General features: G+C 35.6%; 45 protein-coding genes and 2 tRNA genes (1 of these 47 running past the window's edge). 25 read left to right on the top strand and 22 right to left on the bottom strand.

What is annotated here, in order from left to right:
- Positions 1–418: 418 nt before the first annotated feature.
- From WBG21_RS07365 to WBG21_RS07335, 7 genes are all read left to right on the top strand, one after another.
- The gene (locus tag WBG21_RS07365) at positions 419–1333 is read left to right on the top strand and encodes a YitT family protein (protein ID WP_340076375.1); all 915 of its coding nucleotides are present in this window, start codon (positions 419–421) and stop codon (positions 1331–1333) included.
- A 158-nt stretch (positions 1334–1491) separates the two neighbouring features.
- Positions 1492–1908: a large-conductance mechanosensitive channel protein MscL gene (gene mscL, locus WBG21_RS07360; protein ID WP_340076373.1), complete on the top strand. Its 417-nt coding sequence runs from the start codon at positions 1492–1494 to the stop codon at positions 1906–1908.
- A gap of 377 nt (positions 1909–2285) precedes the next feature.
- Positions 2286–3797 carry an NADP-dependent isocitrate dehydrogenase gene (locus WBG21_RS07355; protein ID WP_340076371.1) on the top strand — a complete coding sequence of 504 codons (1512 nt, stop codon included), beginning with the start codon at positions 2286–2288 and terminating at the stop codon, positions 3795–3797.
- 218 nt (positions 3798–4015) lie between these two features.
- Positions 4016–5014: an aspartate-semialdehyde dehydrogenase gene (locus tag WBG21_RS07350; RefSeq protein WP_340076369.1), complete on the top strand. Its 999-nt coding sequence runs from the start codon at positions 4016–4018 to the stop codon at positions 5012–5014.
- Between the two features lie 15 nt (positions 5015–5029).
- Positions 5030–6073, top strand: coding sequence for a zinc-dependent alcohol dehydrogenase family protein (locus tag WBG21_RS07345; RefSeq protein ID WP_340076367.1), 1044 nt, complete (start codon positions 5030–5032; stop codon positions 6071–6073).
- Positions 6074–6190: 117 nt separating this feature from the next.
- Complete coding sequence (locus WBG21_RS07340) at positions 6191–6562, top strand: DoxX family membrane protein (RefSeq protein ID WP_340076365.1); 372 nt, start codon at positions 6191–6193, stop codon at positions 6560–6562.
- Between the two features lie 111 nt (positions 6563–6673).
- Positions 6674–8830, top strand: a complete 2157-nt coding sequence (locus WBG21_RS07335) for a prolyl oligopeptidase family serine peptidase (RefSeq protein ID WP_340076363.1) — start codon at positions 6674–6676, stop codon at positions 8828–8830.
- Positions 8831–8929: 99 nt separating this feature from the next.
- On the opposite strand, the gene WBG21_RS07330 is transcribed toward WBG21_RS07335, so the two are convergent.
- The 7 genes from WBG21_RS07330 to pdxA form a co-directional block, all read right to left on the bottom strand.
- Positions 8930–10054 (bottom strand): NAD(P)/FAD-dependent oxidoreductase, encoded by a 1125-nt coding sequence (locus WBG21_RS07330; RefSeq protein WP_340076360.1) that lies wholly within the window; start codon positions 10052–10054, stop codon positions 8930–8932.
- A gap of 51 nt (positions 10055–10105) precedes the next feature.
- Positions 10106–11455, bottom strand: a complete 1350-nt coding sequence (gene accC / locus WBG21_RS07325) for an acetyl-CoA carboxylase biotin carboxylase subunit (RefSeq protein WP_340076358.1) — start codon at positions 11453–11455, stop codon at positions 10106–10108.
- 59 nt (positions 11456–11514) lie between these two features.
- Positions 11515–12006, bottom strand: coding sequence for an acetyl-CoA carboxylase biotin carboxyl carrier protein (accB, locus tag WBG21_RS07320; RefSeq protein ID WP_340076356.1), 492 nt, complete (start codon positions 12004–12006; stop codon positions 11515–11517).
- Between the two features lie 24 nt (positions 12007–12030).
- Positions 12031–13026: a beta-ketoacyl-ACP synthase III gene (locus WBG21_RS07315; RefSeq protein WP_340076354.1), complete on the bottom strand. Its 996-nt coding sequence runs from the start codon at positions 13024–13026 to the stop codon at positions 12031–12033.
- Between the two features lie 157 nt (positions 13027–13183).
- Entirely contained in the window at positions 13184–13381 is a 198-nt protein-coding gene (gene rpmF / locus WBG21_RS07310) for a 50S ribosomal protein L32 (protein WP_340076352.1), read from the bottom strand.
- Between the two features lie 13 nt (positions 13382–13394).
- Positions 13395–13919, bottom strand: a complete 525-nt coding sequence (locus WBG21_RS07305) for a YceD family protein (RefSeq protein ID WP_340076350.1) — start codon at positions 13917–13919, stop codon at positions 13395–13397.
- Between the two features lie 74 nt (positions 13920–13993).
- Entirely contained in the window at positions 13994–15040 is a 1047-nt protein-coding gene (pdxA, locus tag WBG21_RS07300; protein WP_340076348.1) for a 4-hydroxythreonine-4-phosphate dehydrogenase PdxA, read from the bottom strand.
- Positions 15041–15239: 199 nt separating this feature from the next.
- Between pdxA and WBG21_RS07295 the strand changes: the two genes are divergently transcribed.
- Both WBG21_RS07295 and WBG21_RS07290 read left to right on the top strand, forming a co-directional pair.
- A complete protein-coding gene (locus WBG21_RS07295; RefSeq protein ID WP_340076346.1) occupies positions 15240–16547 on the top strand; it encodes a hypothetical protein in 1308 nt (435 codons plus the stop codon).
- Between the two features lie 121 nt (positions 16548–16668).
- Positions 16669–17259 carry a riboflavin synthase gene (locus tag WBG21_RS07290; protein ID WP_340076344.1) on the top strand — a complete coding sequence of 197 codons (591 nt, stop codon included), beginning with the start codon at positions 16669–16671 and terminating at the stop codon, positions 17257–17259.
- Between the two features lie 142 nt (positions 17260–17401).
- Here the strand turns inward: WBG21_RS07290 and WBG21_RS07285 are convergent.
- Positions 17402–17475, bottom strand: a tRNA-Ile gene (locus WBG21_RS07285).
- A 56-nt stretch (positions 17476–17531) separates the two neighbouring features.
- Complete coding sequence (mce, locus tag WBG21_RS07280) at positions 17532–17933, bottom strand: methylmalonyl-CoA epimerase (RefSeq protein ID WP_340076342.1); 402 nt, start codon at positions 17931–17933, stop codon at positions 17532–17534.
- A gap of 79 nt (positions 17934–18012) precedes the next feature.
- Here mce and rbfA point away from each other — a divergent pair, with 79 nt between their 5' ends.
- Both rbfA and WBG21_RS07270 read left to right on the top strand, forming a co-directional pair.
- The gene (gene rbfA / locus WBG21_RS07275) at positions 18013–18405 is read left to right on the top strand and encodes a 30S ribosome-binding factor RbfA (RefSeq protein WP_340076340.1); all 393 of its coding nucleotides are present in this window, start codon (positions 18013–18015) and stop codon (positions 18403–18405) included.
- A gap of 3 nt (positions 18406–18408) precedes the next feature.
- On the top strand, positions 18409–19605 hold the full coding sequence (locus tag WBG21_RS07270; RefSeq protein ID WP_340076338.1) for an ABC transporter permease: 1197 nt from the start codon (positions 18409–18411) through the stop codon (positions 19603–19605).
- 7 nt (positions 19606–19612) lie between these two features.
- Here WBG21_RS07270 and dusB read toward each other — a convergent pair whose 3' ends face one another.
- Entirely contained in the window at positions 19613–20605 is a 993-nt protein-coding gene (dusB, locus tag WBG21_RS07265) for a tRNA dihydrouridine synthase DusB (RefSeq protein WP_340076336.1), read from the bottom strand.
- A gap of 82 nt (positions 20606–20687) precedes the next feature.
- On the bottom strand, positions 20688–23054 hold the full coding sequence (locus WBG21_RS07260) for an outer membrane beta-barrel family protein (RefSeq protein ID WP_340076334.1): 2367 nt from the start codon (positions 23052–23054) through the stop codon (positions 20688–20690).
- 266 nt (positions 23055–23320) lie between these two features.
- On the opposite strand from WBG21_RS07260, the gene lepA reads away from it, so the two are divergent.
- A complete protein-coding gene (gene lepA / locus WBG21_RS07255) occupies positions 23321–25117 on the top strand; it encodes a translation elongation factor 4 (protein ID WP_340076332.1) in 1797 nt (598 codons plus the stop codon).
- A gap of 5 nt (positions 25118–25122) precedes the next feature.
- Here lepA and WBG21_RS07250 read toward each other — a convergent pair whose 3' ends face one another.
- Complete coding sequence (locus tag WBG21_RS07250; protein WP_340076330.1) at positions 25123–25272, bottom strand: hypothetical protein; 150 nt, start codon at positions 25270–25272, stop codon at positions 25123–25125.
- A 34-nt stretch (positions 25273–25306) separates the two neighbouring features.
- The gene (locus WBG21_RS07245; protein ID WP_340076328.1) at positions 25307–27130 is read right to left on the bottom strand and encodes a cation:proton antiporter; all 1824 of its coding nucleotides are present in this window, start codon (positions 27128–27130) and stop codon (positions 25307–25309) included.
- Between the two features lie 129 nt (positions 27131–27259).
- Here WBG21_RS07245 and WBG21_RS07240 point away from each other — a divergent pair, with 129 nt between their 5' ends.
- From WBG21_RS07240 to WBG21_RS07220, 5 genes are all read left to right on the top strand, one after another.
- Complete coding sequence (locus tag WBG21_RS07240) at positions 27260–28120, top strand: MBL fold metallo-hydrolase (protein ID WP_340076326.1); 861 nt, start codon at positions 27260–27262, stop codon at positions 28118–28120.
- Between the two features lie 10 nt (positions 28121–28130).
- Entirely contained in the window at positions 28131–29741 is a 1611-nt protein-coding gene (locus tag WBG21_RS07235; protein ID WP_340076324.1) for a S8 family peptidase, read from the top strand.
- A 33-nt stretch (positions 29742–29774) separates the two neighbouring features.
- Complete coding sequence (locus WBG21_RS07230) at positions 29775–31682, top strand: M1 family metallopeptidase (RefSeq protein ID WP_340076322.1); 1908 nt, start codon at positions 29775–29777, stop codon at positions 31680–31682.
- 70 nt (positions 31683–31752) lie between these two features.
- Positions 31753–33285: a carbon-nitrogen hydrolase family protein gene (locus tag WBG21_RS07225; RefSeq protein ID WP_340076319.1), complete on the top strand. Its 1533-nt coding sequence runs from the start codon at positions 31753–31755 to the stop codon at positions 33283–33285.
- Positions 33286–33348: 63 nt separating this feature from the next.
- Positions 33349–33510 carry a hypothetical protein gene (locus tag WBG21_RS07220; RefSeq protein ID WP_340076317.1) on the top strand — a complete coding sequence of 54 codons (162 nt, stop codon included), beginning with the start codon at positions 33349–33351 and terminating at the stop codon, positions 33508–33510.
- Here WBG21_RS07220 and WBG21_RS07215 read toward each other — a convergent pair.
- Together WBG21_RS07215 and WBG21_RS07210 are read right to left on the bottom strand one after the other, a co-directional pair.
- A complete protein-coding gene (locus WBG21_RS07215; RefSeq protein ID WP_340076315.1) occupies positions 33507–34721 on the bottom strand; it encodes a M14 family metallopeptidase in 1215 nt (404 codons plus the stop codon). The two genes, WBG21_RS07220 and WBG21_RS07215, sit on opposite strands and share 4 nt — an antisense overlap.
- Positions 34718–36574, bottom strand: coding sequence for a CBS domain-containing protein (locus WBG21_RS07210; protein ID WP_340076313.1), 1857 nt, complete (start codon positions 36572–36574; stop codon positions 34718–34720). Before WBG21_RS07210 ends, WBG21_RS07215 begins: the two co-directional genes overlap by 4 nt.
- Positions 36575–36707: 133 nt before the next feature.
- Between WBG21_RS07210 and rnpA the strand changes: the two genes are divergently transcribed.
- Genes rnpA through WBG21_RS07185 form a run of 5 tightly spaced genes read left to right on the top strand, consistent with a single transcriptional unit; the run spans position 36708 to position 40650 of the window.
- Entirely contained in the window at positions 36708–37103 is a 396-nt protein-coding gene (rnpA, locus tag WBG21_RS07205; protein ID WP_340076311.1) for a ribonuclease P protein component, read from the top strand.
- The gene (locus WBG21_RS07200) at positions 37090–37902 is read left to right on the top strand and encodes a DUF4349 domain-containing protein (protein WP_340076309.1); all 813 of its coding nucleotides are present in this window, start codon (positions 37090–37092) and stop codon (positions 37900–37902) included. Before rnpA ends, WBG21_RS07200 begins: the two co-directional genes overlap by 14 nt.
- Positions 37899–39539, top strand: coding sequence for a S41 family peptidase (locus WBG21_RS07195; protein ID WP_340076308.1), 1641 nt, complete (start codon positions 37899–37901; stop codon positions 39537–39539). The genes WBG21_RS07200 and WBG21_RS07195 overlap by 4 nt, the downstream gene beginning before the upstream one ends.
- A 42-nt stretch (positions 39540–39581) precedes the next feature.
- Positions 39582–40205, top strand: coding sequence for an acyloxyacyl hydrolase (locus tag WBG21_RS07190; protein ID WP_340076306.1), 624 nt, complete (start codon positions 39582–39584; stop codon positions 40203–40205).
- Positions 40206–40209: 4 nt separating this feature from the next.
- Entirely contained in the window at positions 40210–40650 is a 441-nt protein-coding gene (locus WBG21_RS07185; RefSeq protein ID WP_340076304.1) for a hypothetical protein, read from the top strand.
- Positions 40651–40653: 3 nt separating this feature from the next.
- On the opposite strand, the gene WBG21_RS07180 is transcribed toward WBG21_RS07185, so the two are convergent.
- The 4 genes from WBG21_RS07180 to WBG21_RS07165 form a co-directional block, all read right to left on the bottom strand.
- Positions 40654–41100 carry a GNAT family N-acetyltransferase gene (locus WBG21_RS07180; RefSeq protein WP_340076302.1) on the bottom strand — a complete coding sequence of 149 codons (447 nt, stop codon included), beginning with the start codon at positions 41098–41100 and terminating at the stop codon, positions 40654–40656.
- Between the two features lie 21 nt (positions 41101–41121).
- On the bottom strand, positions 41122–42036 hold the full coding sequence (locus tag WBG21_RS07175) for a cation diffusion facilitator family transporter (protein WP_340076300.1): 915 nt from the start codon (positions 42034–42036) through the stop codon (positions 41122–41124).
- Between the two features lie 2 nt (positions 42037–42038).
- The gene (gene rpiB / locus WBG21_RS07170) at positions 42039–42473 is read right to left on the bottom strand and encodes a ribose 5-phosphate isomerase B (RefSeq protein ID WP_340076298.1); all 435 of its coding nucleotides are present in this window, start codon (positions 42471–42473) and stop codon (positions 42039–42041) included.
- 536 nt (positions 42474–43009) lie between these two features.
- A complete protein-coding gene (locus tag WBG21_RS07165; protein WP_340076296.1) occupies positions 43010–43252 on the bottom strand; it encodes a putative signal transducing protein in 243 nt (80 codons plus the stop codon).
- Positions 43253–43601: 349 nt separating this feature from the next.
- Between WBG21_RS07165 and rnr the strand changes: the two genes are divergently transcribed.
- The 3 genes from rnr (at position 43602) to WBG21_RS07150 (ending at position 47298) form a co-directional block, all read left to right on the top strand.
- A complete protein-coding gene (rnr, locus tag WBG21_RS07160; protein WP_340076294.1) occupies positions 43602–45800 on the top strand; it encodes a ribonuclease R in 2199 nt (732 codons plus the stop codon).
- A 90-nt stretch (positions 45801–45890) separates the two neighbouring features.
- Positions 45891–46565: a head GIN domain-containing protein gene (locus tag WBG21_RS07155; RefSeq protein ID WP_340076292.1), complete on the top strand. Its 675-nt coding sequence runs from the start codon at positions 45891–45893 to the stop codon at positions 46563–46565.
- Positions 46566–46608: 43 nt separating this feature from the next.
- The gene (locus WBG21_RS07150; protein ID WP_340076290.1) at positions 46609–47298 is read left to right on the top strand and encodes a LysE family translocator; all 690 of its coding nucleotides are present in this window, start codon (positions 46609–46611) and stop codon (positions 47296–47298) included.
- Between the two features lie 21 nt (positions 47299–47319).
- Here the strand turns inward: WBG21_RS07150 and WBG21_RS07145 are convergent.
- The 3 genes from WBG21_RS07145 to WBG21_RS07135 all read right to left on the bottom strand — a co-directional run.
- Positions 47320–47390, bottom strand: a tRNA-Cys gene (locus WBG21_RS07145).
- Positions 47391–47457: 67 nt separating this feature from the next.
- A complete protein-coding gene (folB, locus tag WBG21_RS07140; RefSeq protein ID WP_340076288.1) occupies positions 47458–47829 on the bottom strand; it encodes a dihydroneopterin aldolase in 372 nt (123 codons plus the stop codon).
- Positions 47830–48037: 208 nt separating this feature from the next.
- Positions 48038–48494, bottom strand: partial view of a PorP/SprF family type IX secretion system membrane protein gene (locus WBG21_RS07135; RefSeq protein ID WP_340076286.1) — the 3' end only. It continues 491 nt past the right edge of the window; only the last 457 of its 948 coding nucleotides appear in the window; its start codon lies off the right edge, out of view — the gene reads right to left on this strand; the stop codon is at positions 48038–48040.

Genomic DNA, 48494 nt, shown 5'->3' with positions numbered 1-48494 from the left:
ATAGTAAAAACCTTATAAACCATCCTGGCCATAATCCGGTCAGGATGCTTGCTTTTTTTAGACAATGCCTGTTACTAAAACTAAAAAAGACAGCCTAAAGAATAGGGCTATCATAGCAATTCTACAAGAACATTGACAGTAATGGTTCTAAAGAGTGTACAAAATTGAGTTGCATAATATTTCTCCAATATTCATTACCAAAAGAGCTTTGTGCATTTCCTGTCATGAATATCATTTTTTTGCTAAATTACATTCGGGAATAAGCTAAAAATACAACCATCAGCTATAGCTATAGTTTATGAAGCGTAATAATAATGGTTTTCATACCAGACCATGCCTTACCAAGCCATAAACAAGGGCCATTTTTGAATGTAATTTATTTTTTGTCTTTTTTAATAATTCACCAAAAATTGGTTATATGAAAAATATAGTTAAATCTCTCATAGAAATCATTCAAATTGCTCTCGGTATATTTTTGGCAAGTGTTGGTTTAAAAGTATTTCTGCTACCCAATGGTTTTTTGGATGGTGGAGTTACAGGGGTCGCTATTTTACTCAGTAATTTAATTTCTTGGGATATATCTCTAACTCTTCCATTATTGAGTATCCCCTTCTTTGTACTAGGCTGGTTCACTGTTAGCAAAAGGATTCTTATTAAATCGATAGTTTCCATCCTTATTTTGGCATTAATTATACACTTCGAAAATTTTGAATCTGTTACGAACGATAAATTGCTGATTTCTATTTTCGGTGGCTTGTTTTTGGGTGCCGGTATTGGGTTGGCCATCAAAAATGGAGCTGTCTTGGATGGTTCAGAGATACTTGGAGTTTATGTTAATGACAAAACCGGACTTTCAATTGGAGTAATTATACTCACTTTCAATAGTGTATTGTTTATACTTACAGGCATACTATTCTCCTTAGAGGTTGCTATGTATTCAGTACTCGCCTATCTAGTTACAGCAAAAACCATAGACCTCATCTTGGAAGGGTTTGAAGATTATCTTGGATTGATGATCATCTCCTCTAAATCTGAAGAACTACAGCTCGAACTGATTGAAAAGGTCGGACAAGGAATGACTATTTACAATGGGGCAAAAGGATATGGTAGCCAAGGACGAAAAGATAATATTGAAATTATTCACTTGATTATCAATCGAATCGATTCTAAAAAAACGTACCGTACAATTGATGCTATAGACCAAGAAGCGTTCATTATTGAATTTGATATAAATAAGGTTAAGGGAGGAGTGCTTAGAAAGTACCTTTCAAAGCAAAAATCAAAAAAATTATCCCCAACATTATATAAGGATAATATAGAGAAAGACTTATAAATTTATCATTAGGTAATTAAGATATCTAAATCCCTATTTAAGCTTTTCTAAATACATTTTTTTGTCAAAGTTTTCATCGAAAAAATAAATTAAGCCCCTTTTTCTTTTATTTTTTTAACTAAATTGGTCTATAACTAACACATCAAAAAAACATAAAAATGGGATTTTTTAAAGATTTTAAGGCCTTTCTATTTAAGGGCGATATCATAAATTTGGCAACTGCTGTTATTGTAGGCGGCGCCTTTGGCAAAATTGTTTCTTCTTTTACCAATGATGTATTAATGCCTCCTATTGGGATGCTTTTGGGAGGAGTCAACTTTACTGAGCTAAAGCTGGAAATTAAAGAAGCCACTACAAATGCCGCCGGAGAAGTTATTCCTGCCGTAACCATTAACTATGGCAGTTTTACACAAACAATTCTCGATTTTGTTATTATCGGTTTCTGTATATTTATGGTGTTAAAAGCTTACGAAAAAACACAAAAGAAGAAAGAAGAAGCCCCCGCTAAACCAAAAGGGCCTACACAAGAAGAACTACTTACTCAAATACGTGATTTGCTAAAGGATAAAAAATAAGGTGCCGCTGCACTGCATATTCAATTTGTGTAACTAAACCGCTCCTTGGGAGTGGTTTTTTTAATAATTACAATGATTTTACATATCCACTACTACAGATTTAATATATTAAGCTTTCAAATTATTTGATTTACCCTTTTTACGTCTCAAGAGTCTTTTTCCATTATTTCTTATACACAGTATTAGTACTATTTTAGCTTAAATAGCTATAATGAATGAAAATTTATATGTTTTATACTCAAGTAGTTTTACTGATTTTTCAAGTTTTGTAATATTTATTCATAATTTATAGTTTATATAATCCATAAAATATATAAATAAAAATAAATGAATTAATCTTTCCATATTTGCAATTGAAATATTTAAACTAAAAAAACATGAATACATTAGAAATAAGCGAGCAGTCACTAAAGAAAATTAATAAACCCGTTAAAATTGCCGTGGCCAGTGGAGATGGTATTGGGCCTGAAATTATGGAAGCCACCTTACGCATTTTAGAGGCTGCAGGAGCTAATATTAAACCTGAATTTATTGAATTGGGTGAGAAAATGTATTTATCCGGAAACACATCAGGTATAGAGTCCGGTGCTTGGGATGCCATCAATAAAAATAAAATTATTTTCAAAGCCCCTATTACTACGCCACAAGGCAAAGGCTACAAAAGCCTAAATGTAACCTTGAGAAAATCATTGGGTCTTTTTGCTAATGTTCGGCCTGTTGAGGCATTATCTCCTTATATAACTAGCAATTTTCCTAATATGGATGTGGTGATCATTCGTGAAAATGAAGAAGATTTATATGCAGGAATTGAACACAGGCAAACACAAGACGTATATCAATGCCTAAAACTTATTACCCGTCCCGGATGTGAACGTATTGTCCGCTATGCATTTGAATATGCAAAAGCTTATGGGCGTAAAAAAGTTACGTGTATGGTTAAAGATAACATCATGAAAATAACCGATGGGTTATTTCATAAAGTTTTTGATGAAATTGCAGCAGAATATCCTGATATTAAAAGCGAAACACAGATAATTGATATTGGTTCTGCACATTTGGCTGCCCGACCACAAAATTACGATGTCATTGTTACAGCAAATCTCTATGGAGATATTATATCAGATATTGCTGCAGAGATTGCCGGTTCAGTAGGGATGTGTGGTTCAGCTAATATTGGGAAAAATGTAGCTATGTTTGAAGCTATTCATGGCTCAGCTCCGGATATAGCAGGTAAGGGAATCGCTAATCCATCAGGCCTTATTAATGCTGCAGTAGCCATGCTAGCCCACATTGGACAAACCGGCATTGGTGATAAAATTAAAAATGCTTGGTTAACTACCCTAGAACAGGGTTATCATACAGCAGATATCTATCAAAAAGGGATAAGTATAAAGAAAGTAGGAACTCAAGAATTTGCAGATCGGGTAATCTCTAATCTGGAACAGATTCCAAAAAATTTAGCAAAAAGTGTTTTAGAGCAAGCAAATGGCATAATACAAATACCTGAATATGTTCGCAAACAGGAACAAAAAGAATTGGTAGGAATAGATACTTTTTTGGATTGGCAAGGGAACAACCCTAATGAGTTAGGAGAGGCACTTTCAAAACTAGATGTGTACAAGCTGAAATTGAAAATGATTACGAACCGTGGGGTCAAGGTGTATCCCGAAGGAATAGAAGAAACTTACTGTACAGACCACTGGCGTTGCAGGTTTGTTGGAGTAGACACCAAAACGGAAACTAATGATTCAAAGTATTTCGGCATTGATTATGAACAAATAATTGCCCTCTTGTCCAAACTAAATCATTTAGGGTTTGATGTAATTAAAACTGAAAACCTTTATGAGTTTGATGGAAAACGTGGTTTTTCATTGGGACAGGGCGAATAGGAAAGTAGGTTTTAAAAAGATGTTTTACTGTAATATCCCCACTTATTGGCTTATTTAATTTAGTTAGTTACGCCTAACTAGTTGAATATATATAATTCGTAAAAGACAGTTCTTTTTGTGACAATTATAACTTTTTGTTGTATTTTCATAATATTCTATACTAAACATTGCACAACATCAATTAATAATTATTTTTGCTTTATTAAACTATTATTACAATGAAAGTTGCTGTTGTAGGGGTCACCGGGATGGTAGGTGAAGTGATGCTAAAAGTACTGGCAGAACGTAATTTCCCTGTCTCTGAATTAATTCCCGTTGCCTCCGAAAGATCAATAGGAAAAAAAGTCACGTTTAAAGGGAAAAACTATACGGTTATTAGTTTAGAAGATGCAGTTACTACCAAGCCAGATATAGCCTTGTTTTCTGCTGGAGGAAGCACTTCGTTAGAATGGGCGCCAAAATTTGCAGAAGTGGGTACTGTTGTTATTGACAATTCTTCTGCCTGGCGAATGGACCCCACTAAAAAACTGATCGTCCCGGAAATTAATGCCGGCTCCGTTACGCCTGAAGACCGGATCATTGCCAACCCTAATTGTTCCACCATCCAAATGGTAATGGCACTGGCGCCACTCCATTCAAGATACAAAATAAAAAGAATAGTCGTTTCTACCTATCAATCCATTACTGGAACTGGAATAAAAGCAGTTAAACAACTGGAGAACGAATATGCCGGAGAGAAAGGGGAAATGGCCTATCCATACCCTATCCACCGGAATGCTATTCCGCAATGTGATGTTTTTGAAGAGAACGGTTATACCAAAGAAGAGATGAAACTCGTTAGGGAAACACAAAAAATACTTAATGACACTACCATTAGTGTAACGGCAACAGCTATCCGTATTCCAGTCGTGGGTGGCCATAGCGAATCAGTAAATGTGGAGTTTGAAAATGATTTTGACCTTAATGAAGTCCGTTCACTATTGAACAATACCTCTGGAGTAACCCTTCAGGACAATCCGGATGTAAATACCTACCCCATGCCTATCTATGCAGAAGGAAAGGATGATGTTTTTGTAGGCCGATTGCGCAGGGATCATTCCCAGCCCAATACATTGAACATGTGGATTGTGGCCGATAACCTCCGAAAAGGAGCCGCTACCAATGCAGTGCAAATTGCTGAGTTTATTGCCTCTTATAGTTCGATAACTGTTAAATAATTCCCCTTTACGCCTATGAAAGCCCTCACCTACGAAGCATTTCAGACCCCTGTTTCCATAACAAACGTAGAAGACCCTACGCCAAAAGACCATGGGGTTATTATTCAGGTAAAAGCATCCGGATTGTGCCGTAGCGACTGGCACGGTTGGATGGGGCATGATGCTGATATCAAAACATTTCCCCATATTCCGGGGCATGAAATGGCTGGAGAGGTGGTTGCTATCGGAAAAAATGTAACCAAATGGAAAAAAGGCGATCGGGTAACCGCTCCTTTTGTGTGTGGTTGTGGAAGTTGTTTACAATGCAATGAAGGGAATCAACAGGTATGTGATGTACAAACCCAGCCGGGGTTTACCCATTGGGGAACTTTTGCAGAGTATGTTTCTATACATCATGCCGATTTAAATTTGGTGTCCCTTCCCGAAAGCATGAGTTATGAAACTGCCGCAAGTCTAGGTTGCCGGTTTATTACTTCCTTCAGGGCTATTGTGCACCAAGGACAAGTAAAAGGAGGCGATTGGGTGGTTGTCTATGGCTGTGGGGGGGTTGGCCTTTCTGCCATTATGATTGCAAATGCCCTAGGTGCACAAGTGATTGCCGTAGATATTGATGATGAAAAACTGGCTTTTGCTAAAAAAACAGGGGCGCACATTGGATTAAATGCCAAAAAAGACCCTGATGTCCCCAAAACTGTAAAAGAGTTGACCAAAGGAGGCACACACGTCGCTGTTGATGCATTAGGTAGTAAAACTACCTGTATCAATGCTATTCAAAGTCTTCGAAAAAGGGGAAAGCATATCCAGGTAGGGTTACTTTCCGGTGATGATATGAATCCCCCTGTTCCGATGCATTTGCTTATTGCGAATGAGCTAGAAATTATAGGAAGCCACGGCATGCAGGCTTTTGCCTATGCTCCTATGCTAGAGATGATCCTGCAAGGAAAACTAAACCCTGAAATGCTTATTAGCAACCAAATAGCTTTGCCTAAAGCTACTTCTTTTTTCACGCTTAACCCTACTTATTTACAAGCAGGAATTACCATTATCAACTCTTTTTAAAAATACTTTTGTAAGTTTATTATAGAGACGTTTTAAACTTTTTTCATTTTTATTCATATCTTTAGCTATAAACTTTTTTAAGTTTTATTAAAAAATTAACCCATAAAAACCAACATTATGAGTTCAAAAATCACCTTAGTCTTAAGGCTTCTACTAGGGCTAGCTTTAGTCGTTTTTGGAGCAAACAAATTTGCCAACTTTATGCCCCCTATGGAATTGCCTGATGCTGCCGGAAGTTTCATGGGCGCGCTCGTCGCTACTGGTTATATGATGACGCTTGTTGCCATCGTAGAAATTTTAGCCGGATTGTTGTTGCTAATCAACAAAGCTGTTCCATTTGCTTTGGTTATCCTAGCTCCGATTTCTGTAAACATCATCCTTTTTCATGCATTATTAGATCCTGCAAACATTGGCCCTGCTGCTTTAGTGTTTGTCCTAAATGCTTATTTGATGTTAAAATATTGGGATTCGTATAAATCACTTTTTTAAATAACGATATTTTCAAAATAATGTTAAATACTGTTAAAAGACTCTTGAAAAATAAAACAAGAGTCTTTTTATTTTATGTTTGACTATTAATTAATTATTCATTTTATTATTATGAAAAAAATTTATGTTCTTTCTTTAGCTATTGTATCCTTTTTTGCTTGTAAAAAGGCAAATGAAGAAAATATTATTGCTGTGGAATACCCGGAAACTAAAAAAGTAGACACGATAACCAATTATTTCGGTACCGAAGTGAAAGACCCTTACCGCTGGTTAGAAGATGACCGCTCTGAAGAAACAGAAGACTGGGTGAAACGCCAAAACAATGTGACTTTTGGTTATTTGGAAAACATTCCTTTCAGAGATGATTTAAAACAGCGTTTGGAAAAACTATGGAACTACGAAAAAATCACTGCTCCTTTTAAAGAGGGCAATTATACCTATTTCTATAAAAACAATGGGTTACAAAATCAATATGTTGTATATCGGCAAAAAGGGGATGAAGAGCCCGAAGTATTTTTAGACCCCAATACTTTTTCTGAGGATGCAACCACATCATTAGCAGGGTTAAGTTTCTCTAAAAGTGGAAAACTTGCTGCTTATTCGATTTCTGAAGGGGGAAGCGACTGGAGAAAAGTCATTGTAATGGATGCTGAAAGCCGTGAAATTATTGAAGACACTATTGTTGATGTAAAATTTAGCGGGCTTTCCTGGAAGGGAGATGATGGTTTTTATTATTCAAGCTATGACAAGCCTGAAGGGAGTGAACTGTCTGCAAAAACAGACCAACATAAATTATACTATCATAAGCTTGGAACTACACAGAAAGAGGATGAATTGATTTTTGGGGGTACAGAAGCAGAAAAACACCGTTATGTGGGTGGCTATGTCACTGAAGATGATCGCTATCTGATAGTTAGTGGATCTGTGTCAACTTCAGGAAACAGGCTTTATATTAAAGATTTGACAGAGCCTTCTTCTTCGTTGGTTCCTATATTGATGCATTATGACAGTGATACCGGTGTTATTGAAAATATGGGATCTAAACTATATTTAGTAACAAACTTAAATGCTCCTAATAAAAAGATCGTAACCGTGGATGCTTCTAATCCTGCTCCTGAAAACTGGGTGGATTTTATCCCTGAAACTGAAAATGTGCTTAGTGTCTCTACAGGAGGAGGGTATTTCTTCGCTGAGTACATGATCGATGCTGTTTCCAAGGTATTCCAATATGACTATGATGGAAAGCAAGTCAGAGAAGTAGTGCTCCCTGGTGTGGGAAGTGTCGGAAGCTTTAATGGCAAAAAAGAAGCTACTGTGCTTTACTATTCTTTTGCTAATTATAATACCCCGGGAAATATTTATAAATACAATCCTGAAACGGGGAAATCAGACACTTATTGGAGCCCGAATATTGATTTCGACAGTGATGCTTATGAGTCTAAGCAAGTGTTTTATACTTCTAAAGACAGCACCAAAGTGCCCATGATCATCACTTATAAAAAAGGGTTGAAGCTCAACGGGAAAAATCCAACCATGTTATATGGTTATGGTGGATTTAATATTAGTTTGACCCCTTCTTTCAGTACCCTAATGGCCGTATGGTTAGAGCAGGGCGGAGTGTATGCAGTGCCCAATTTAAGAGGTGGTGGTGAATATGGAAAAGCTTGGCATATTGCCGGCACTAAAATGCAAAAGCAAAACGTGTTTGATGATTTTATTGCCGCTGCTGAATATTTAATTGCCGAAAACTATACTTCCCCTGAATATTTAGCCATTCGAGGAGGTTCTAACGGAGGTTTATTGGTAGGCGCTACCATGACACAACGCCCGGATTTAATGAAAGTGGCACTCCCTGCAGTAGGCGTCCTTGATATGCTGCGTTACCACACTTTTACAGCCGGTGCAGGTTGGGCCTACGATTACGGTACAGCTGAAGATAATAAAGAAATGTTTGCCTATTTAAAAGGCTATTCCCCTCTTCATAGTGTTACAGAAGGAACCATGTACCCGGCAACTCTAATAACTACCGGTGACCACGATGACCGCGTAGTCCCTGCGCATAGTTTTAAATTTGCTGCAGAATTACAAGATAAACATGCCGGGAAAACACCGGTCTTGATACGGATTGAAACAAACGCCGGACACGGAGCCGGAACCCCTGTAAGTAAAACCATTGAGCAATACGCTGATATTTTTGGTTTTACATTCTTTAATATGGGATATGATGAACTGCCTAATAAAGCTGTGCTGAAAGAATTTAAAGACTAAGGTTACATCATAAAAAAGCCTATAAAGTTGTAGAGCGTCTAAATCTCAGGAATTAGACGCTCTATATTTAAAAGCGACTCTATTGAAAACTAAAAAGCTTTATGCGTTTGCCAATTCGGCCAATTCAGCTCCTGTTTGTGCGCCAATTGCCACCCCCATTCCCCCTAGCCTAACGCCACAGAAAACATTGTTTGAAATTGTTTTTACAATAGGCTTCTTTTGACTGCCTATTCCCATAATACCACTCCAGCGATGTTCAATTTCAAAGGAGGTTTTTGGTAGGATAGCTGTTTTCAGAAGTGCTTCCAACTTGTCCTGAATTAAGCTTGTTTGACCAAATGTCGTTGTGGTCTCTTCTTTAAGGGCAAGGTTTCTTCCTCCTCCCAATAAAATCCTGTTGTCAATATTTCTAAAATAATAATAGCCTTTGTCTAAATGAAAAGTGCCTTTAATTTGTAGCTTTTCTATTGGTTTTGTAATGAGGACTTGTGCTCTTGCTGGTGAAACGTCATTTATTCCTAATTGAGATGCAAAACCATTGGTGGCAATGAAAAGTTTCCGGCTTGAAAAGTCAAAATGATTTGTTTGGACTTTTACACTATTTAAGTCCTCAGAAAAAGAGTTAACCGTTATGCCATTCAATATTTTAATCTTTTTCTCTATTGCTTTTTGAAGCAATGCCTTCATCATTTTTCCGGTGTCCAGTTGTCCTTCAAAACGATTTAAGATATAGTTATTATAAACATTGTTAAAAGAAAATCTATTCTTGGACGTAATAAACACTTCTTTCTTGAAGATCGGTTGTAAAAGCTCATTGAAATAGTTTATGCGCTCAAAGCAGTTTTCTATTAATGCCTCATCATTTTTTAAAAACAATTCATATCCTCCATGTTGTTGATATGCCAGTGTTATATCTCCTATTTGCCTTCTTAATCTTTGTAAACCTTCCCATCTCTTTCCTGCTAACTGAAAGATTTCTTCTTCTGAATGGGCTTTCAAGTCATCCAAAAGCTCCGAAATGCTTCCAAAACAGGCAAACCCGGCATTTTTAGTGCTTGCCCCAGAGGGTAAAACTCCTTTTTCAAGAATTATAATATTGCTTTGGGGGTATTTCTCTTTTAATGATAATGCACAATTCAATCCTACAATACCACTTCCTACCACAGTAAAATCAATGTTGGTAAGCCATTCTTTCAGTTCCCAATAGCTCAGATGTGTGTTCATAAAAACTATTTTACTATAATAAAAATCCCCCGGATCGGGGGATTTTTCTTTTTATTCTTCAACAGGTTTCATTTTAAAGGTTTCCATAAATTTAGTAGTATAGTTACCTGCTATGTAGTCTGGGTGATCCATTAACTGCCTATGGAACGGGATCGTTGTTTTAATCCCTTCTATAACGAATTCGTCCAATGCTCTTTTCATTTTATTGATCGCTTCTTCTCTGGTTTGCGCAGTAGTAATCAACTTTGCAATCATAGAATCGTAGTTGGGCGGTATGGTATATCCACTATAAACATGAGTATCTAAGCGAATGCCATGGCCTCCCGGTGCGTGTAATGTTGTTATCCTTCCCGGAGAAGGGCGAAAATCATTGTATGGGTCTTCTGCATTGATCCTGCACTCTATGGAATGTAGTTTCGGCACATAATTTTTCCCGGAAATCGGTACTCCCGCTGCCACTAAAATTTGTTCACGGATCAAATCATAATCAATTACTTGTTCTGTTATGGGGTGTTCCACTTGAATACGGGTGTTCATCTCCATAAAGTAGAAATTCCGGTGCTTGTCCACTAAAAATTCTACGGTGCCTGCTCCTTCATATTTGATGTATTCCGAGGCCTTTACTGCAGCATTTCCCATTTGTTCCCGAAGCTCATCAGTCATAAATGGTGAAGGGGTCTCTTCTGTCAATTTTTGATGCCTTCTTTGTACGGAACAATCCCTTTCTGATAAGTGACATGCTTTCCCATACTGATCTCCAATTACCTGAATTTCTATATGGCGGGGCTCTTCAATCAGTTTTTCCATATACATGCCATCGTTACCAAAGGCCGCACCTGCTTCTTGCCGGGCAGAGTCCCATGCTTTTTTTAAGTCTTCTTTTTTCCAAACGGCACGCATTCCTTTTCCTCCGCCTCCTGCTGTGGCTTTCAGCATTACCGGATAGCCTATTTCTTTAGCCAGTTTTTCAGCTTCCTCATAGGACTCCAATATGCCTTCTGATCCTGGAATGGTAGGTACGCCTGCGGCTTTCATAGTTGACTTGGCAGTAGCTTTATCCCCCATTTTGTCAATCATTTCTGCAGAAGCGCCTATAAATTTTATATTGTGCTCTGCACATATTTTGGAGAATTTTGCGTTTTCTGATAGAAACCCATAACCCGGGTGTATGCCATCTGCATTGGTAATTTCTGCTGCCGCAATAATGTTTGGAATTTTAAGATATGAATCCTTGCTTGGTGGCGGGCCTATGCACACCGCTTCGTCTGCAAACCGTACATGCAAGCTTTCTGCATCTGCAGTAGAGTATACCGCAACTGTCTTAATTCCCATTTCCCTGCAGGTCCTTATTACCCGAAGTGCTATTTCCCCTCTATTTGCAATTAATATTTTCTTGAACATCTTATGAAATTTTGAGTCCTGAATTATTATTTTGAAGAATTGTTATTCGTTCAAAATTTCTATGATGGGTCAACTAAAAATAATGGCTGGTCAAACTCTACAGGAGATGCATCGTCAACTAATACTTTTACAATTTTCCCTGATACTTCGGATTCTATTTCATTGAAAAGTTTCATTGCTTCAATAACACAAAGTACATCTCCCTGGGCAACATTACTGCCTACCTCAACAAAGACCGGTTTGTCCGGTGATGGTTTTCTGTAGAATGTACCTATGATTGGTGATTTTACTGTGATATATTTATCATCATCTGATGTTGCTTCTTCTTTAGCTGCCGGAGTAGAAGTGTTCGGAGCTGAATCTGCTGTAAGACCCGGTGCTTGAGCAACTGGTGCAGATACTGGTATTTGCTGAACATATGTGGCCTCTGTTTTTGCACCTTCCGTTCCTGTTTTAATGGTGATTTTTACATCCTCCATTTCAAGTTTCACCTCGCTTGCTCCAGATTTGGCTACAAACTTAATCAGGTTTTGAATCTCTTTTAAATCCATATTAAAAGTATTAGTTGTTAGTTTTTATGAATCATACGCCCACTTTAGATAAATGGCCCCCCAAGTGAACCCTCCTCCAAAAGCAGCAAAAATAAGGTTATCCCCTTTTTTTAATTGTTTTTCATAATCATGTAACAGTAAAGGCAATGTCGCAGAGGTAGTGTTCCCATATTTTTCAATGTTCACCATTACTTTTGAACCCTCTATGCCCATTCTTTGTGCTGTTGCGTTTATAATTCTTTTATTTGCCTGATGGGGCACAAGCCAATTAACATCTTCTTTGGTCAGGTTATTACGCTGCATTATTCTTTCTGCTACATCAGCCATGTTGGAAACGGCAAACTTAAAAACCGTTTTCCCATCTTGATATACATAGTGTTGTTTGTTCTTTACGGTTTCCTCTGAAGGAGGTAAAATAGACCCTCCTGCTTCTATTTTAAGAAATTCTCTCCCTACACCATCTGTCCGTAAGTATTCATCTTGAAACCCTAAGCCTTCTTCATTCGGTTCAAATAATACAGCTCCGGCCCCATCTCCAAAAATAATACAAGTGGTCCGGTCTGTATAGTCTATGATAGAAGACATTTTATCTGCCCCTATAAGTAGTATTTTTTTATACCTCCCCGATTCTATGTAGCTTGTCGCTGTTGACATTCCATATAAAAAACTGGAACATGCCGCCTGAAGGTCGTATGAAAAAGCATTTACAGCACCTATTTCTGATGCTACATATGCTGCTGTGATTGCAACAGGCATATCCGGCGTGGCACTCGCCAATATAACCATGTCTATTTCTTTTGGGTTGAGGTTTTTCTTTTTGATAAGGTTTTCTGCAGCTTTAATAGCGAGATATGATGTACCTTTTCCTTCTTCTTTTAAAATACGTCTTTCTTTAATCCCCGTCCGAGTTGTAATCCATTCATCATTGGTATCTACCATAGTTTCCAAGACTTTGTTTGAGAGAACAAAGTCTGGCACATAAGCACCTACAGCTGTGATTGCTGCTGTTTTTTTACTCATTGTGTTGTTTGTTTTTTTACTTTAAAAAGTATAAAACCACCTAAAAACTGGATGAAAATACTAATTTTTAATTGATTTTGATACAAAACAGCTTGTTTTTGGTGTTAAAAATAAAAACTCTCACTATGGTGAGAGCATTCTTTTTAATAAGCGTTACTTACGCTACTTCTTCTGCTGTGTTGTCAATTAAAACTTGGCCTTTGTAATACAATTTCCCTTCGTGCCAATGTGCACGATGGTATAAGTGTAGTTCTCCTGTGGTTGGGTCTGTAGCCAATTGAGGGGAAGTTGCTTTATAATGTGTTCTTCTTTTATCTCTTCTGGTCTTTGATACTTTTCGCTTTGGATGTGCCATTGTTAAATCTTTTTTATAATAGTTTTTTTAATGTATCCCAACGAGGATCTGTTTCTTCTTTGTCTTTTTTTGTTTCTTTGGGTTGCAATTCTTCAAGCTTTTTCAATATGTCTGAAGAGATACTCCCATCTTTTATTCCCGGATGTATTTTTTTTACCGGAATTGCTAGAACAATCATTTCATAAATGTATTGTGCTATATTTATTTTATGTTCTCCGTGTGGAATAATAAGTATTTCTTCGTTTTCGTCGTTATATGCTTCTCCAAACTTCACTACTATTTCCAGTGTTCCTTTCACGGATTGGTCATACGGTTCATTTGATGTGTCACAAAAGACGTTTACGGTTCCTTTTGCTTCAAAGGTCAATTCTAATAAATTGATTTTTTTGTCCAGTATAACCGCAACATTTATACATGCTTCATTAAACTCTTCATAATCAAAAGCTTCAAAGAACGTTTTATCTATTTGGTACTCAAACCGATGTTTTCCTTGTTTCAGTCCCACAAAAGGAATATCAAACTCCTTTAACTTCTTCATCTTAACAGTCCGTTTAGAGCCTGCAAAGATAAAAATTTATAATTAATGTGCTTTTTCTTATGTAATTTTTTTGGTTATGTTTTTGCTTTTTGTCTTTTTAGGGGGTTTGCGCTCAATTGTTGGTATTCCTTTCTGTTTTTATAGATCTTAATTGCCATAAAAACAGCTTCTTTAAAGGATTCATGGTTTGCTTGTCCTTTTCCTGCAATTTCATAGGCTGTACCATGGTCTGGAGATGTTCTTACCTTGTTCAATCCAGCTGTATAATTTACTCCATTACCAAAAGACAGTGTTTTAAAAGGGATCAGCCCTTGATCGTGATAGGCTGCCAACACCGCATCAAATTTCAAATACGTTTCGGAAGCAAAAAAACTATCGGCAGAATACGGCCCGTAAATCAGTTTTCCTTTTTCTGAGAGTTTTTTTATCGTGGGCTTTACAACTTCTTCATCCTCTTTTCCTATAATTCCATTGTCGCCACTATGTGGGTTTACTCCTAGAATGGCTATTTTCGGTTTACGAATCCTGAAATCCTTTACCAAGGATTCATATATTTTATTTACTTTTTTTTCTATCAACTCCGGGGTAATTTGCTGGGTTACTTCTTTTACCGGAACATGGTCAGTTAATAAACCGACTTTTAATTTTTCTGTAACCATAAACATTAAGGCCTCTTCCTCGAGTTCTTTGGCCAAATAATCAGTATGCCCCGGAAAGGTAAATTCCTCAGATTGAATATTGGTTTTATTAATTGGTGCTGTTACCAATACATCCACCTCATCATTTTTTAATGCTTTTACGGCCGCTTTTAGAGACAACAATGCATATTTGCCCCCTTCTTCTGTTGCTGCTCCATAGGTTATTTCAGGAGTGTCCTTCCACACATTGACAATGTTTATTTTACCATAGATTGCCTGTGATGCATTGCTTATTCCATTATAGTTAAGGTCTATATGGAGCTGTTTCCTTTGTTCGGAAACCGTTTTTGTGGAAGCAAAAATAACCGGCGTGCAAAAATCAAGCATTCGTGAATCTTCAAATGTTTTTAATACCACTTCGCAGCCTATGCCGTTTAGGTCTCCTATAGAGATGCCTACTTTTATCTTTTCTTCGCCTTTCATTTATATCCTTTTATTTATATCTTTGATTGCAAAATTAACTAATTAATACTTACGGATGTTTACGAGGGTTATTATAATATATATTTCTAAATGATAGCGTTTTGAGCATTTTACATATAAAAACATTAACAAAAAATAATGCTACTGTAACATTTCTTTTTTTTTCTTATCTCTAAGTTTAAACCATTTCAATTTCATTATGAAAAAATTAATTACTATCGTACTACTATTAGCTATAATTTTTTCTTGCAAAGAAAAAATTAATACTACAAAAAATGTGGTTGCTGTATCATTAATCGATTCTGCTTATGTAGCATCAAAAACAGCATATTTTACAATCAATAATAATCAAATTCAAGGGGAGGGGTTAAATACAATTAAGTCTTTAATTAATGAGTCTCAATTTGTTACGTTAGGTGAAATTCATAACGCAAAACAAGTTTCTAAGTTCACAACTGCCATTATGCCTTTCTTATACGATGCAAATTATAAATACTTTGCATTAGAGATTGGTCCTAACTCGGCAGATAAATTAACAGAGCTTTCTACGCCTTATCAAAGTACCGTTAAAAATTTATATGATTTTAATACTAAATATACTAAATCAGAATTTAAATCTAATAATAACTCTTCATCAGATCCTATAGTGTTTTTTGCCGGTGTGGAAGATGCAGAGTTTCTAAAGGAAGCTAGGAAATACAATATGGAACTATGGGGCCTCGATCAAGAATTTTACTATTCTATCATGTTTTTTACAGACGAGCTCCTTAAAGAAGCCAAAAACAAGCCTAATTATAACGAGATTAAGTTATTAAAAACGCTTGCGGATAAAAGTATTTATAAATGGTTATTAGCAAGAGCTAAAGGAGAACTTGCTGAAGAGGATAATGATGCGCTTTCAAAAATAAGAGATGATGATAATGTAAAAGCATTCTTTAATAGTTTTGATGAACAAGATACAAGGGCTCAAAAAATCATTAATGATTTAAAATCGAGTTGGGATATATACATAAGCTGGAGAAGTTCACATGTTGATAGGGTAAGTTATATTCGTAATAATTTTTTGAATAATTATAAGGACAGGCTCAAAAAAAATGAAGAACTCCCAAAAGTGTTTATAAAAATTGGAAGTGCACATGCTTCAAAAACTATTTCAAATACTGCCTATGATATTGGTCACTTAACAGAAGAGTTAGCAAAGAAGAATGGCACAATAAGTAATAGCCTGAATACTTGGACGCCAACATTTAAAACAAGTAGTGGTAAAATTATTAATGTGTTTGATCGAACATATTACAAGCGGTTAGCTTTGTTTACACAGTTTTCTAAGGAAAATAAATGGGCTATTATAGATTTAAAATCTATAAGAAAAGATATTGAGAATAATATTATTTTATTACCTAATACTGGTGATTTTCACAGGCTAAAATGGTTGATAGAAAGTTATGATTATCAATTAATCCTCCCAAAAGCTGAAATTGTTACTCCTAACAGAGAACAAGATTAGGAAAACTATCTTTACAAATGATTAAATTTGTTACAATGTCTCTATTGAGATATTTAGGTTGCTTTTGTCTGCCTTCTTTTATTTCTAACTTTGATTGCAATTAACTAATTAATACTTACGGATGTTCACAGGGATTATTGAAACGCTTGGTGTGGTTACTGATTTGAAAAAGGAACAGGAAAACCTGCATGTTTATATAAAAAGTTCGCTTTCCAACGAGTTGAAAATTGACCAGAGTGTAGCGCATAATGGTGTTTGTCTTACGGTAGTTGGTTTTAGAGGTGATAGTTATTGCGTGACCGCCATTAAAGAAACACTTGAAAAATCAAATTTGGGGCATTTGAAAGTTGGTGATACTGTAAATTTAGAGCGAGCCATGAAGTTGGGCGACCGACTAGATGGCCACTTGGTGCAAGGACATGTAGACCAAACGGCAGTATGCACACATATTGAGGAAAAAAATGGAAGTTGGCTTTTTACTTTTGAATATGAGGCTGAAAAAGGCAATATTACTATTGAAAAAGGTTCCATTACCGTTGATGGGGTTAGTTTAACGGTGGTAAACGCTAAAAAAAACCGATTTAGCGTTGCTATTATTCCTTATACCTATGAAAACACCGCTTTTAAAAACTATACTGTTGGAGCCGTTGTAAACTTAGAGTTTGATGTGATTGGGAAATATGTGGCGACGCTATATGGGCTTCGGAGGTGAAAAATAGTAGTTCTTCTTTTTAAAAGCAACGTATTAACTAACGATAAGCTTTAAGTAATGTATTCTCCAAAATCTCGCCCTTTATGATTTCCATAAAAATTAAAAGTCCCGACAAAATCGGGATCATTAGGAGTGTTTTAAGTGGACCCAGAAGGGCTCGAACCTTCGACCCCCTGATTATGAGTCAGGTGCTCTAACCAGCTGAGCTATGGGTCCTGAAACTGGCTGCAATATTACTACATATTTTTATACACTCCAAACATTTTAAACACTTACTGCAGTTCCTGGCACAGCTCTATGAGTGTGCCTCCTGTTGATTTTGGGTGTAAAAAAGCCACTTTTTTATTGTCTGCCCCTATCTTAGGGATTTCGTTCAAAACCATAAAGCCTTCTTTTTGTAAACGGGCTATTTCTTCTTCTATGTTTGCTACTTCAAATGCTATGTGATGAATACCTTCACCTTTTTTTTCAATGAATTTTGCAATGGGGCTGTCTGTTCGTGTAGCTTCTAAGAGCTCTATTTTACTTTCCCCTATCTTAAAAAAGGAGGTTTTTACACCTTCGCTCTCTACTTCTTCTATTTTATAAAAAGCTGTCCCCAACAGTTTTTCAAATAACTTATTAGATTCATTGATGTTTTTTACGGCTATTCCTAAATGTTCTATTTTTTTCATACATATATGTCTTTTTATTTTTCACCCACCCAAAAATAAGATATTATTTCTATAACCTTTATTGTCGTATTTTTGTAGTATGGAAACGAACAGACAGCAAAAAATAGCGCGGGTCATTCAGCAAGATATTGCGGATGTGCTTACTCGTGCACTAAAAGATGGCGGGCTCAGTGGGGTTTTAATTTCTGTAACCAAAGTTTCTGTAACCTCTGATCTTTCTATTGCTAAAGTTTATTTGAGTATTTTTCCAACTAATGAAGGGGCTACGTTACTGGAGGGCATAAAAGCCAATAAAGCATTGATAAAACATGAACTTGCTCAAAGAACCCGAAATCAGTTCAGGAAAATGCCTGATTTGATTTTTTATATTGACGACTCTCTTGAATACATTAATACTATTGAAAAGTCATTAAAGGGTACTGAAAACCCGATCGCAAATCCTGATCTATTAGATAAACGGAAAAAAACGTAATAGGTGTATTTCCCGCTCTACATTGCCAAACGCTATCTTATCTCTAAAAGCAGCCAAAATGCTGTCAATATCATTAATGGTATTACTTTTTTGGTTGTGGTAATTGGTGCGGCATCTTTATTTATTGTTCTTTCCGGTTTTGCCGGGTTAAAAACATTTAGCTTGTCGTTCACCAATTCTTTTGATCCTGATATGAAAGTAATCCCTGCTACGGGAAAGTTTTTTGTTGTAGATGACGGTCAAGAAGAAAAGCTTAAAAACATTCCCGGCATTGTTGCATACTCTAAAGAATTAGAGGAGCGTGTTTTTCTGAGTTACAAACAAAAAAATCATGTAGCCTATGTCAAAGGGGTTGACACAAAATACCGTGCCATCACTCAAATGGACAGTTTGCTGTTTTTCGGGAACTGGTTCAACCAATCAGATGAGGTGGTTGTAGGGCTTGGTGTTTCAAACCTTTTAGGTATTGGCGTAAATGATTATTTAAACCCGCTTTCCATCATTGTCCCAAAGCCGGGGAAAGGTAGTTTTAATACACAAACGAGACCTTATAATCAATTATTGGTCAATGCTGTTGGGGTATATTCACTCAATGAAGATGTAGACAAAAAATATGTGTTTGCGCCATTGTCAACAGTTCAAGAACTGCTCAGAAAAGAAACGGAAGAGGTAACCGCAATTAACCTAAAACTGAAACCGGATATTGATGAAGCAACTATCAGGGCTGTGATTGAAAATGCTATCGGAACTCCTGTAATTATAAAGAACCGCATACAGCTCAATGATGCGTTATACAAAATGCTGAATACTGAAAATCTTGCTATTTACCTGATTTTTACGCTGGTATTGATTATTGCCTTGTTTAATGTAGCCGGAGCCATTATTATGATGATCCTAGACAAGAAAGAAAATTTAAAGACGCTATACAGCATGGGAGCTTCAGTAGTTAAATTGAAACGTGTCTTTTTTATTCAGGGAATGCTGTTAGTAATGGTTGGAGGGTTTGTAGGTGTTTTTATCGGGATTGTCATTGCTTGGGCACAAATTGTGTTTGAGTTCGTAAAAATAACCCCTTCCTTGGCATACCCTATGGAGATTCAGCTCAGAAATATTCTGCTTGTTTTAGGCACTATCATTTTATTAGGGTTTATTGCCTCTAAAATTTCCTCCGGAAGGATCTCGAAGAAATTAATAACATAGTTTTTGACTATACAAATTGATAATTGCTAAACTTTTCTAATACCTCATCAAAAACAGCAAAAACATCTTTTGCATCATCACTTGTCACCATTTTTAAACGGTACTCTTTAAAATGGGGAATTCCTTTAAAATAATTGGTATAGTGTCTTCGTGTTTCAAAAACACCCAATTTTTCACCTTTCCAATCAATTGCCATTTCAAGATGCCGCTTAGCTGCCATCACCCGTTCCTCGAGCGTTGGTGGTGGCAAGTGTTCCCCTGTCTTAAAAAAATGTTTCACTTCTTTAAAAAACCACGGGTAGCCAATGCTTGCCCTTCCAATCATAGCACCATCCAAGCCATACTGGTCACGCATTTCCATCGCCTTCTCAGGAGTACTCACATCGCCATTTCCAAAAACAGGAATATGCATCCGAGGATTGTTTTTCACTTCAGTAATAGGCTTCCAATCTGCTTCGCCTTTATACATTTGCACTCGGGTACGACCATGTATGGAAATGGCTTTAATACCCACATCCTGAAGCCGTTCTGCTACTTCAACAATCTGTATAGTATTTGAGTCCCATCCCAGGCGCGTTTTTACGGTAACCGGTAAATCAGTCCGCTTTACCATGGCTTCCGTCAGCTTCACCATCAAGGGAATATCTCTTAAAATTCCTGCTCCGGCATTTTTACAAACCACTTTTTTTACTGGGCAACCAAAGTTTATATCAATAATATCTGGTTCAGAAGCTGCAACAATATCAATGGCCTGTAGCATGGAGTCCATTTCAGCACCAAAAATCTGAATCCCTACCGGACGTTCTTTTTCATAAATGTCTAATTTTTGAACACTTTTAGCCGCGTCCCGGATTAACCCTTCACTAGAAATAAACTCCGTATAGACCACATCAGCCCCTTGCTCTTTGCATAGCTTACGAAAAGGGGGGTCGCTCACATCTTCCATAGGTGCGAGCAATAATGGAAATGTTCCTACTTCTATATCTCCAATTTTTACCATTGGTTTTTTATCCTTCTTTATCAGTCTACAAAGATATGTGATTTTGTGTGGATGGTGGTCGTAATAAAAAATGTAATGTATTCTAATTCAGGCGTTCTCGCTCCTCTTGGTCTTTTGTCTTTTTATTGTCACGAAGTTTTTGATTCCCAAAACGATACCGAAAGCCAAAAGTAAATAGACGGTTTTCATCTCTTTGTCTTAAAATACTATTTTGATCTAAATATTGGGTGCGGGTTGTAAAGTTTCCATCGTTAAAAATATCCCGGACTCCAACAGTTACTGTCCCTTTATTGTTAAATATTTTTTTTCTCAATGAAACGCCTAGTTGGCTATAATCTTCTTGTTGTGCATTTCCAAAGATTACTTTTGAAACATAAACAAATGTAACATCAGCCGTCAAACTCCGGTCTTTTAACAATGTAAAATAGTTATCTACCGAAGCGTAAAGTGTCCAAAGGCCATTGTCAACCAATTCATTGCTGGTCTCTATTGCATTAAAGCGCTCCGCACTATAGAAATATGAACCCAACACGTTTACTGTCCACCGGTCAGTTATAGGTTTATAAGTATAAAAATCCAGTCCATACGATTCTTCTCTGTCGATGTTTGTGTTTATATACCTAATAATGTTGGTATCATTATCCTGAAATGCCAGTTGACGCTCCGGATTATCCTCAAAACGGTAATAAACCTCAAAAGTATACGCTTGCGCAAGTGTATAAGATAGGGTTACCAAGTCTTTGAACGATGGTAATAAATTAGGGTCTCCTTGCCCTATGCTGTTATTAGTGATGAAGTATTGAAAGGGGTTAATGCTTGCATAACGGGGGCGGGTAATACGTCGCCCATAATTAATGCTAATTTCATGATTTTCATTAAGTGTATGGTTAACATAAAACGTTGGAAACCACTCTAAATAATTGTTTCTGTTTACCTGACCATTCGTTTGGGAGATTCCTTTTGTTTCAGTGTACTCGTTTCGCAACCCTATTTTTATTCCCCATTTTTTCCATTGTTTTTCATAGCTTACGTAAGCGGCATAAATTTGTTCATCGTATAAAAAATTGTCATTTTCTGTGGGGTCTATTCCCGGTTGAGATACATTAAACCCTGATTGGTTAATTGTATTTTCAGCATCGATAGCAGCATATTTACCTCCTGCTTCTAATGATTCGTTCCCAGTAATCGGTAAAAAATAATCTACTTGGGCGCTGTATAGGTTTATCTTTTGTTTTGTTTTGACAGAAAAATCATTGTCTCCACTTTTGCCTCCGTCCGGTTGGAAAAAGTCAGTATCCAAATTCTGAGCATCATCATAATCATAATACGTATAGTGTCCATTAAATGATAACTTCTCCCCTTTTTCGTTAAGATTATGTGCATAATCCAAGTATAAAGAAGTGTTCAGGTTATCTCTTTCAATAGTGTTTAATGTTGTAAATATGGAGTCTAATTCCCGAACAGGATTAAAAACTGCTGTTTCAGAATCATTTAGCCTTTCAAATGTAGGGCGGTAAGCACTTATTACAGCTAAGCTAAGTATGTTTTTAGCGTCTATTTGATAGTCAAAAAATACACTTGCTGCATGACTTTCCAAATCTGTCGTTCTTTTGGTGTCCGATTCCCAAATAGATGTTACAGAAGTGTTGTCCAAATAATTAATTAACCAATTATTTTTTCTAAAACTTTTTCGGTTATCATAATTATAGCTGATTGAAAAAGATAGTTTTTCTCCCTTTATAAAATGGCTTGTTCCTCCAGAAAGTTTTGGAAAAACACCTTGGTTATAATTAAATGAAACATTCCCATTATAACCAATACTGAGATTTTTGTTCAATTTTATATTCAATATCGCCCCTCCTTCAGCATCATATTTGGCTGATGGGTTGGTTATCAGTTCTACCGATTGTACGCTTCCTGCATTGGTCCCCTGAAGGAGCGATACAATATCATCATATGGCAATGACACTTTTCTATCATTAATCATCACCTGAATAGCTCCGGACCCTTTTAGCGTAATTTGGTCATTAATGATAATAATCCCTGGTGTTCTTTTTAATATTTCCCATATATTGCCTTCAGTAAGCGACGTGTTAGCAACATTAAATACAATACGGTCTATTTTTCGGTCTACTATCGGGTTTTTTGCGGTAACTGTTACATCTTTTAGGGTTTCCACACTTTCATCAAGTACAATAATGCCTACTGAGACATCCGCATCGGCTTCCAGTTTTTTATACGTGTCTTTATACCCTATGTACGATATTTTAATAAGATATGTCCCCCGGTTTGCTTTTATGGTAAACTCTCCTTTTTCATCAGAAGATGTTCCACTTATTAATGTAGAATCTTGTTCTTTTAACAATAAAATATTTGCATAACTAACCGGTTGGTTCTCATTATCAATAATGGTGCCCTGTATTTTTACGCTTTGTGACCAAGCAGCCATAAGGGGTGTGCATAAGAAAAACAGGAGAGTTGTATTTTTTATAGCTAAAAACATCTATAATCCATCAAAATATAAACTATTCTCTACACAAGAATACGTTTTTTAAATTAAAAAAGAAAAAGATTTTGCTTTTTTAGGAGCTTACTTACAAAAATAGTATTTTCATAATTATGGTTAGGATTCCCGAATATAGAAATTTTTATGCGTATGCAGGCCAGTATTCATTTATATTTGCAAAATAATTATCCGGATAAGGATTCGCCATTATGAAGCACATCAGAAACTTTTGCATTATTGCCCATATTGATCACGGAAAAAGTACTTTGGCCGATCGGTTGCTGGATTTCACAGGATCGGTTACAGAACGGGAACGGCAAGATCAGCTACTGGACAATATGGACTTGGAGCGGGAACGGGGAATTACCATAAAATCACATGCCATACAAATGGAGTATGTTTATAAAGGTGAAACATATACCCTTAATTTAATAGACACTCCGGGGCATGTAGATTTTTCATATGAAGTTTCGCGCTCTATTGCTGCTTGTGAAGGAGCATTATTGATTGTTGATGCAGCACAGAGCATTCAGGCCCAAACAATCTCCAATTTATACCTGGCTTTGGAAAATGATTTAGAGATTATCCCGGTATTAAATAAAATTGACCTTCCCAGTGCGAACCCAGAAGAGGTGACTGACGATATTGTGGACCTTTTGGGGTGTGATGCTTCTGAAGTAATCCCAGCCAGTGCAAAAACAGGAACCGGCATTGAAGAAATTTTAAATGCGATTATAGAGCGTATCCCTCCACCGAAAGGAGATCCTAATGCTCCTTTACAAGCGTTAATTTTTGATTCTGTTTATAATCCGTTCAGAGGTGTTGAGACATATTTTAGGGTGGTGGACGGTGAAATCCGAAAAGGGCAAAAAATTAAATTTTTTGCTACAAAAAAAACATACGATGCTGATGAGGTGGGTACATTAAAACTCACACAGCACCCAAAACCCGTGATAAAAACCGGGGATGTGGGTTATTTAATTACCGGTATTAAAGATGCCCGGGAAGTAAAAGTGGGTGATACAATAACCGATGCTGCAAACTCTACAAATAAGCCCATTGACGGTTTCGAGAATGTAAAACCAATGGTTTTTGCCGGCATTTATCCTGTTGATACTGAAGACTATGAAGAGCTAAGGGCTTCTATGGAGAAGCTGCAATTAAACGATGCGTCTTTGGTTTTTACGCCGGAAAGCTCTGCTGCATTAGGGTTTGGTTTTCGCTGTGGGTTTTTGGGAATGCTCCATCTAGAAATTATCCAAGAGCGTTTAGAACGGGAATTTGACATGACTGTCATCACAACTGTTCCAAACGTAAGTTATCATGCCTATACCAAAAAAGAACCTGATCAGTTAATTATCGTTAACAACCCTTCAGACCTTCCGGATCCTTCTAAATTAGACCGGGTAGAAGAGCCTTATATAAAAGCAAGCATTATTACAAAAGCGGCCTATGTAGGGCCGGTAATGTCCCTTTGCATTGAAAAAAGGGGGCAAATTACCAATCAGACCTATCTTACTACTGAGCGGGTAGAACTTAATTTTGATATGCCTTTGGCAGAAATTGTATTTGACTTTTATGACCGGCTCAAAACCGTTTCCCGTGGGTATGCTTCTTTTGATTATGCCCCTATTGGAATGCGTGAGTCTAAATTGGTAAAAGTAGATGTGCTGATTAATGGAAGCTCTGTAGATGCGCTTTCTGCATTAATCCATACTGACAATGCCTACAATATTGGGAAAAAAATGTGCGAAAAACTTCGGGAATTGATTCCGAGGCAGCAATTCGACATCCCTATCCAAGCAGCAATCGGGGCAAAAATTATTTCCCGCGAAACCATAAAAGCACTTCGTAAAGACGTAACTGCCAAATGCTACGGCGGCGATATTTCCCGAAAGCGAAAATTACTTGAAAAGCAGAAAAAAGGTAAAAAGCGAATGCGCCAAGTAGGGAATGTAGAAATCCCTCAACAGGCGTTTATGGCAGTGCTTAAGCTTAACGATTAGACTGGTTATTGCTTAGATTTACCAATTAACGTATATGCAATCACAAAAAAACCTAGCCCGGTAAGTCCGGGAGGCAGTATTTTTGCTTTTACACTTATATACACCATTACAATTCCTATAATTACTAATAAAATAGCGGCAATTGTGTTTTTCATATTCTATTCTTTTAATGTTGTCTTGTTTCAATTTTTAAATTAACTCTCTAGGTTTTCCCAAATAAACTAATAAATCTCCTTCTTTTATTTCCATTTTGTCGTTATAAGCAGCAATAATATGCAGTTCTCCGGTATGATCCTTTATAAAAACCGGAATGGCATCTTTTTCATGGTTCAGGGCTTCTATTTCTTCTAAAAAATGTTCTTTTGATTTGAGTTTTAATTCATTTATTTTAGGATAGTCCCTAGCCACTTCGCTCAAATTTATATAATCGTCTTTCTTTGAAAATAAAACTTCTGAGGATGCCTGCTCCGGGTTCTTCATCTCTTCAGGGGTAATCAACCTAAATGATCCGTTTTCCCCGAGGTGCTTTCTGAAACGGATTATGGCATGTTTGTTTACTTCTTCGCTGGCTGTCATGGCTATTAAGTACCCAATATCGCTAAACTCCACATTATCTGTGAGGTCTTCTGAAAAAATATTGGCTTCTTCAGCATCAAGTCCTGTTGCTTTTGCTTTTTCTACATTTTCTTTATTACTGTCTATCAAGACAACGTGCCTCCCGTTTCGTTGGAGGTATTTAGCAATCAATCTTGACACTTGTGATGCGCCTATAATAAGAATTCCTGTTGATTTTTTTAAGAACACCCCTGATAGTTGCGCAAAAACCCTTGCTGTAGTTGCATTAAGCAATACTGTTCCCAAAACTATCATAAAGACCAATGGGGTTATATACTCTGCCCCGGGCTCTCCTTCAATTGCTAACCGAGTTCCAAAAAGTGATGCAATCCCTGCGGCAACAATCCCTCTTGGTCCTACCCAACTCACAAAAAGACGTTCATTTAACTTTAATCCGGATTTGTGCGTACTCAATAAAACTCCTAATGGTCTAAGTATAAAAACCACACAAGCGAAAAGGATCAAAGTGTTCCAGTTGTATATTAGATACAAATCTTCCATGTTTATATTAGCAGCCAATAGAATAAATAAAATAGAAATCAGTAATACGCTTAGTGATTCTTTAAAATATAATAATTCTTTCAAGTTCGGAAGGTCTATATTTCCAAGTACCATGCCCATAACCACTACAGAAAGCAACCCCGATTCGTGTGCAAACTGTTCTGATAGCACAAAAACTCCCAATACAATAGATAATACTACTACATTTTTTAAAAAATGCGGAACTGCATTCTTTTTTATAGCAAAATACAGTGCGTACGCAAAAGAAAAACCTATAGAAAAACCAACAATAACTGTTTTTCCAAACTCCATTAATGCCTGTTGTGTATAACCCTGTCCTTTTTCAATAGAGATAAATTCAAAAACTAAAACCGCTACAACTGCCCCTATGGGATCAATTAATATTCCTTCCCATTTTAATACTGTAGAGACATCTTTTTTTAAAGGAATATTTCTTAGGATCGGTGTTATTACTGTTGGTCCGGTTACAATAATCAAGGAAGAAAACAAAAATGATATCGGCCAACTTAGTCCAAAAAGATAATGTGCTACAAATCCTCCTCCAAAAAAGGTAATAATTGATCCTATTGTTATTAATTTGATAATGGCAGGCCCAACATTTAATACTTCATTCCGTTTCAAGGTTAACCCTCCCTCAAAAAGGATGATGCTAATTGCCAAGGAAACGAAGTTGAAAAGTGCCTCTCCGGGGAACAATCCTTTTTCTCCGTTCCATACGGGCTCCAATAGTTTTTCGTGGTCTTGTGTAAACAATGTAGACAATGGCCCTACTGCTATACCGATCAAAATAAGGGGCAAGATAGCAGGAAGCTTCAACCGCCATGCAACCCACTGGGCAAGTATTCCCAAAATAATAATTCCTGCTAATTCTAACATTTTTGTTGTTTTACTTTAACTCGTTACGCCCATAAAAATATGAAAATGTTAAAAAACAGCTAATTAAACTAACACTTATTCTCATAATTTAGAGGCTTTTCTTAATTTGCATGCTTTTCATGACCCTATATGAAATTATATCCCATAGAAGCTGGAAACTTTAAATTAGATGGTGGCGCTATGTTTGGCGTAGTTCCAAAATCTTTGTGGAACAAGACGAACCCTGCAGATGGGAATAACATGATCGATCTTGCTGCAAGATGTTTGCTTGTAGAAGATAGTGGTCGATTAATTCTTATAGACACCGGCATGGGTGACAAACAAAGCGAGAAGTTTTTCGGTTATTATTATCCCTGGGGAAATAACAACATTGACAAATCATTAAAAAAACATGGTTTTCACAGAGACGATATTACAGACGTTTTTATGACCCATCTGCATTTTGACCACTGTGGCGGCAGTGTCCAGTGGAATAAAAACCGAACAGGCTATGAGCCCGCATTTAAAAATGCACGTTTCTGGACAAATAAAGAGCATTGGGAATGGGCAACAAAGCCTAATGCGCGCGAAAAAGCTTCTTTTTTACAAGAAAACATCCTTCCTTTGGAAGAAAGTGGACAGTTAACCCATGTTCCCGTCCCTGAAAATGACTTTTTGGATAACTCCGATTTAGGGTTTGGTATTCTTTTTGTGAATGGACATACGGACAAACAAATGATCCCGCATATTAATTATAAGGGAAAAACAGTTGTTTTTATGGCCGATCTATTGCCTACAGTGGGACACATCCCTTTGCCATATGTAATGGGGTACGATACGCGTCCATTATTGACATTGGACGAAAAGGCCCGCTTTTTAGAAAATGCCGTAGCAAATAATTATTATTTATTTTTAGAGCATGATGCTTATAATCAACTTTGTACATTACAAAAAACAGAGAAAGGTATTCGGTTAAAAGAAATTTTTTCTTTTGATGAGGTGTTTAATTAAATTTTTTATTGTGAAACGTATTATTCATATTCTTTGGTTATTCTTTGTCGGATTAATAGTTTATGCTTGTGGTAGTACTGCTATTCTTTCGACTCCCATAACAAATATTGAAACCATTCCTCCAAAAGTGGTTGAACTGGAAGAAACTGTATTAAAAAACTGGTTTCATACTGATTTGGTTACAGATACTGTTCCCGGAATGAGTGTTGAAAAGGCATATAGTGAACTCCTCAATCTTCGAAAAGGCAAAAAGATTGTTGTGGCCATTATTGACTCCGGAACAGACATTGAGCATGAAGACCTTAAAAATGTTTTATGGGTCAACAAGGATGAAAAACCCGAAAATGGGATCGATGATGACAAAAACGGATATATTGATGATGTTCATGGTTGGAATTTCTTAGGAGATGCTGTTTATGAAAACTTGGAATATGTGCGAATTATAAAAAAAGGTGATGATGGTTCTGTTGTATATAAAAATGCGAAAGACACCTTTGATGATGAATACGATAAAACCCTTGCAGAAAAGCAGCAAGTAGATCAAATTTTAACATTTATTCCCTATGCCGAAGCGGCAATAAAAGAGCATTTGGGGAAAGATTCTTACACTATTGAAGACCTGCAAAACATTTCTTCCACAGACGAGCGTATTGTACAATCAAAAGGGCTTCTTCTGTTTTTGGATTCCAATGAAATTGACCATGAAGAATTAAAAGAATATGGGGAAAGCCTCCAGGATAAAGTTAACTATTATTTAAATCTTGATTTTAATGGCCGAAAACTTGTTGGCGATAATCCTGATGATTTTAGTAACCGAAAATATGGGAATAACAATGTTATTGGGCCAGATAAAAAACATGTAGATCATGGAACACATGTTGCCGGGATTGTAGCAGCGCAACGAAATAACGGAATAGGAATGAACGGAGTTGCAAATAATGTAGAATTGATGATTTTACGAGCTGTTCCAAATGGTGATGAATATGATAAAGATGTTGCGCTAGCTATTCGTTATGCTGTTGATAATGGTGCACAAATTATCAACACCAGTTTTGGTAAAGATTATTCTCCACACACAGAATGGGTTTGGGACGCTATTCAATATGCTGCATCTAAAGATGTGCTCATTGTAAATGCCGCGGGGAATGATGCTAAAAACATTGATGAAATAGAGGTTTTTCCAAATGATGTTACTGATGGAAAAGAAATCGCAAACAACTTTATCACTATTGGAGCATTGAATTATACCTATGATGGTGAGTTGGTTGCTAATTTTTCAAATTATGGAAAAAACAATGTAGATGTTTTTGCTCCAGGTGTAAAAATATGGTCTACTATGCCCAATAACACCTATGACTTCAGTCAAGGAACGTCGATGGCTGCCCCGGCAGTAACAGGAGTTGCAGCATTAATACGTTCCTACTATCCTAAATTATCTGCCGCTCAGGTAAAAAATATTTTGATGAAGTCTGGTTTACCCTCTAGGCTAACTGTTCTTATCGGGGGTGATCCTGAAAAAGCATTTCCTTTTAGTGAATTATCAAAGTCTGGTAAAATGGTTAATGCCTACAACGCCATTATTATGGCAGATCAGGTTTCCAGAGGAAAAATAAATTTATAACCCATATATAATTGCCTACATAAAATGATAACAATGAAAAAGTTTAATATTTTATTTATCTTCTTGGGCCTAGGACTTTATGCTTGTGCAAACAATGCTCCTAAGCCGGAAGCTAATCCTGCAACGAATCCGGAAAAAGGCTATTGGCAGCAACACGTAGATTACAAACTGGAGGTTGATATGAATGTTGAAAACTACCAATATACAGGAGCTCAAGAACTTGTTTACACCAATAATTCTCCTGACGTCCTTCAAAAAGTATATTATCACTTATTTTTTAATGCTTTTCAGCCGGGAAGTGAGATGGATGTTCGCCTTCAAAATATCCCGGATCCTGATGGCCGTATGGCAACCAATGTAGGTACACAATCAAACCCGGTATATGAAAGTCGTATTTCTAAACTGTCACCTGAAGAAATCGGATATATCAACGTTACTTCATTAGCCCAAAACGGAAAACCTGTTCTCTACAAAACAAAAGGGACTATTTTGGAAGTGTTATTGGCAAAACCGCTTCAGCCGGGAGCTAAAACAACACTGACCATGAAGTTTGATGGGCAAGTCCCTGTTCAGATACGCCGTTCCGGAAGGAATAATGCCGAAGGTGTAGCACTTTCCATGACACAATGGTTCCCGAAAATGGTGGAGTATGATTTTGAAGGTTGGCATGCCAATCCATACATCGGAAGAGAATTTCATGGTGTTTGGGGAAATTTTGACGTAAAAATCACTATTGATAAAGACTATGTGCTAGGGGGCAGTGGCTACCTGCAAAACCCTCAAGAAGTAGGCCATGGCTATGAAGACCCTGCAAAACCCATGAAAAAAGTGAGGGGGAAAAAACTAACATGGCATTTTATTGCGCCTAATGTGCATGACTTTACATGGGCAGCAGATCCTGAATACCTTCATGACAAAGTTCAGGTTAAAGATGGGCCTGTAATGCATTTTTTATATAAAAATGACCCGGAGATTATCGACAATTGGAAAAAATTACAACCTAAAGCCGTGGAAACCCTCGAGTTTTTTAACGAACATATTGGCTCTTACCCTTATGAACAGTATTCTGTAATACAGGGAGGAGATGGCGGTATGGAATATGCGATGTGTACACTTATTACCGGAAAACGCTCTTTTGGAAGTTTGGTAGGAGTTACTGTTCATGAAATGGCACATTCGTGGTTTCAACATGTGCTTGCTACCAATGAATCTAAACACGAATGGATGGATGAAGGGTTTACTTCGTACATCTCGGCGTTGTGTATGAACGAAATCATGGATCAAAATAAAGAAAACCCTTTTGAAGGTGCCTACCGGGGTTATAAGTATATGGTAGCCTCTGGAAAGGAACAGCCACAAACAACCCATGCCGACCGTTATGCGTATAATCAGGTATATGGAATCTCTGCATATAGTAAAGGAGAAATTTTCTTATCACAGCTCGGATATGTTATCGGAGAAGATGCGTTAAAGAAAACTATCAAAAAATATTATGAAGATTTTAAATTTAAGCATCCAACACCTAATGATATAAAACGCACTGCTGAAAAAGTTTCGGGCGTTCATTTAGATTGGTACTTAACAGATTGGGTAAAAACAACTAATACCATCGATTATGGAGTTAAAGAAGTAACAGAAGAAAATAACACTACAAAAGTCACTTTAGAAAGAATTGGTTTGATGCCTATGCCTATGGATATTGTGGTTACTTATACAGATGGTTCAAAAGAGCTTTTTTATGCGCCCCTTAGAATGATGTATGGGCAAAAAGAGTATTCGGAAACACTAAAAAGAACGGTATTGGAAGACTGGCCATGGGCATTTCCTACATACAGTTTTACTGTCCCTAAGCCTAAAAGCAGTATAAAATCTATTGAAATTGACCCTTCAAAATTGATGGCAGATGTAAATCCAAACAATAATAGCGTTTCTTTTGATTAAAAAATACGGTTATCTCAAACATTTTTATAGACACTTTTGTTAAAAGATTTGTTGCTATTTAAGAAATGATATGAAGCACAGCGAAATTGATAAAATTGAGTTACAACATCTTCAGTTCGAAGATTACAAAGAAATAAAAGGGGTTATGGTCTCTGCATATTCTTCTATGCCTGATGCATATTGGAAAGAGCATCATATTAAGTCTTTAATAGAAAAGTTTCCTAAAGGGCAAGTTGTTATTAAGATCAATGGACAAATAGCAGGATGTGCATTATCCATAATTGTTGATTATGATAAGTTTGATGAAAATCATACATATCGAGAAATAACTGCTGATTATACTTTTGATTCGCACACAGAGAATGGGGATATTTTATATGGTATAGACATCTTTATCAAGCCTGAATACCGAGGTTTGCGGCTTGGCAGAAGATTATATGATTACAGAAAAGAGCTTTGTGAAAAATTAAATTTAAAAGGGATTATTTTTGGTGGCAGGATTCCTAACTACCACAAATACTCTAAAGAGTTAAGCCCAAAAGAATATATAGAAAAGGTTAGCAGAAAAGAAATCCATGATCCTGTTTTGAACTTTCAAATCTCCAATGATTTTCATCTTGCTCGGATTTTAAAAGGATATTTAGAGGGTGATAATGCTTCAAAAGAATTTGCTGTTCTATTAGAGTGGAATAATATTTATTATGAAAAGCCTATTAAAAAGGCTGCTACAGAAAAAAAAGTAGTGCGAATAGGTTTAATACAATGGCAAATGAGGTCGTATAAAAATGTCGAAGACCTATTGCAACAAGTAGAGTATTTTGTTGATGCTGTTTCTGGGTACAGATCTGATTTTGCTCTTTTTCCCGAGTTTTTCAATGCCCCTTTAATGGCTCAATATAACCATTTGAGCGAGCCAGAAGCAATAAGGGAATTGGCAGGGTTTACGGATGAAATTGTGCAAAGACTTTCGAGTTTGTCCATTTCATATAATATCAATTTAATAGCAGGAAGTATGCCAAAAATAAAAAATGGGAAGCTATATAATGTTGGTTATTTATGCAAAAGAGACGGAGCTATTGAAATGTATGAAAAAATACACGTTACCCCTGATGAGGAAAAAGTTTGGGGAATGCAGGGTGGAAATGAATTGAAGGTTTTTGACACTGATTGTGGAAAAGTTGGGATTTTAATTTGTTATGATTCTGAGTTTCCTGAATTAAGTAGGATTCTTGCGGATGAAGGAATGGACATTTTGTTTGTTCCCTTCCTTACCGATACTCAAAATGGGTATTCAAGGGTTCGAAATTGTGCTCAAGCGAGAGCTATAGAAAATGAGTGTTACGTAGCAATTGCGGGAAGTGTTGGTAATTTGCCCAATGTCCATAATATGGATATTCAATTTGCACAATCAATGGTTTTTACCCCATGTGATTTTGCTTTTCCAACTAATGGAATAAAAGCTGAAGCTACTCCCAATACGGAGATGATATTGATTGCAGATGTTGATATTGGCCTTCTTAGAGAACTACATGAGTTTGGAAGCGTTAGAAACTTAAAAGATAGGAGAAAAGATGTTTTTGAATTAAAAAAAGTGTCTTTATAAATACATATACAATCATTTTTACAGCCCTCTTGTAACTGTATATACTTTCATAAAGAAAACAATATGCGGAGGAAGTCTCAATTGATCGAAAAACGAAATGCGTTTGTCAAGGCCTATGTGGCCAAACATTCTGATAAACAAATGAAAGTTATTATCGCGGAGCTTAAAGAACGTCTTTTTATCTCTGAACGAACTATTTTTAATATTTTAAAAGACGGCGATTAGCTTTTCTTAAACCAGCTTGTTTGATGGTACATTTTCTTTTTAGCAACCCGCTCCCTATTGTTCATTCGAACATAAGTGTCGTTTATTTGTTTGTTCCGGTATCCTAAAAGATGGAATATTTGCTTGGTTAAAAACCGGGCTATTTTTATGTTCACAATTAAGGCTTCTCTTTTAGGTGATTCCCATGAAATACCGGGAAGTAGTGCCAGTATATAGTCCGCTTTTATGTCCCGTAATAATGCTGATAACCACAGAAAAAAGGAAGGGATGCGTTTAATAATAAAAAACCCATCTTTTCCTTTTTGCTGATACAAAGGCATAAACAATTCTCCTTTTTGCTTAGCTTGTACTGGTTCATTATTGCTTATGGCCAAAAGTGTCCTTTTTTTTATCGGTTGAAAACTTTTAAAACCTTCTTTCATTTTAAATAACTCATGTGGTTTTATCAAATACCGATAAATAACTTCGAAAGGGACTGCTTTTCCTTCTGAAGCTATTTTAAGCCGTTCATAATATTTTTTAATGTTTGGGATATCCTCTTCCTTCATGCAGCCTGCAAATACTAATGTCAAAAAAATAAATGCTTCACTGTTTTCTATGGCAGCCACCTCATCGTGCTGTCCAGACTCGAAGCCGAGTGATACATATCCTAATGAGTTTATATAGCTTAATAAAGGGCCCTCGAGGTATTCCTCAATTCCCAGAACAACCGGAACAGGTATTTGACGGGAAAACTTACGGTTGATCAGTGCGTCGTTAATCGTAATAAAAGGAAGTGTTTTGCTGGATGTAGTATGAAAATCTACAAAATAAAAAGGGCCTGTATGTGTGTCCAGTATGCTTTTTATTTGATGATATAATTCAATGAGTTCCTTTTCTTCAGAGACAAGTTCTTCTTCTTCTTTCTTTGCAAGAATATTTTGGAGGCTTTCTTTTGTCCATAGGCGGTTTAAGTCTTTATCTACATAACGTTGGTTCTTTGACAACCCTTTTAGGTTCCCAGAAAAAGCATAGACTGCTCCTTTTATTTTTTCTGTTTGGGGTTTCAATTTTTCTTTGGCATTTTGCAGTGCAAAAACCCCAGCAGGTTCATTTCCGTGAATGCCTCCAATAAAAATTATAACAGGGGCATTGTGACTGTTGTCTATTTTCCAGAGAAGTCTTTCTATCTTAGTTGTTGTCTCTAGTGCTTTACTGTATGCTTTGTTCATACAGAAATGTCTTTTGATGTAATAATGCCTATTATTTTTTGATTTTTTAATACCGGCAATGAATTAATATTGTTTTCTTTCATCAGCTTTGAGGCTTTTAGTATTGGGTCATCCGGAGCAATGGTAATAATTGTTTTTTTCATAATGGTTTCAACAGCAGCGTCTAGTTTTTCATCGTCATTTAAAAAGCTTTTCACGTCTGTCCATGTTAATAATCCTTTTAATTCCATTTTATTGTTTACTACCGGGACATGATGAATGTTTTTCCATTTCATTGTATTGAGTACTAACCGAACACTGTCTTTTTCATGAACATTATAAATATATGTGTTCATCTGTTCTCTGACTGTTTTGTTTTTCTTCTTGGTATTATGATATGTGCTTTCTATTACTTGCCAGGTCGCTATTGGATAGGCTTTTTCTTGATTTCTATAAATTTCTTCCGTTAATATTCGCAGCGCTTCTGGGGTTTTGTTATGCTTTTTTAAGTTCCGGAAGCTTTCTACCATCCATCGAGAACCTGATAGGTTTTTCACCCTATTTTCTATAATTGTGAGATAGTGTTCCACATCTTTAGGGTTCACTTTCATGCTGTATAGTCCCCTATAGGCCATTGGTAATAATTCATCTAGAATAAGTTTTTCACTAGAAATTAACTCTCCGTCCCAATAAAAACGAGTTGCCATACCATAGCGCGCTGCATTAAAGAAATTGGACTTAGCGTCTTTAAAATCCATTTGCTCATGAATGTTTTTATACTTCTGAGGCCTTCCTCTCATGATGCCCACCCAAAATACCATGTTTGCTATTTCGTCTGTTGTTGAAGGTCCGGAAGGAATATACCTGTTTTCTATTCGTAAATGTGCTTTTCCATTTCCCACTCCATAGCAGGGGCGGTTCCATTTATAGACCGTTCCATTGTGCAGGTTTAGTGCTTTCAATTTAGGGGCTTCCCCTCTTTTGACTATAGCCATGCTATCTTCTTCAAATGTGGCAGACACTAAGCTTCGAAAGCGAACAATACTATCTTTAAAAATAGTTGCTGCAGATCCTTTTTCCCAATCATTCCCAAATCCAACCCGTGCTTCTTTTTCATTTAATAAAAAAGAACTGGAACGTGTGTCTACGCTTTGGGTAAATAATGCTATGCGCGTTTCACTCCATAATTCTTTCCCTAATAGCAAAGGGGCATTTGTACACGCTGCAAGCACCGGTCCCGAGATCGCTTGCGCCCAATTATAGCTGTCGACAAAATCATCCGGGTTAATTTGCAAATGCATCTGGAAACTAGTGTTACACCCTTCAAAAAGAATGGAGTTGTGCTTTAGGTTTATTTCGTCTACTCCTTTTATGTGCAGCTCAAATTCATCTCCCCGAATTTCTTTTATTGCTTCATTTAATATAGAATACCGTTCTTTTGGTGTCATATATGGCAATTCTAAATGCTTGCTGGTTATCGTGGGAAGGATCCCTGTTAGCAGGATCCGGGTGTTTATTTTTTTTGCTTCATCGTCAGCTTTTTGCAAAAGGCCCACTAATTGCTTGTGCATCTGTGAAAAACAACTTCCCGTCAATGGTATCGGGTCTAAGTTTGCTTCCAAATTGTATAGAGCAATCTCATTGGTAAAATGTGGATCATTCAGTCCTTGCATTATTCCCATTGCCTCCGGACAAGGTTGCGCGTTTTCATCTATCAAACAAAACTCCTGCTCAGCCCCTATGCGAATGGGGTCTTTTTCTATTAATTCATTATCTATTAGCAGTTCAAGTGCTTCTATATCCCTTATGAGCTGTTTAATATAGACTGCTTTTTCTCTTGCAGTAGCTGGTTTTATAACTTTTAATTCTCCCATACCTTAAACGTTACTTTTGTATTCACTTTTGCTTGTACAAGATACTTTTTGGTGGGCGGCATAAAAATGATAAATGTCATTTCCCTTTTATGGAAGGGGTTTTTACTATTTTTACATGTTAGTCAACTGTTTCATGAAGTATTCATTTCCCAAAAAAGAAAAGTTAAAAAGTCAACTATTAATAAAAAAATTGTTTGAAGAAGGAAAAGCTGTTTCTGATTTTCCGTTAAAGCTGTTGTATCTTCCCTCTACATCAACTGAAGAAGTGTTTATACAGGCCGGGTTTTCTGTTCCTAAAAAAGCTTTCAAAAAAGCAGTGGATAGAAATCGTATAAAAAGATTGATGCGAGAAGCATACCGATTACAAAAAGTGCTAGTTTTTAACAATTTGCCAACACCACATGCTTTTATGTTTTTGTATCTTGGTAAAGATATTCCTGATTTTAACCTGATAAAAGAAAAAATGGAACGGCTTTTGAAAAGGGTTCTTACAGAAACCCACAAAAATAAATCACATGAAAATGTATAGCTTATTTATTTCGTCACTCTTAATCCTTGCTTGTTCTGGTAATGCCAATGAAGAAAAATATGTTTCATTGTTGCCTGCCCCTCCTCCTCAAGCAGATGTCACTTTTGAAACAGCTAATATTGCATCTCAGAAAACTTCTGTAAGGGAACAAAAAATTATTAAAGAAAGTTACTTGCGTTTTCAAACGAGCAACATAGAAAAAACATATGGAACCATTGCCGATTATATAAAAAAATACAATGGCTATATCCAGAATGATGAATCAGGAAAAGGATATAATGAGTTTAATAGAAGAATCGTCATAAGGATTCCTACTGAAAACTTTGAAGCTTTTATTGATTCTATCGGAAAAGATGTTTCCTTTTTTGATACCAAAAGAATTTCTTCCAGAGATGTTACAGAAGAGTTCATCGACTTGGAGGCCCGGTTAAAAACGAAGCGGGGCCTAGAGCAACGTTATCTGGAATTGCTATCTAAAGCAAAGAACGTAAAAGAAATCCTAGAAATAGAAAAAGAACTCTCCGTTATACGAGAAGAAATAGAGGCAAGAGAAGGACGTTTAAAATATTTAGAAAACCAAGTTTCTTTAAGTACTATTACTATTGAGTTTTATAAACTAACTGCAGAAACCGGTATTACTGTTTCTTATGGAACAAAGATGTGGAATGCTATAAAATCTGGTTTTAACGGATTGTCTTTCTTCTTTTTGGGAATATTAAACATATGGCCTTTTGTTTTAATTATAGTAATTCTTGGATATATCATTAAACGAAAATACTTTAAAAAGAAAGTAAAATGAAACGGATAACAAGTATGAAAAAACAGGTTGTTGTTGTTTTTGTTACGCTTACTGTTTTCTTTGTAGGCACAAGTTTTAAAAGTGACTTCTTTGAAATTGCTAAGCAAATAGAAATCTTTACTACCCTGTTTAAGGAATTGAACATGAATTATGTAGACGAAACCAATCCGGCAGAACTAATGGACACGGCCATTAAAAGCATGCTTGATGATTTGGATCCATATACACGTTTTTTAAATGAGCAAGATGTTGAAGATTATAAAATACGTAATGAAGGGGAATATTCTGGAATAGGTGCTTTGGTAAGAAGTTATGATGATAAGTTATTGATTGTTGAACCATATAAAGACTTTCCTGCTGATAAAGCAGGGTTGAAAGCAGGAGATGAAATTACTAAAATAGGAGATGTCCTCGTTGCTGATTTTAAGGATGATGCTAGTGATCTTTTAAAAGGGGCCGTAAACAGTACTGTTACCCTTACGTATAAACGATTAGGAAAAGAAAATACTACAACACTCAAACGAGAAGATATTGAGGTAGATGCCGTGCCTTTTTATGCAAAAGTAAATGAAAAAACAGGGTATGTTGTTTTATCGCGGTTCAACCGTAAAGCCACTTCACAAACAAAAAAAGCAATTGAAGCTCTTAAAGATGAAGGAATAGAAAACTTGGTTCTGGACCTTCGTGGAAATCCGGGGGGATTACTCTCCGAAGCAATTGGAGTAACCAATCTTTTTGTTCCAAAAGGGGAATTAATCGTTACTACAAAATCCAAGGTGAAAAAATTTAATCGGGAATACAAAACGAAAGATGACCCCCTTGATACAGAAATACCCTTGATTGTATTGGTTGACGGCGGCAGTGCTTCAGCAAGTGAAATTGTTTCAGGAGCATTACAAGATTTAGACCGGGCTATTATTGTTGGAGCGCGCAGCTTTGGAAAAGGTTTGGTACAACGCCCATTAAAATTAGCCTATGGTACACAACTTAAAGTGACCATTTCCCGTTATTATACCCCTTCCGGAAGGTCAATACAAGCATTGGATTATTGGAACCGCGATGAAAAAGGAAATGCTGTCCGTGTAGATGCTTCCCAATACAATGCATATAAAACTAGAAATGGGCGAACTGTATATGACGGCGGCGGCGTTTTTCCTGACATAGAAATTGCGTCATTAAAAGAAAGTGCCATTACAAAAGCGCTTCTTGCAGATAATGTTGTGTTCGATTATGCTACCAACTACTATCATAATAAAACGATCAATAATCTTAATGATTTTGTTTTTGAACAAACAGAATATAACACCTTTAAACAATATGTTTCCTCTAGTGGCTTTAATTATGAAACAGCTATTGAAAAATCATTAAAAAGAACTTTTAATGATGCTGCTATTGATGAATATGGCCCAGCCGTAAGGTCTGACTATGAAAAATTATTAACGGATATTGAAAACAGCAAATCTGTTGCTTTAGAAACTTATAAAGAAGAAGTTATAACAAACCTAAAAGAAGAGATTGTAAAACGGTTCTTTTACAGAGAAGGGTTATATAATTATTATCTGAAAAATGATCAAGCAATAACCACCTCATCAAAAATACTTAATAACAAAAGTAAATATGAAAGCTTGCTAAAATAGTTTATCTTGCCCCGGATTTTGCAATTTTAATGGCCTCAAAAAGTGAAGCAGTATTTTTTATCCGTTTTTCTTAGTGTTTTATTCTTTGTTGATTTAAATGCACAAGAGAAAAAAATCCGGGTTGGTTTTAACTCTGGTTTTGGAACACAGAAAAGCATTCCATTTAATAAAAAGGACTATAACTACAAAACTAATTTTTACAAAGCCCAAATAAACTACACGTTAAAAGAGAAAAGGAAATGGGTTTTTGAGTTGAATATTGAGCCCGGAATTTATATTGCCGAACATCAATTGCTAAATAAGTTTTTTGTACAGCCCAGTAGAGGAGATGATTATTTAGAGCAACGTGAACGCTTTACGAAAGAAAAAACTATCAATGAATATGTGCTCAATGTGGGTATTGTTTTTAAATATCCGATTTACAAAAAATTAAACACCTATGCTCTGGTAAGTATAGGCCCTATGTATTCAGATACTGAAACGGAGCGATTGGCAAAAGGGTTTGCTTTTTCAGATATTCTTGGCGTGGGATTAATGTACAATATAAAAAACACCTTTTTTGATATCAGGGGAAGCTTACGCCATGTTTCCAATGCCAATCTTCAATTTCCTAATAACGGCCATAACAGTGTAAACATTGAAATGGGTGTTTCTTTCAAATTATAAGTGAATGGAAGAAGGTGATTATGTTGAAATCCAGGAGCTTCAAAAGCTTTTAAAAAGCTATAACATTCTTATTAAAAAAGACGGTCGTTATCTTGACAAAGAGAAAACATTTTTTGGTATTTGTATGACCGTTAAAGGACATTCTTTTCTTTTATATACAGATGATGAATACAACGATTTTGATGAGCAAAACCAATTACTTTGTTTATGCTTGGTATTAAGAGAATTGGAAATTTATGAAGACGCTTCCGATTTTTTGGTTTGGTGCAATTTTACAGGTTTACAACCTGCAGAAGAAACAGTAAGAGCCTATTACATGGAGCTTCGAAATACCTATGCTGCTATTGAAAAATTTTTAGGAAAAATAGACTCTTGTATTTCCCACCTTGATTTCCAGTTGAACTCCGGAGCAGCCCAGACTCTCAGGAATATGACAAACCCATAACCATTATTCTATTCTTAACATAGTAATATGTGGAATACCATCTTCCAAGTATTCCTCTCCTGTTTTACAAAATCCATGTGATTCATAAAACTCTTTTAAATATGTTTGTGCTGATAGTTTTATAGTTTGTTCGCTATAATGCTTTTCAATGGCAGTAATAGATGCTTTTATTATATCATGCCCATAACCAAATTTTCGGTTATTTTTATCTACCACTACCCTACCTATACTAGCCTCCTCAAAATAGTCTCCGACATTAAAAATACGTGTGTAAGCTACTATCTTGTTCTCTTTTTTTCCAAGTACATGCAGTGCTTTACTGTCTTTCCCGTCCAGATCTTGGTACACACAATTTTGCTCCACGACAAAAACCTCACTACGCAATTGTAATAAGTCATATAACTCTTCTAATGTTAATTCATTAATTTTTTTTACGGTGATGGACAACATATTTATTCTAGTGGTTATTATTCAATCCTGAACGATGATATCCTTAGGATCTTCTTTTTTATATTCCGGTTGAATATTGATATGATTGATATGAAATTCATTGCATAGTTTTTTTTCTATTTCGTTTAAGACAGCATCAAATTCTGATAACCGGATATCCTCCTCAAAATCTATATGTGCTTCTAAATGCAGTTCTTCTTCATTCAGTTGCCATACATGTACATGGTGCATATGCTTTACGCCTTTTATACCATTTACTTTATCAACAATCATATCAATATTAATATGTGTTGGTGTAAACAACATCAATATATTAAGTGATTCTTTTAATAAATCGTAACCCACATAAATAAGATAGAAGGCAATACCCAGTGTGAGGACACTATCTACCCAAAACACCGCAAAGAATTTCATTAACAACCCACCTATTAAGACAGCTACCGAAGCTAACATATCTGTAAGTAAATGAAGATAGGCAGACTTCATATTCATATTTTTTCCAGCTTCTTTTTTTAATAAAAGCACACTTATTCCATTGGCTACAATCCCTAAAGAAGCTAACCAAATAACAAGGTTTGATGTTATTTCTTCCGGATGACTAAACCGTTTAATAGCTTCTATAATTAGTAAAACAGCTACTATTATTAAAGTCGCAGCATTTGTAAATGCTGCAATAATTTCGGCGCGTTTATACCCAAATGTACGGTTTGTAGATGCTTCTTTTTTAGAAAGCCGGTTAGCAAAATAACTTACTACAAGCGAAAGGACATCGCTAAAATTATGCAATGCATCTGATAATAAAGCTAAGCTTCCTGATAATATACCACCTATAACTTGAGAGGCCGTAATTACAATATTAAGCACTATAGAAATAAAAAGGTTCTTCCCTTCTATTTTTTGATGATGAGAATGATTATGATGAGATGAATGACCCATCTTTAAGACGTTACAGGTATTTTGTCAACCCTTCTTTGATGGCGTCCCCCTTCAAAATCAGCACGAAGAAACGTTTTTACCATCTCTACTGCCTGAGGCAAAGAAGTAAAACGTGCCGGAATACTCAAAATGTTCGCATTGTTATGTTGTCTTGCTAATTCTGTAAGTTCTTTATTCCAGCAAAGAGCAGCCCGTATTTTTTGATGTTTGTTTGCTGTCATAGCAGCACCATTCCCGCTACCACAAATAATAATACCAAAATCTACACTGCCCTCTGCTACATCTCTTGCTACAGGATGAATAAAGTCAGGATAATCTACACTTTCATTTTTATTTGTTCCATAATTTATTACTTCCGTTCCTTCTCCTTGTAACATATCTACAATGGCATTTTTATAATCTGTTCCGGCATGGTCATTGCCTATAGCTATTCTCATATTTTTTTTATTTGATGGCCTACAACAAAATTACGAATTACAAATTATGAACACTTATAAAATGCATTGTTAATTTAATTTTGCAATATCTTAAAAATGAGTTCTTTATGAAGTAACATAAATTGTTGAAACTTGTAAGTTAAAATACTATAGAAATAGTTGCATACTTCATTATAAAATACCATATGCTATATTATTCAAATTAAGCAACTTTTTATAGCTGTTTTTTTAATGATTTTATTAAGCTTTAAGATAAGTGATATTAACAATCTGATCAATAAAAATATTAGAAATATGGTTACTCTAATATTTATTGACAGTTGTTAATTACTATATAAATAAATTCATTTTTAACTTGTTAGATAACCTATTAGTTGTTTATTAAAATGTATAACATAGTATTTTTTTAATATCAAAACCAATTTGATAATTTTTTTAATGCCTATTAACAAACAATAATAATAACCAATTTCATTTATTTAAATAAAATAAAAAATAAAGATGTAATATATATTGTTAATTACTTTTTATTTAATCTATACAATGTGTAAAAAAGAATCCTTGTTATTTAGACGTTCTATGATGCTTCTTACTTTATCCAAATCGTTTTTATGGACTTTTAATTTAATACCTCCTAAAGCGTTTGAATAAAAGGGTGAAATAGTAACCATAGTTTCATTTTCAAAAACATAAGGTATTTCTTCCTCTTCGAGAATAGATTTTAAAACAACATATTCAGAGGGATAAGTGTAGGTAGTAACAACAACAAAATTATTCATTAGTTGTATTTTATACACTAATTTATAAAATAAAAAAACACTAAAATGAATAAGAGGCTTTAGCTGTAGTTTTCTTTGAAATTTTATTTACCTCTGTAGCTTTTACAGCTTCATTTTTGTCTAACGAATAGTTAATATAACCTATAAAAGAAAACAATCCTACTAAAAAAATAGCAAAAAATAAGATGATTATTTTATAAACACGTTTCACTTTTATAGTTTTCTTTATACTTAATAGACGATGTTAAAATTAAAATGTTACACATTTTTTAATAAAACTTTAACTTTTCAAGGAAAAATAAACCCTAATATATTTCTTTGTACTTTTCACAACCAATTAAAAAAAACAATGTCAAAAAAGAAAAAACGAAGTCAAAAACAGAGAAAAAATGAAATTACTAAAGGAATATTTTCTGTTTTAGAAAGTGACAATAATAATGTATTTAATTACAAACAAATAGCAGCGAAGCTACACATAAATGATCCCAGTGGCAGAAATCTTCTCGTAAAGAAATTAAGTGAACTCAAAGAAAAAAAGAAAATAGAAGAGGTATCTAAAGGAAAATATAAAGCTATTCCTTCTAAAAACTATTATGCAGGAATTATAGAAATAAATGCAAGAGGCAATGCGTATGTAGTGTGTGAAGATTTAGAAGATGATGTTTTTATCCCTAACAGTAAATTCAATAAAGCTTTTCATAAAGATGAAGTGGAGATTTATGTGTTCCCAAGAAGAAAAGGAAAAAAGTTAGAAGGCGAAGTCACTAAAATTATAAAAAGGGCAAAAACATCATTTGTAGGTGTAATACAAATGCAAAAAAACTTTGCATTTGTATTAACAGCAGACTTTAGAATGTACACAGATATTTTTATTCCGAAAAATAAAATAAATAAGGCAGAAGAAGGAGATAAAGTATTGGTAGAGATTACCGATTGGCCTGATAAAGCATCATCACCTTATGGCGAAGTAATTGAAGTTTTAGGAAAACCAGGAGAACACCACACGGAGATGCATGCTATACTTGCTGAGTATGGATTACCATATCGGTTCCCGGAAGAAGTAACACATTATGCCAACAAATTAGATACATCTATTACTACTGAAGAAATTAGCAAACGAAGGGATATGCGGGATACGCTTACCTTTACCATAGACCCAAAAGATGCCAAAGATTTTGACGATGCACTTTCATTTAAAACATTAGATAACGGAAATTACGAAATAGGTATTCATATAGCAGATGTGTCTCACTATGTAACCCCAGGAACTGTTTTAGATGAAGAAGCTTATAATAGAGGAACTTCTATTTATCTAGTAGACCGTGTAGTACCCATGCTCCCTGAAATATTGTCAAATAATGCATGTTCTCTTCGTCCAAATGAAGAAAAATATACCTTTTCTTCTGTTTTTGAGATGGACAATAAAGCCGATGTTGTCAAACAATGGTTTGGAAGGACTGTTACCTATTCTGACCAACGATTTTCCTACGAAGAAGCACAACATATTATAGAAACCGAAAGTAATAATATCCCAGAAGAAATTTCCATAACCAATAAAACATATCAAGTAACACAACCTATTGTAGATGCGATACTCGTTTTAGACAGATTGGCTAAAAAAATGCGTAAAAGACGAATGGATGCTGGTGCCATATCTTTTGACAAAGTGGAAGTAAAATTTCATTTAGACCAGGAAAATGATCCTACCGGTGTCTTTTTTAAAGAATCTAAAGATGCCAACAAACTTATAGAAGAATTTATGTTGCTGGCTAATAGAAAAGTAGCTGAATTTATAGGAAAACGAAATCCGGAACCTACATTTGTATACCGGGTACATGATGAGCCTAATGACGAAAAATTAATACTCTTACAAGGGGTTATTTCTAAATTTGGATACACGATAAACATGAAAGACAGAAAGACCATTACAAGCTCTTTAAACAACCTATTAGAGGAAGTATATGGTAAAAAAGAGCAGAACTTAATAGACACCCTTGCTATCCGGACTATGAGTAAAGCAAAATATACTACAGAAAACATCGGCCATTATGGATTGGCATTTGATTATTACACACATTTTACCTCCCCTATCCGTCGTTATCCCGATGTAATGGTACATCGTTTATTGCAAAGTTACTTAGATGGTAAAAAGTCGGTAAACAAAGAAGAATATGAAGACAAATGCAGGCATTTATCTGAAATGGAAAATCTTGCTGTGAATGCAGAGCGCGATTCTATAAAATACATGCAGATAAAATATATGCAAGAACATCAAGACAAAGAATTTTTAGGGGTTATATCCGGCGTAACCGAATGGGGAATTTATATAGAAATAATAGAAAATAAATGCGAAGGGATGGTCCGGATCAAAGAAATTAGAGATGACTATTACATTTTTGATGAAAAACAATATGCATTAGTGGGAGAAACAACAAAAAATATGTATCAATTAGGAGACGAAGTAGTAGTAAAAGTAAAAAACACAGATTTAATAAAACGTCATCTCGATTTTGAGCTGTTAGGAAAAAACGAAAAACCCCATTCCTGAAAATTTATACCTAAATCATTTCATTTATTACAATACTTGGTATAATTTTAGCTTATAAACAACCAATAATCATATTTAAAATTAAATTTTATGAAAATAATAGTCAATTTTCTGGTATTTTTTATAACCATAATAACCTTTTCACAAGGAAAATTAGAAAAAGAAATAGGTAGTTTTGACGAATTAAAAGTTTTTGACGGTATTTCCGCAGAACTCATTAAATCTGACGAAAATAAAGTAGTTATTACCGGAGAAGATATAGATAAAGTTGCTATTGTAAATAATCGAGGCAGGTTAAAAATACGCATGGAAATAGATAAAGTCTTTGGAGGCCATAAAACCTTTGCTAAAATATATTATAATGGACGATTAAGCCTTCTAGACGCCAATGAAAATGCATCCATTGCTTTAGAAGATAAAATAGAACAAGTAAACATAGAGCTTCGTGCCCAAGAAGGAGGTAAAATAGAAGTGGATTTAAATGTACAACGGGTAGATGCAAAAACAGTGACCGGAGGTAGGATAACAGCAACCGGATATGCAAAAAACCAGGACATTACCATTAATACAGGCGGCACCTATGAAGCAGATAAATTAATAACAGAACAATCTACTGTAAACGTAAATGCGGGAGGGGTTGCCTATGTAAATGCTTCGGAATATGTAGAAGCTTCTGTAAAAGCAGGCGGCACCGTTCGTATTTATGGGAAACCAAAGGTAATTGAAAAGAAAAAATTCTTGGGCGGTAAAATTATAGAGCAATAAAAAAGTGTTCCTATAGAGGAAGGAACCTAAAATCAATTAATACATGGTTCATGATGTACTAGCAGCATTGCCTTGGGGGATAGTACTGGCTTTTACTATAGGCCCCGTATTTTTTGTGCTGTTGGAAACAGGTGCTATAAAAGGCTTTAGAGCTGCTTTTGTATTTGATATTGGTGTGGTTTTAGCCGATGTATTCTTTATTCTTATTGCGTACTATAGTACTAATAAACTCTTAGAAAAACTTAAAGACGATCCCGGACTATTTATTTTAGGAGGCGTGCTATTGTTGTTATATGGTATTATTTCTTTTATTAAAAACAAAAAAGACTATCATAAGTTACAACAGGAAGAACAAGAGGATATAGAAGCGATATCAAAGAAAAATTACTTAGAACTTTTTTTAAAAGGATTTATTCTCAATTTTATCAATATTGGGGTACTTGGATTTTGGTTGGGGATTATTGTTATTTTTGGGCCCAAATTAGAAATGAACCCAAATAGGATTGTTACTTTTTTCTCCACTATTATAATTACCTATCTTTTGGTTGATATTATAAAAATTATGCTTGCAAAGCAGTTAAAAAATAAACTAACTAAAAAAAGAATCTATAAAATAAAAAAAGCCATTAGTATAGTGTTAATGGTTTTTGGAGTGGCATTAATTGCTCAAGGGTTATTTCCAGATCAGAAAGAAGACATCAAAAATGTGATTGAAGAAATAAGGAAAAATTAGAGCCTCATTAGAGGCTCCTTGAGGCATCGAGCGGATTCGAACCGCTGTACAAGGTTTTGCAGACCTCTGCCTAGCCACTCGGCCACGATGCCCTATTATTGGTTGGCAAATGTAGTAATTTTATTAAAAATATGCTTATAGCAAGTCACATAAGAATTGCTACATAGAAAAATCATGGCGGGTTAATGCCATTTCTATGGTCACCATTTCCACATTTCCACCCATGGGGGGGTTTATTTTAGAAACTTCTACAATGGCTTTTTCTGCAATAGAAAGCTCCTTAAAAATACGTTTTAAAATACGCTTGGCTACATGTTCCAATAATTTAGATCGAATAGCCATTTCCTCCTTTACAATTCGGTTAATATGCACATAATCTACTGTATCTCTTAAAACGTCTGTTTTAGCAGACTGTTGCAAGTTCGCATACACAGCAATATCCACCCGATAGTCACTGCCTATTTTTCCTTCTTCTGCCAAGCAACCATGATATGCGTATACTTGTATGTTTTTGATTTTGATGATCCCCACTAAATTTCTTTTTAATCGGGCTGCCTGAAAAGGGGCTTTTTTGTCAATTCGAGCGCAGTCGAGAATTTTATATGGTTAATAACCAAATATTTCGACTGCGCTCAATATGACATATTTGGAACTTTTATAGCTTTTCAGGCAGCCCTAAGTCTAAATATTTATTTTTACAAAAATACATAGAACAAGAATATAGTACCATTAAAAGTACTTAATAAGTACAACTACAATTACTAATACCTTGAAGAAGGTCAACCCCAACGGTAATCATATGCGTTCCGGAATTAAACCCGGAAATTTCATTAAGGATGAGTTGATATGAATAAGCGAAGTAAAAGTTGCTTTTTTTAAGCCCGACCATGGGCCCGACATTTAAAGGGTCAAAAAACTGATCGTTTAAAAAACGGTATGAAATGCCCGCCCAATAATAATCTTCAAAGTCATAATAACGCACTTTTATATTAAAATCGGTACTAGAACGGCCGTCATTTTCAAATAGCTGGAAGAAAACAGATGGCTCAATCTCCAAATCACTATTTTTGGATTTTTTCCATTTATACCCGGAATAAACATAATAATTACGAAGTCTGTTGGGTTCAGAAATAGCAAATAAATTCAAGTCTTTGTTTAGAATATTAGAAGCATTTACACTTAGATAAAAGTTTTTT

This window comes from Leptobacterium meishanense, assembly GCF_037645805.1.
Classification (GTDB): domain Bacteria; phylum Bacteroidota; class Bacteroidia; order Flavobacteriales; family Flavobacteriaceae; genus Leptobacterium_A; species Leptobacterium_A meishanense.
The sequence above is the reverse complement of the archived record's forward strand: the minus strand, read 5'-3'. Positions and strand labels throughout refer to the sequence as shown.

Coding starts and splice junctions, on each gene's coding strand:
- WBG21_RS07365 (WP_340076375.1), top strand. CDS start 419: ATGAAAAATATAGTTAAATCTCTCATAGAAATCATTCAAATTGCTCTC.
- mscL (WP_340076373.1), top strand. CDS start 1,492: ATGGGATTTTTTAAAGATTTTAAGGCCTTTCTATTTAAGGGCGATATC.
- WBG21_RS07355 (WP_340076371.1), top strand. CDS start 2,286: ATGAATACATTAGAAATAAGCGAGCAGTCACTAAAGAAAATTAATAAA.
- WBG21_RS07350 (WP_340076369.1), top strand. CDS start 4,016: ATGAAAGTTGCTGTTGTAGGGGTCACCGGGATGGTAGGTGAAGTGATG.
- WBG21_RS07345 (WP_340076367.1), top strand. CDS start 5,030: ATGAAAGCCCTCACCTACGAAGCATTTCAGACCCCTGTTTCCATAACA.
- WBG21_RS07340 (WP_340076365.1), top strand. CDS start 6,191: ATGAGTTCAAAAATCACCTTAGTCTTAAGGCTTCTACTAGGGCTAGCT.
- WBG21_RS07335 (WP_340076363.1), top strand. CDS start 6,674: ATGAAAAAAATTTATGTTCTTTCTTTAGCTATTGTATCCTTTTTTGCT.
- WBG21_RS07330 (WP_340076360.1), bottom strand. CDS start 10,054: ATGAACACACATCTGAGCTATTGGGAACTGAAAGAATGGCTTACCAAC.
- accC (WP_340076358.1), bottom strand. CDS start 11,455: ATGTTCAAGAAAATATTAATTGCAAATAGAGGGGAAATAGCACTTCGG.
- accB (WP_340076356.1), bottom strand. CDS start 12,006: ATGGATTTAAAAGAGATTCAAAACCTGATTAAGTTTGTAGCCAAATCT.
- WBG21_RS07315 (WP_340076354.1), bottom strand. CDS start 13,026: ATGAGTAAAAAAACAGCAGCAATCACAGCTGTAGGTGCTTATGTGCCA.
- rpmF (WP_340076352.1), bottom strand. CDS start 13,381: ATGGCACATCCAAAGCGAAAAGTATCAAAGACCAGAAGAGATAAAAGA.
- WBG21_RS07305 (WP_340076350.1), bottom strand. CDS start 13,919: ATGAAGAAGTTAAAGGAGTTTGATATTCCTTTTGTGGGACTGAAACAA.
- pdxA (WP_340076348.1), bottom strand. CDS start 15,040: ATGAAAGGCGAAGAAAAGATAAAAGTAGGCATCTCTATAGGAGACCTA.
- WBG21_RS07295 (WP_340076346.1), top strand. CDS start 15,240: ATGAAAAAATTAATTACTATCGTACTACTATTAGCTATAATTTTTTCT.
- WBG21_RS07290 (WP_340076344.1), top strand. CDS start 16,669: ATGTTCACAGGGATTATTGAAACGCTTGGTGTGGTTACTGATTTGAAA.
- mce (WP_340076342.1), bottom strand. CDS start 17,933: ATGAAAAAAATAGAACATTTAGGAATAGCCGTAAAAAACATCAATGAA.
- rbfA (WP_340076340.1), top strand. CDS start 18,013: ATGGAAACGAACAGACAGCAAAAAATAGCGCGGGTCATTCAGCAAGAT.
- dusB (WP_340076336.1), bottom strand. CDS start 20,605: ATGGTAAAAATTGGAGATATAGAAGTAGGAACATTTCCATTATTGCTC.
- WBG21_RS07260 (WP_340076334.1), bottom strand. CDS start 23,054: ATGGCTGCTTGGTCACAAAGCGTAAAAATACAGGGCACCATTATTGAT.
- lepA (WP_340076332.1), top strand. CDS start 23,321: ATGAAGCACATCAGAAACTTTTGCATTATTGCCCATATTGATCACGGA.
- WBG21_RS07250 (WP_340076330.1), bottom strand. CDS start 25,272: ATGAAAAACACAATTGCCGCTATTTTATTAGTAATTATAGGAATTGTA.
- WBG21_RS07245 (WP_340076328.1), bottom strand. CDS start 27,130: ATGTTAGAATTAGCAGGAATTATTATTTTGGGAATACTTGCCCAGTGG.
- WBG21_RS07240 (WP_340076326.1), top strand. CDS start 27,260: ATGAAATTATATCCCATAGAAGCTGGAAACTTTAAATTAGATGGTGGC.
- WBG21_RS07230 (WP_340076322.1), top strand. CDS start 29,775: ATGAAAAAGTTTAATATTTTATTTATCTTCTTGGGCCTAGGACTTTAT.
- WBG21_RS07225 (WP_340076319.1), top strand. CDS start 31,753: ATGAAGCACAGCGAAATTGATAAAATTGAGTTACAACATCTTCAGTTC.
- WBG21_RS07220 (WP_340076317.1), top strand. CDS start 33,349: ATGCGGAGGAAGTCTCAATTGATCGAAAAACGAAATGCGTTTGTCAAG.
- WBG21_RS07215 (WP_340076315.1), bottom strand. CDS start 34,721: ATGAACAAAGCATACAGTAAAGCACTAGAGACAACAACTAAGATAGAA.
- WBG21_RS07210 (WP_340076313.1), bottom strand. CDS start 36,574: ATGGGAGAATTAAAAGTTATAAAACCAGCTACTGCAAGAGAAAAAGCA.
- rnpA (WP_340076311.1), top strand. CDS start 36,708: ATGAAGTATTCATTTCCCAAAAAAGAAAAGTTAAAAAGTCAACTATTA.
- WBG21_RS07200 (WP_340076309.1), top strand. CDS start 37,090: ATGAAAATGTATAGCTTATTTATTTCGTCACTCTTAATCCTTGCTTGT.
- WBG21_RS07195 (WP_340076308.1), top strand. CDS start 37,899: ATGAAACGGATAACAAGTATGAAAAAACAGGTTGTTGTTGTTTTTGTT.
- WBG21_RS07185 (WP_340076304.1), top strand. CDS start 40,210: ATGGAAGAAGGTGATTATGTTGAAATCCAGGAGCTTCAAAAGCTTTTA.
- WBG21_RS07180 (WP_340076302.1), bottom strand. CDS start 41,100: ATGTTGTCCATCACCGTAAAAAAAATTAATGAATTAACATTAGAAGAG.
- WBG21_RS07175 (WP_340076300.1), bottom strand. CDS start 42,036: ATGGGTCATTCATCTCATCATAATCATTCTCATCATCAAAAAATAGAA.
- rpiB (WP_340076298.1), bottom strand. CDS start 42,473: ATGAGAATAGCTATAGGCAATGACCATGCCGGAACAGATTATAAAAAT.
- WBG21_RS07165 (WP_340076296.1), bottom strand. CDS start 43,252: ATGAATAATTTTGTTGTTGTTACTACCTACACTTATCCCTCTGAATAT.
- rnr (WP_340076294.1), top strand. CDS start 43,602: ATGTCAAAAAAGAAAAAACGAAGTCAAAAACAGAGAAAAAATGAAATT.
- WBG21_RS07155 (WP_340076292.1), top strand. CDS start 45,891: ATGAAAATAATAGTCAATTTTCTGGTATTTTTTATAACCATAATAACC.
- WBG21_RS07150 (WP_340076290.1), top strand. CDS start 46,609: ATGGTTCATGATGTACTAGCAGCATTGCCTTGGGGGATAGTACTGGCT.